At 74.6% G+C, this 56354-nt stretch carries 51 protein-coding genes, 1 tRNA gene and 1 pseudogene (1 of these 53 running past the window's edge); 27 read left to right on the forward strand and 26 right to left on the reverse strand.

Annotated elements, in window-relative coordinates:
* The coding region (locus tag BFL37_RS02595; RefSeq protein WP_172403725.1) for a fatty acid desaturase family protein at positions 1 to 221 on the forward strand (221 nt) is incomplete at its 5' end.
* A 91-nt stretch (positions 222 to 312) separates the two neighbouring features.
* Here the strand turns inward: BFL37_RS02595 and BFL37_RS02600 are convergent.
* The 4 genes from BFL37_RS02600 to BFL37_RS02615 form a co-directional block, all read right to left on the reverse strand.
* Positions 313 to 1491: an AAA family ATPase gene (locus BFL37_RS02600; protein ID WP_086513615.1), complete on the reverse strand. Its 1179-nt coding sequence runs from the start codon at positions 1489 to 1491 to the stop codon at positions 313 to 315.
* A 46-nt stretch (positions 1492 to 1537) separates the two neighbouring features.
* Positions 1538 to 2554, reverse strand: coding sequence for a diacylglycerol/lipid kinase family protein (locus BFL37_RS02605; RefSeq protein WP_086513616.1), 1017 nt, complete (start codon positions 2552 to 2554; stop codon positions 1538 to 1540).
* A 131-nt stretch (positions 2555 to 2685) separates the two neighbouring features.
* Positions 2686 to 4515 (reverse strand): BCCT family transporter, encoded by a 1830-nt coding sequence (locus BFL37_RS02610; RefSeq protein ID WP_086513617.1) that lies wholly within the window; start codon positions 4513 to 4515, stop codon positions 2686 to 2688.
* Positions 4516 to 4654: 139 nt separating this feature from the next.
* On the reverse strand, positions 4655 to 6304 hold the full coding sequence (locus tag BFL37_RS02615) for a sensor histidine kinase (protein ID WP_086513618.1): 1650 nt from the start codon (positions 6302 to 6304) through the stop codon (positions 4655 to 4657).
* Positions 6305 to 6663: 359 nt separating this feature from the next.
* Between BFL37_RS02615 and BFL37_RS02620 the strand changes: the two genes are divergently transcribed.
* The 4 genes from BFL37_RS02620 (at position 6664) to BFL37_RS02635 (ending at position 9636) form a co-directional block, all read left to right on the forward strand.
* Positions 6664 to 7209, forward strand: a complete 546-nt coding sequence (locus BFL37_RS02620) for an alternate-type signal peptide domain-containing protein (protein ID WP_086513619.1) — start codon at positions 6664 to 6666, stop codon at positions 7207 to 7209.
* 96 nt (positions 7210 to 7305) lie between these two features.
* Positions 7306 to 7908 (forward strand): TasA family protein, encoded by a 603-nt coding sequence (locus BFL37_RS02625; RefSeq protein ID WP_086513620.1) that lies wholly within the window; start codon positions 7306 to 7308, stop codon positions 7906 to 7908.
* Positions 7905 to 8807, forward strand: coding sequence for a hypothetical protein (locus tag BFL37_RS02630; protein ID WP_086513621.1), 903 nt, complete (start codon positions 7905 to 7907; stop codon positions 8805 to 8807). The genes BFL37_RS02625 and BFL37_RS02630 overlap by 4 nt, the downstream gene beginning before the upstream one ends.
* A 31-nt stretch (positions 8808 to 8838) precedes the next feature.
* A complete protein-coding gene (locus BFL37_RS02635) occupies positions 8839 to 9636 on the forward strand; it encodes a signal peptidase I (RefSeq protein WP_086513622.1) in 798 nt (265 codons plus the stop codon).
* 93 nt (positions 9637 to 9729) lie between these two features.
* Here BFL37_RS02635 and mmsB read toward each other — a convergent pair whose 3' ends face one another.
* The 7 genes from mmsB to BFL37_RS02670 all read right to left on the reverse strand — a co-directional run bounded on the left by mmsB (position 9730) and on the right by BFL37_RS02670 (position 17833).
* On the reverse strand, positions 9730 to 10938 hold the full coding sequence (gene mmsB / locus BFL37_RS02640) for a multiple monosaccharide ABC transporter permease (protein WP_086513623.1): 1209 nt from the start codon (positions 10936 to 10938) through the stop codon (positions 9730 to 9732).
* Entirely contained in the window at positions 10935 to 12479 is a 1545-nt protein-coding gene (gene mmsA / locus BFL37_RS02645; RefSeq protein WP_086513624.1) for a multiple monosaccharide ABC transporter ATP-binding protein, read from the reverse strand. The genes mmsB and mmsA overlap by 4 nt, the downstream gene beginning before the upstream one ends.
* Before the next feature lie 122 nt (positions 12480 to 12601).
* Positions 12602 to 13744 carry a substrate-binding domain-containing protein gene (locus BFL37_RS02650; RefSeq protein WP_086513625.1) on the reverse strand — a complete coding sequence of 381 codons (1143 nt, stop codon included), beginning with the start codon at positions 13742 to 13744 and terminating at the stop codon, positions 12602 to 12604.
* A gap of 300 nt (positions 13745 to 14044) precedes the next feature.
* Entirely contained in the window at positions 14045 to 14719 is a 675-nt protein-coding gene (locus BFL37_RS02655) for a response regulator transcription factor (protein WP_086513626.1), read from the reverse strand.
* Positions 14716 to 16017 (reverse strand): sensor histidine kinase, encoded by a 1302-nt coding sequence (locus BFL37_RS02660; protein WP_241533814.1) that lies wholly within the window; start codon positions 16015 to 16017, stop codon positions 14716 to 14718. The genes BFL37_RS02655 and BFL37_RS02660 overlap by 4 nt, the downstream gene beginning before the upstream one ends.
* 38 nt (positions 16018 to 16055) lie before the next feature.
* The gene (locus BFL37_RS02665) at positions 16056 to 16919 is read right to left on the reverse strand and encodes an ABC transporter permease (RefSeq protein WP_086513628.1); all 864 of its coding nucleotides are present in this window, start codon (positions 16917 to 16919) and stop codon (positions 16056 to 16058) included.
* A complete protein-coding gene (locus tag BFL37_RS02670; RefSeq protein WP_086513629.1) occupies positions 16916 to 17833 on the reverse strand; it encodes an ABC transporter ATP-binding protein in 918 nt (305 codons plus the stop codon). Before BFL37_RS02670 ends, BFL37_RS02665 begins: the two co-directional genes overlap by 4 nt.
* 148 nt (positions 17834 to 17981) lie before the next feature.
* Here BFL37_RS02670 and BFL37_RS02675 point away from each other — a divergent pair, with 148 nt between their 5' ends.
* Positions 17982 to 19229 carry a DUF418 domain-containing protein gene (locus BFL37_RS02675; protein ID WP_086513630.1) on the forward strand — a complete coding sequence of 416 codons (1248 nt, stop codon included), beginning with the start codon at positions 17982 to 17984 and terminating at the stop codon, positions 19227 to 19229.
* Here BFL37_RS02675 and BFL37_RS02680 read toward each other — a convergent pair.
* On the reverse strand, positions 19216 to 20346 hold the full coding sequence (locus BFL37_RS02680; RefSeq protein WP_086513631.1) for an SDR family oxidoreductase: 1131 nt from the start codon (positions 20344 to 20346) through the stop codon (positions 19216 to 19218). The two genes, BFL37_RS02675 and BFL37_RS02680, sit on opposite strands and share 14 nt — an antisense overlap.
* Positions 20347 to 20413: 67 nt before the next feature.
* On the reverse strand, positions 20414 to 20683 hold the full coding sequence (locus tag BFL37_RS02685; protein WP_086513632.1) for a hypothetical protein: 270 nt from the start codon (positions 20681 to 20683) through the stop codon (positions 20414 to 20416).
* A 106-nt stretch (positions 20684 to 20789) separates the two neighbouring features.
* On the opposite strand from BFL37_RS02685, the gene BFL37_RS02690 reads away from it, so the two are divergent.
* The 3 genes from BFL37_RS02690 (at position 20790) to BFL37_RS02700 (ending at position 22534) form a co-directional block, all read left to right on the forward strand.
* Positions 20790 to 21230 (forward strand): iron chaperone, encoded by a 441-nt coding sequence (locus tag BFL37_RS02690; RefSeq protein WP_086513633.1) that lies wholly within the window; start codon positions 20790 to 20792, stop codon positions 21228 to 21230.
* Positions 21231 to 21305: 75 nt separating this feature from the next.
* On the forward strand, positions 21306 to 22067 hold the full coding sequence (locus BFL37_RS02695; protein ID WP_086513634.1) for an alpha/beta fold hydrolase: 762 nt from the start codon (positions 21306 to 21308) through the stop codon (positions 22065 to 22067).
* Complete coding sequence (locus BFL37_RS02700; RefSeq protein WP_086513635.1) at positions 22064 to 22534, forward strand: MarR family winged helix-turn-helix transcriptional regulator; 471 nt, start codon at positions 22064 to 22066, stop codon at positions 22532 to 22534. The genes BFL37_RS02695 and BFL37_RS02700 overlap by 4 nt, the downstream gene beginning before the upstream one ends.
* Before the next feature lie 9 nt (positions 22535 to 22543).
* Here BFL37_RS02700 and BFL37_RS02705 read toward each other — a convergent pair whose 3' ends face one another.
* Positions 22544 to 23671, reverse strand: coding sequence for a hypothetical protein (locus BFL37_RS02705; protein WP_086513636.1), 1128 nt, complete (start codon positions 23669 to 23671; stop codon positions 22544 to 22546).
* A gap of 82 nt (positions 23672 to 23753) precedes the next feature.
* On the opposite strand from BFL37_RS02705, the gene BFL37_RS02710 reads away from it, so the two are divergent.
* The 5 genes from BFL37_RS02710 to BFL37_RS02730 all read left to right on the forward strand — a co-directional run bounded on the left by BFL37_RS02710 (position 23754) and on the right by BFL37_RS02730 (position 28093).
* On the forward strand, positions 23754 to 24317 hold the full coding sequence (locus BFL37_RS02710) for a hypothetical protein (protein WP_086513637.1): 564 nt from the start codon (positions 23754 to 23756) through the stop codon (positions 24315 to 24317).
* Between the two features lie 61 nt (positions 24318 to 24378).
* Positions 24379 to 25380, forward strand: a complete 1002-nt coding sequence (locus BFL37_RS02715; RefSeq protein ID WP_086513638.1) for a ring-cleaving dioxygenase — start codon at positions 24379 to 24381, stop codon at positions 25378 to 25380.
* Complete coding sequence (locus BFL37_RS02720; protein ID WP_086513639.1) at positions 25377 to 26000, forward strand: alpha/beta hydrolase; 624 nt, start codon at positions 25377 to 25379, stop codon at positions 25998 to 26000. Before BFL37_RS02715 ends, BFL37_RS02720 begins: the two co-directional genes overlap by 4 nt.
* Positions 26001 to 26169: 169 nt before the next feature.
* Positions 26170 to 26394 carry a hypothetical protein gene (locus BFL37_RS02725; protein WP_086513640.1) on the forward strand — a complete coding sequence of 75 codons (225 nt, stop codon included), beginning with the start codon at positions 26170 to 26172 and terminating at the stop codon, positions 26392 to 26394.
* Between the two features lie 187 nt (positions 26395 to 26581).
* Positions 26582 to 28093 carry a PASTA domain-containing protein gene (locus BFL37_RS02730; protein ID WP_086513641.1) on the forward strand — a complete coding sequence of 504 codons (1512 nt, stop codon included), beginning with the start codon at positions 26582 to 26584 and terminating at the stop codon, positions 28091 to 28093.
* On the opposite strand, the gene BFL37_RS02735 is transcribed toward BFL37_RS02730, so the two are convergent.
* A complete protein-coding gene (locus BFL37_RS02735) occupies positions 28090 to 28710 on the reverse strand; it encodes a helix-turn-helix domain-containing protein (protein WP_086513642.1) in 621 nt (206 codons plus the stop codon). The genes BFL37_RS02730 and BFL37_RS02735 overlap by 4 nt on opposite strands.
* 47 nt (positions 28711 to 28757) lie before the next feature.
* On the opposite strand from BFL37_RS02735, the gene BFL37_RS02740 reads away from it, so the two are divergent.
* On the forward strand, positions 28758 to 29612 hold the full coding sequence (locus BFL37_RS02740; protein WP_086513643.1) for a class I SAM-dependent methyltransferase: 855 nt from the start codon (positions 28758 to 28760) through the stop codon (positions 29610 to 29612).
* Between the two features lie 942 nt (positions 29613 to 30554).
* On the opposite strand, the gene BFL37_RS02750 is transcribed toward BFL37_RS02740, so the two are convergent.
* Positions 30555 to 31334, reverse strand: coding sequence for a DUF4184 family protein (locus BFL37_RS02750; RefSeq protein WP_086513645.1), 780 nt, complete (start codon positions 31332 to 31334; stop codon positions 30555 to 30557).
* A 66-nt stretch (positions 31335 to 31400) separates the two neighbouring features.
* Here BFL37_RS02750 and BFL37_RS02755 point away from each other — a divergent pair, with 66 nt between their 5' ends.
* The 3 genes from BFL37_RS02755 (at position 31401) to BFL37_RS02765 (ending at position 34699) form a co-directional block, all read left to right on the forward strand.
* Complete coding sequence (locus tag BFL37_RS02755; protein ID WP_086513646.1) at positions 31401 to 33158, forward strand: DEAD/DEAH box helicase; 1758 nt, start codon at positions 31401 to 31403, stop codon at positions 33156 to 33158.
* A 102-nt stretch (positions 33159 to 33260) separates the two neighbouring features.
* A complete protein-coding gene (locus BFL37_RS02760) occupies positions 33261 to 33827 on the forward strand; it encodes a GNAT family N-acetyltransferase (protein ID WP_086513647.1) in 567 nt (188 codons plus the stop codon).
* A complete protein-coding gene (locus BFL37_RS02765) occupies positions 33824 to 34699 on the forward strand; it encodes an alpha/beta fold hydrolase (RefSeq protein ID WP_086513648.1) in 876 nt (291 codons plus the stop codon). The genes BFL37_RS02760 and BFL37_RS02765 overlap by 4 nt, the downstream gene beginning before the upstream one ends.
* A 16-nt stretch (positions 34700 to 34715) precedes the next feature.
* Here BFL37_RS02765 and BFL37_RS02770 read toward each other — a convergent pair whose 3' ends face one another.
* Both BFL37_RS02770 and BFL37_RS02775 read right to left on the reverse strand, forming a co-directional pair.
* Positions 34716 to 35501 carry a hypothetical protein gene (locus tag BFL37_RS02770; protein ID WP_241533815.1) on the reverse strand — a complete coding sequence of 262 codons (786 nt, stop codon included), beginning with the start codon at positions 35499 to 35501 and terminating at the stop codon, positions 34716 to 34718.
* Between the two features lie 161 nt (positions 35502 to 35662).
* Positions 35663 to 36979: a carboxylesterase family protein gene (locus tag BFL37_RS02775; protein ID WP_086513650.1), complete on the reverse strand. Its 1317-nt coding sequence runs from the start codon at positions 36977 to 36979 to the stop codon at positions 35663 to 35665.
* A 77-nt stretch (positions 36980 to 37056) separates the two neighbouring features.
* On the opposite strand from BFL37_RS02775, the gene BFL37_RS02780 reads away from it, so the two are divergent.
* Entirely contained in the window at positions 37057 to 37683 is a 627-nt protein-coding gene (locus BFL37_RS02780; RefSeq protein ID WP_086513651.1) for a TetR/AcrR family transcriptional regulator, read from the forward strand.
* Between the two features lie 13 nt (positions 37684 to 37696).
* Here BFL37_RS02780 and BFL37_RS02785 read toward each other — a convergent pair whose 3' ends face one another.
* Positions 37697 to 38134 (reverse strand): low molecular weight phosphatase family protein, encoded by a 438-nt coding sequence (locus tag BFL37_RS02785; RefSeq protein ID WP_086513652.1) that lies wholly within the window; start codon positions 38132 to 38134, stop codon positions 37697 to 37699.
* 106 nt (positions 38135 to 38240) lie between these two features.
* Positions 38241 to 41717 carry a sialate O-acetylesterase gene (locus BFL37_RS02790; protein ID WP_241533816.1) on the reverse strand — a complete coding sequence of 1159 codons (3477 nt, stop codon included), beginning with the start codon at positions 41715 to 41717 and terminating at the stop codon, positions 38241 to 38243.
* Positions 41718 to 41953: 236 nt separating this feature from the next.
* On the opposite strand from BFL37_RS02790, the gene BFL37_RS14660 reads away from it, so the two are divergent.
* Positions 41954 to 42466, forward strand: coding sequence for a DUF3817 domain-containing protein (locus BFL37_RS14660; protein ID WP_241533817.1), 513 nt, complete (start codon positions 41954 to 41956; stop codon positions 42464 to 42466).
* Between the two features lie 37 nt (positions 42467 to 42503).
* Here BFL37_RS14660 and BFL37_RS02800 read toward each other — a convergent pair whose 3' ends face one another.
* Together BFL37_RS02800 and BFL37_RS02805 are read right to left on the reverse strand one after the other, a co-directional pair.
* The gene (locus BFL37_RS02800; RefSeq protein WP_086513654.1) at positions 42504 to 43166 is read right to left on the reverse strand and encodes a YitT family protein; all 663 of its coding nucleotides are present in this window, start codon (positions 43164 to 43166) and stop codon (positions 42504 to 42506) included.
* Positions 43167 to 43276: 110 nt separating this feature from the next.
* On the reverse strand, positions 43277 to 44176 hold the full coding sequence (locus tag BFL37_RS02805) for a siderophore-interacting protein (protein ID WP_086513655.1): 900 nt from the start codon (positions 44174 to 44176) through the stop codon (positions 43277 to 43279).
* A 104-nt stretch (positions 44177 to 44280) separates the two neighbouring features.
* On the opposite strand from BFL37_RS02805, the gene lipB reads away from it, so the two are divergent.
* The 5 genes from lipB to BFL37_RS02830 all read left to right on the forward strand — a co-directional run bounded on the left by lipB (position 44281) and on the right by BFL37_RS02830 (position 49171).
* Positions 44281 to 44979 carry a lipoyl(octanoyl) transferase LipB gene (gene lipB, locus BFL37_RS02810; protein ID WP_086513656.1) on the forward strand — a complete coding sequence of 233 codons (699 nt, stop codon included), beginning with the start codon at positions 44281 to 44283 and terminating at the stop codon, positions 44977 to 44979.
* Positions 44976 to 45965, forward strand: a complete 990-nt coding sequence (gene lipA / locus BFL37_RS02815) for a lipoyl synthase (RefSeq protein WP_086513657.1) — start codon at positions 44976 to 44978, stop codon at positions 45963 to 45965. The genes lipB and lipA overlap by 4 nt, the downstream gene beginning before the upstream one ends.
* Positions 45966 to 46093: 128 nt before the next feature.
* The gene (locus BFL37_RS02820; protein ID WP_086513658.1) at positions 46094 to 46669 is read left to right on the forward strand and encodes a PadR family transcriptional regulator; all 576 of its coding nucleotides are present in this window, start codon (positions 46094 to 46096) and stop codon (positions 46667 to 46669) included.
* Positions 46666 to 48387 carry an ABC1 kinase family protein gene (locus tag BFL37_RS02825; protein ID WP_086513659.1) on the forward strand — a complete coding sequence of 574 codons (1722 nt, stop codon included), beginning with the start codon at positions 46666 to 46668 and terminating at the stop codon, positions 48385 to 48387. The genes BFL37_RS02820 and BFL37_RS02825 overlap by 4 nt, the downstream gene beginning before the upstream one ends.
* 118 nt (positions 48388 to 48505) lie before the next feature.
* Complete coding sequence (locus BFL37_RS02830) at positions 48506 to 49171, forward strand: peroxiredoxin-like family protein (protein ID WP_086513660.1); 666 nt, start codon at positions 48506 to 48508, stop codon at positions 49169 to 49171.
* A gap of 84 nt (positions 49172 to 49255) precedes the next feature.
* On the opposite strand, the gene BFL37_RS02835 is transcribed toward BFL37_RS02830, so the two are convergent.
* The 3 genes from BFL37_RS02835 to BFL37_RS02845 form a co-directional block, all read right to left on the reverse strand.
* Positions 49256 to 49329, reverse strand: a tRNA-Met gene (locus BFL37_RS02835).
* A gap of 159 nt (positions 49330 to 49488) precedes the next feature.
* Positions 49489 to 52437, reverse strand: a complete 2949-nt coding sequence (locus BFL37_RS02840; RefSeq protein WP_172403726.1) for a UPF0182 family membrane protein — start codon at positions 52435 to 52437, stop codon at positions 49489 to 49491.
* A 130-nt stretch (positions 52438 to 52567) separates the two neighbouring features.
* Entirely contained in the window at positions 52568 to 53659 is a 1092-nt protein-coding gene (locus tag BFL37_RS02845) for a YlbL family protein (RefSeq protein WP_086513661.1), read from the reverse strand.
* A 210-nt stretch (positions 53660 to 53869) separates the two neighbouring features.
* Between BFL37_RS02845 and BFL37_RS02850 the strand changes: the two genes are divergently transcribed.
* Positions 53870 to 55285, forward strand: a complete 1416-nt coding sequence (locus BFL37_RS02850; protein WP_086513662.1) for a zinc-dependent metalloprotease — start codon at positions 53870 to 53872, stop codon at positions 55283 to 55285.
* 547 nt (positions 55286 to 55832) lie between these two features.
* Positions 55833 to 56231, forward strand: a pseudogene (locus tag BFL37_RS14665) (TOMM precursor leader peptide-binding protein); the annotation flags it as partial.
* Here BFL37_RS14665 and BFL37_RS02860 read toward each other — a convergent pair.
* Positions 56218 to 56354: the 3' end of an ATP-dependent helicase gene (locus BFL37_RS02860; protein WP_086513663.1), read on the reverse strand. 1783 nt of this gene lie beyond the right edge of the window; only the last 137 of its 1920 coding nucleotides appear in the window; its start codon lies off the right edge, out of view; it ends in the stop codon at positions 56218 to 56220. The pseudogene BFL37_RS14665 and the gene BFL37_RS02860 sit on opposite strands and share 14 nt — an antisense overlap.

Below are 56354 nucleotides of genomic sequence, written 5' to 3' on the forward strand. Positions count from 1 at the left end.
ACTACCAGATCGAGCACCACCTCTTCCCGAACATGCCCCGGCCCGCGCTCCGCCGCGCCCAGGTCATCGCGAAGGAGTACTGCGCGACCCACAGCATCCCGTACACCGAGACCACGCTCCTGGCCTCGTACGGGATCGTCATCGCCTACCTCAACCGCGTCGGCCTCTCCGCCGGTGGCGACCCGTTCGACTGCCCCGCATCGGCCGCATTCGGCCGCTGATCCCGGCACCCCGCACCACCCGACGCCTCCCGTCCGCCGCCCCACCGGGCCGCGACCGGGAGGCGTCGTCGTGGGGGCGCGCCCGAGCGGGCTAGCGCTTGCCCCAGTCCCACGACGGCGAGGTGAGGAGCCCCTGCCCGCGGAGCACCGTCTCGCCGTGCGGCTTCTCCAGCACCAGCTCCCCTGCGTCGGCGTGCTCCGACACGGCCGCGGCGAGCCCCGGGGCGTGCGTCACCACGAGGATCTGCACGTTCCGCGACGCCTCCGCGATGAGCTCCCCGAGGGCGGGCAGCAGATCGTGGTGCAGGCTCGTCTCCGGCTCGTTGAGCACCATGAGCTCGGGCGGCTCCGTGGTGAGCAGCGCGGCCGTGAGCATCAGCATGCGCAGCGTGCCGTCCGAGAGCTCGGCGGCGTCGAGGACCCGGAGGATGCCGGGCTGCCGGAGGCCGAGCGACATGACGCCGTCCTGGGAACGGACCACGATGGTGGAGCCGGGGAACGCCCGGTCGACGAGGGCGTCGAGCGCGTCGCCGTCCCCCCACTCCCGGATGGTCTGCACGGCCGCCGCCAGGTCCGAGCCGTCGCTCGCGAGGACGGGCGTGCGGGTGCCGACACGGGGCCGCCGGGCCGGCGCGTCGGCGTCGGTGCGGAGGTGGTCGTAGAAGCGCCAGCCGGTCATCCGCCGCCGGAGGATCATCGCCTCCGGGCTGGTGACGGCGTCGGCGACCTCGCTGAGGACGCTGAGGTGCGGCGGCACCATGGCCGGGACGTGCATCCACCCGTCGGCCTCGTCGCGGACGCGCACGTCCTGCCACCGGCGCTCCAGCACCATCGACCGCGGGCGGGCGACCGGCCCGCTGAAGATCAGCTCGCGCTTGATCTCCGGATCACGTCCGAACAGCGTGGGCGGCAGCGCACGCGGATCGCGCTGCGGGATGCCGAGGTCGACGAGGTAGCCGAGCTCGTCGCCCGCGAAGCCGAGGCGGAGGGCGATGGGGCCCTTCCGCATGGTGCCCTGCACCTCGTGGTCGCCGTCGCGCATCGCCCGGCTGAGGCCCTCGGGACCCGCCCAGAGCACGGCCTCCAGCCCGCCCTCGCGCGCGAGCGCGCCGACCGAGCCGCCCTGCGCCATGTCGGCGATGAGCCGGAGCGCGCGGTACACGTTGGACTTGCCGCTGCCGTTGGCGCCCGTGATGACGTCGAGGCCGGTGAGGGGCAGCGCGAGGTCGCGGACGGAGCGGTAGCCGGAGACGGCGAGGGTGCGGATCATGCGGCGACCCTCCCACGGGCCGCCGACAGTCCCCCGCGCGCCGGGATCAGGCGTCCTGCGGCACCCGCACGGTGAGGCCGCCGGGGAGCACCTGGATCCTGAAGCCCACGGCCCGGCCGAACGGATCGCCGTCGAGCTCGATGTCCTCCTCCTTCTCGAGCCGGACCACGACCTCCTCGGCCGTGCGGTACTCGAGCGCGCGGACCTCCTTCTCGGGGCCCATGAGCCGGCGGCCGGCAGCCGTGCGGCGGACGACGCCGTTCTCCCACGCGACCTTCACCCAGATCTGGATCCAGCCGAGGATGCCCTCCGGGCGCATGAGGACGACGTCGAGGATCCCGTCGTCGACGGCGGCGTCCGGCAGCAGCAGGATGTTGGCGGGCAGCGATCCGCAGTTGCCGACGATGAGGGTGTGCGCGCGGCGGCGGTGCACGCTGCGGCCGTCGAGGCGGTAGCGCAGGCGGAGCTGGTCCTTGTCGCGGAGCGCCTTGAAGATCGCGTCGACGTACGCGAGCCAGCCGACCCGCTTCTTCAGCTCCGAGTCGGTGTTGGCGAGCATCTTGGCGTCGATGCCGACGCCCGCCATCACCACGAACACGTGCTTGTCGCGGGTCCCGTCCTCCCGCAGGATCTCGATGGCCGCGAGGTCGACCGCGCGGTCGTGGCCGGAGAACGCCGCCTCCAGCGAGTGGTCCACGTCGTTGAGCGTGAGCTTGAGGTTGCGGGCCAGCAGGTTGCCGGTGCCGGAGGGCAGGAGGCCGAGCGCCACGCCCGATCCGGACATGCCCTCGGCCACCGCGCGGACCGTGCCGTCGCCACCGGCCGCGATGACCATGTCGACGTCGTGGGACAGGGCCTCCTCGGCGGCGCCCTTGCCCGGGTCGTCCTCGCTGGTCTCGAACCAGAGGGTCTCCCCCCAGCCGGCGACGCCCGCCGCGTGCGCGACCTTCGCCTTCAGGGACTCCAGGTCGACCTTGATGGGGTTGTAGACGACGGCGGCACGGCGGCCCGCCCCGTCGGTCGACGCGGGTGAGGGTGCGGAGGCGGGGGTGGAGGTCGTCATCATGGTCACCTTACCGACGCGCGCGTCCCGTGAGGGGTGCGCGGAGCCCCCGCCGACGCCCGCTGTCCCGCGGACGACGACGCCGACCCGCGCGCGGGGCGCGGGTCGGCGTCGTCGTCGGGATCCCGGCGTCAGGAGCGCCGGGCCTCGTCCTCGTCGCCGAGGGGCTCGCGGACCTCCGCCACCTCCGGGTCGACGGGGTCGACCGCGAGCTGGAAGTGGTCGCCGTGCTGCTCGACGCCGTTGACCACGGCGTCGCGCATCATCTCGACCGCGACCTGGCGGCGCACGATGAGCGGATCCGTGCGCAGCTCCTTCCAGAGCGCGTAGCAGGCCACGAGCATCACGATCACGAACGGCAGCGACGCGACGACCGTGAGGTTCTGCAGGCCGGTGAGGGCCTCCGTGCCTCCCCCGCCGATGGCGAGCATGATCGCGGCCACAGCGCCCATGACGACGCCCCAAAAGACGACGACCTTGCGGCTCGGGTGCAGCGCGCCGCGCTGCGACAGCGTCCCCATCACGATCGACGCCGAGTCGGCGCCCGAGACGAAGAAGATCGCGACGAGCAGCATCACGAGGATGGTGCTGGCGCCGGCGAGCGGGTAGTGCTCCAGCAGCTGGAACAGCGTGTTGTCGCTGACCACGGCGCCGTCGACGGTCATGTCGCCGTCGGTCTGCTGCGCGTGGATCGCGGAGCCGCCGAAGATCGAGAACCAGATGAGGGCCACGATGCTGGGCGCGAGGAGCACGCCGACGACGAACTCGCGGATGGTGCGGCCACGGCTGATGCGCGCGATGAACATGCCCACGAACGGCGTCCACGAGATCCACCAGGCCCAGTAGAAGACCGTCCAGCTGGAGAGCCAGGAGCTCATCTCGTCGCCGCCGGTCGCCGCGGTGCGCGACGCCATCTCGGTCATGTCGCCGAGGTACGCGCCGAGCGTGGCGGGGATGAGGTTCAGGATGAGGAGCGTCGGGCCGACGACGAACACGAACACGGCCAGCACGACGGCCAGCACCATGTTGATGTTCGACAGCCACTGGATGCCGCGCGCGATGCCCGAGACAGCCGAGAAGATGAACGCGATCGTGAGGACCACGATGATGCCGATGAGGAGCGGGGCCGTGGCCTCGTCCACCCAGCCGTTGAACTCGAGTCCGGCGCCGATCTGCGTCGCGCCGATGCCGAGCGAGGCCGCCGAGCCGAAGAGCGTGGCGAAGATGGCGAGCATGTCGATGACGCGGCCCGCCCAGCCCTCCGTGCGCCTGGTGCCGAGCAGCGGCTGGAAGATCGAGGAGAACAGCTGCTTGCGGCCCTTGCGGAAGGTGCCGTAGCCGATGGCGATGCCGGCGACCGCGTAGATCGCCCACGGGTGCAGGCCCCAGTGGAACATCGCGGTGGCCATGGCCGTGCGGATCGCCGCCTCCGACTCCGGCTGCGTGGTGCCGGGCGGCGGGGTGACGAAGAAGCTGAGCGGCTCGGCGGCGCCGAAGAACATCAGGCCGATGCCCATGCCGGCGCTGAACATCATCGCGATCCACGACACCGTCTTGAACTGCGGCTTCTCGTCGTCCGCGCCGAGCTTGATGCGCCCGTAGCGGCTCGCGGCCAGCCAGATGACGAAGACCACGAAGAAGCTCGCGGACAGCACGAACAGCCAGCCGGCCTGGTCGATGACCCAGCTCTGGGCGGAGCCCGACACCGAGGCCAGGCCGTCGGTGCTGACGATGCCCCAGACGACGAACCCGACCGCGAGGACGGCCGTGACGCCGAAGACCAGGCGGTCGATCTTCGGGTGCTCCGGCTCGTAGAGGTCGACGGACCCGGTGAACCGGGCCTCGAGGAGGCGGTGGTCGGAGTGGTCGCGGCGAGGGGGCCGGGTGCCGTCGGGACCGGATCTGCGCTTCGGGACGAGACGGTCGAGGAGGCGTTCTGCGGACGTGCGCGTGGAGGTCATGGAGGGGATGGGCTCCTGTGGGTCGGGTGGAGGGGCATCGCCCACAGGGGGCCCGCGAGCGACCGGCCGATTCTAGGTGGCGGCCGCCGGATCGGCCGATTCGCCCTCTGCTCTTGCCATCCGCTATGGGGAGGGCTATTTAGACCGCCGGCGCGGCCTCGGCGAGCGGGAGGGTCGCGACCACCCGCGTGCCGTGGCCCAGCCTGCTGGCGATGCGCAGGGTCCCGCCGTGCGCCGTGACGGTGCCCTCGGCGATCGAGAGGCCCAGCCCGAGCCCGGGCACCGCGCCGTCGCGGGCGGACCGCGCGCGGAAGAAGCGGTCGAAGGCGTGACCCCGGTCCTCCTCGCTGAGGCCGACGCCCGTGTCGACGACGGAGAACGCGACCCCGTCCCCCTCGCGCGCGAGGACGACGTCGATCCGGCCGGACGGCGTGAAGACGAGGGCGTTGGAGACGAGCGCCTCGACGACCTGGACGAGCCGGTCCGCGTCGCCGTCCAGCACGATGCCCGCCTCGACCCGCGCCTCCAGCACCAGGCCCCGCTCGGCCGCGCGCACGGCGGCGGGCTGCACGACGGCCTCGACGAGGGCCGTCATGTCGACCGGTCCGCGGCGCAGGGTCGGAGCGTGGTCGGCGCCCTCGAGGAGCGAGCCGATGATGCTCGACAGCTGGGCCACGTTCCGCTGGATGACGGCGACCTCGGTCGCGATGCCCAGCTCCTCGGGATCGTGCAGCTCGTCGAGCAGGTCGAGGTAGCCGACGATGCTGGTGAGCGGCGTCCGGAGCTCGTGCGACACGGTCGCCAGGAACTCGTCGCGCACCTGGACGGCCTGGGCGAGGTCGGTCACGTCGTAGGCCCCGAGCACGGTGCCCGTCCGCTGGCCGGGCCCGCGTCCGATGGGCCGCACGGACAGCACCAGCGCCCGCTGGTTGCCGGGCTCCCCCACCCAGTAGACGGGCCCGTGCACCTTGTCGGCGTAGATCGCCTCCATCAGGACCTTGCCGTCCCGGGCCACGGGCGTGACGCGGTCGGATCCGTAGACGGACGTGGCCATGCCGGTCGCGTGGTCGTAGCCGGCGATCTCGAGGAGCGTCCGGACCGCCGCGTTGCGGATGACCGGGCGGTCGTCCGCGTCGAAGAAGACGATGCCGACGTCGACGGCGTCCGCCACGTCGCGGATGGCCGCGGTCTGCTCGCGGGACTCCTCGAGGAGCCGGGCCTGGGACTCGGTCGCCTCGGCGAGCTCCCGCTGGGCCCGTCGCAGCATCGCCGCCGTCTGCGCGGCCGCGGCGACCAGCAGCGCCGTGAGGAGGAGCCCGCCGACCAGGTCGGCCCAGCCCGCCCCCGTCTCGGGGAGGCTGCCGTCGCGGAGGACGGGGAAGACCGTGATGGCCAGCGCGCCCGCGACCGCCACGGGGACGCCGCCCGACGGGAAGCCGAACACGAGCCAGAGGAGCGGGAAGATCACGAGCAGCGCCGAGGCGGGGAGGGAGGCGGCCGTCGCGTCGCGGATCGCCGCGACGGCGAGCAGGTCGAGCGCGGGCACGACGATGAGGACGGCCGAGGGGATCCGCCGGGCCCGTGCGCAGACGACGGCCGCGACGGAGCCGACCAGCACCACCACGATGGCGGCCGCGTACCAGGGGTCGCGCTGGATGGCGGGCTCCTCCAGGGCGACGATGACGGCGACGACCGCGCAGCTGAGGAGGAACGGGACCTGCGCGCGGGTGGATCCGCGCTGCCGCCGCGCGTCCGCCGGTGCGCGGGAGGCGAGGGCGGGAGGGGCCATGCGCTGTCCTCCTCCGTCCGCCGTCGGAGGACGCCGTGGCATGAGCCTAGACCGGAGCACCCGCGCGTCGCCCTCCGCGACGCCGGGTCGACGCCCGCCGGATCCTCCGCGGACTCCCCGGGACCTCTTGAGCGGAAGCCGGGACGGGCTTGCGGGAAAGCTCGGGGAGGCTTGCGGATCCCCAGCGGGTGGCTTGAGGCCGCTCCGTCAGAGTGATGCATGTCGAAGGAACACCGGCCCGACACCGCGGGAGGCGCCAGACAGGCGCCGACGCAGGACCGGAGACGACCGGCGGGCAACCCACCCGCCGCCTCCCCGCAGCATGCGCGGAACAACCGCGCGAGAGAACAGGAATCCCCATGAACAAGATCGTCTCCGGTGCCGTCGCAGGTGCCGCCGGAATCGTCCTCCTCCTCGGCGGCGCCGGCAGCTTCGCGCTGTGGAACGCCAACGCGACGGTCGCCGCCTCGAGCGTCTCCTCGGGCAACCTGGCCCTCTCCGCCGACACCGCGGGCGTCTGGACCGACATCACCAACGGCGGCAGCAAGGTCATCGACCCGGCCACGTACCGCATGGTCCCCGGCAACGTCCTCCAGTACACGAGCGCGCTGACCGTCACGGCGACCGGCGACTCGCTCGCCGCGGACCTCACCTACAACCCCGTCTCCATCACCGGCGACGCGGCGCTCAAGGCGGCCGTCACCACGAAGCTCGACGTCACCTCGACCGACGCCAGCATCACCCCCGCCACCGCGGCGAACACCTTCACGGTCAAGCCCTCCACGTCCGCCTCGAAGGTGAACGTCGTCCTCACGGTCACGCTGCCCTCCGCCACCACCACGGGCCAGAACGGCACGCTCTCCTTCGACAAGCTCGCCTTCACGCTCACGCAGCGCGCGATCTAGTCCCGCATCTCACCTCCCCGCGGTGACGTCGCCCGCGGGGAGGGGGCCCCACCCGATCCACCCACCACCCGCACCACCACCGGAGAAGAGGACGACATGCGCAGGAACGAGGCCCCCGCCCCGCGTCCCGCGCACGGCCGTCGCTCCGCGCGACCGGCCCGCCGCAGCCCCCTCCGGGCCGCCTGGCTCACCACCGGCCTCCTCGCCGCCGTGGTCGTCGCCTCCCTCGCCGCGACCGGCGGCAGCTACGCCCTCTGGAACGGCGCCGCCAGCACGAAGCCGGCGAGCGTCACCAGCGGCACGACCGGCCTGGTCGTCACCCAGCAGTCCGCCCTCGACTCGTCGCGGCTCCTCCCCGGCCAGGGCACCGTCGGCACCTTCACCGCGAAGAACACCGGGACGGTACCCTTGGACGTGGCCGTATCCACCCGAAGCACCTCCTCCAACAGCGCCTTCCCCGGCGAGCTGTCGCTGCGCTTCGGTCCCGTCGCCACGACGGCCGACTGCGTGCACGGCGCCACGACGTTCTCCGGCCGTCCCGGCCAGGTGAACGCGCCCACCGGCTTCGTCCGCATCCAGCCCGGCGCCTCCTCGGTCGTCTGCACCGAGGTCGTCCTCGACCAGGACGCGCCGCAGAGCGTGCAGGGATCCACCGCCCAGATCACCTTCTCCCTCGTCGGCACGCAGGTGCGGCCGTGAGCCGCACCCGCCGTCCCCGCGGCCGCGCGCACGCCGCGCTCCTCGTCGGCCTCACGGTCCTCCTCGTCGGCATCGGCGGGACCGCCGGGCACGCGCTCTGGGCGTCGTCCACCACCACGAGCGCGAACGTCCAGAGCGCCACGGTCGCCGTGACCGAGAGCGGCTTCGACCGCCTCGCCGGCGAGCTGACGGCGCAGGCCCCGACCCGCACCGCGGCGGTCCTCGTCACGAACACGGGCTCCACCCGCGCCGCGTGGACCGGCACCATGGCCGCGCCCACCTCCTCCTCGAACGACCAGTACTTCGCGCGCAACGTGCGCGTTGTCGCCTGGGCCGCGAGCGGCTCGAGCTGCACGGCCAGCACCCCCGTGGGCTCGGATGCCGCCACCGCCAACTGGGTGGTCCCGCCCACGCTGTCCGGGACGCTGTCCGCGGGCGCCTCCGCGACCTGGTGCGTGCGCACCACCGCGACGGCGTTCCCGACGGGATCCGCCTCCGTCACGGCCACGCTGACGACGGCGCTCGGATCCGGCAGCTGGACCGGCCGCGACACCGCCACCGCCCGCCAGACCACCCCCGCGCCCACCGTCACGGGCGGCTTCGCCTGCACGCCCCAGGACGGGAACTGGTACGTCGTCGTCGGATGGGACACCTCGGTCTCGTCGCTCGAGTCGAACTACAACGTGATGGTCAACGGCACGCGCATCGCCACCTCGCAGGGCTACTACGGCAAGGCGTCCATCAGCGGTTCCGAGGTGCCCGCGACCCTCGCCCCCGACGGCACGGTCAAGGTCACGGTCGACCTCCTCGACTCCCAGAACCGGGTCGTGCGCCAGGTCGCGAGCGGCACGGTCGTGGCCTTCACCCAGAGCGGCGCGCGCAGCTTCCGCTGCTCCTGACACCGAGCTCCCCGACCCGGACGAACCGACCATGCCCCGCCTCATCCCCCGCCGCACCGCCCGGCACGCCGACGCCCTCGGCCGCCCCGCGGACGACCTCGCGCCCGTCGAGCTCGAGGCGGGCACCACCGTCCGCGGTGCCGTCGCCCAGCTGGCCCGGTCCGCCGCGGTGGGCCTCAGCGTCGGGATCCTCCTCGTGGTCATCGGGCTCGCGGGCGTGCTGCTCGTGGTGCCGAAGGTCTCCGGATCCGTGCCGCTGACGATCCTCACGCAGTCCATGGAGCCGACGCTGCCGCCCGGGACGCTCATCGTGGTGCGGCCCGTGGACCCCGACGCGCTCGAGGTCGGCGACGTCGCGACGTACCAGATCCGCTCGGGCGACCCCGCGGTCATCACGCACCGGATCACCGCCATCGCGTCCGCCTCCGACGGCACGCGCTCCTTCACCTTCCAGGGCGACAACAACGCGTCGCCCGACTCGCTGCCCGTGACGCCGGCGCAGATCCAGGGCGAGGTCTGGTACTCGGTGCCGCTCGTCGGCTGGGCGAACCAGGCCGTGAACGGGCAGGCCCGCAGCTGGATCATCCCGGCCGCCGCGGTCGCGCTCCTCGCCTACGCGGCCGTCACGATCGTCACGGGCGCGCTGCAGACCCGGCGGCGGCGTCGCGCGTCGGCCGCCGAGGACGTGGTGGCGGAGGGCGACCACGTGCACTCCGACGAGATGGCGGCGGGCGTCGCCGAGGCGGCGCGCGCGGATCCCTCGCACCCGGGCCTCGATGGGGCCCCGTCGGTCCCCACCGCGCGCCCGCGGGGACGCCACCGCCGCTGAACCGCCGGGCGACCCGCCCCCACACGGACGACGGACGGCCCGGCCGCTCCCCGCGAGGGGGCCGGCCGGGCCGTCGTCTCATCGCGCCGCGGGTCAGCGCCCGGAGCGCCGCTTGCTGTAGACGTCGAAGGCGACCGCGAGGAGCAGCACCAGGCCCTTGATGACCTGCTGCCACGCCGCGTCCACCGACAGGATCGACAGGCCCTGGTTGAGCACGCCCATCACGAGTCCGCCGATGACCGCGCCGACGACCGTGCCGACGCCGCCCTGCACCGCCGCGCCGCCGATGAACACCGCGGCGATCGCGTCGAGCTCGAAGCTCTGCCCGGCCGAGGCCACCGCGGATCCGGCGCGCGCCGTGCTGACGACGCCCGCGAGCCCGGCGAGCAGGCCCATGTTCACGAAGATGAAGAAGTTGACCCAGCGGGTCTTCACGCCCGACATCATCGCGGCGAACAGGTTGCCGCCCATCGCGTACACGTGCCGGCCGAACACCGTGCGCGTGAGGAGGAACGAGTAGAGCAGGACGAGCGTCGCCAGGATGATCAGGATGATCGGCGTCCCGCGGTTGTACGCCAGCAGGTAGCAGAGGTACATGATCGCGAAGACGGCGATGGCGGTGCGGATCCAGAACGAGATCGCCCGCTCGCGCGGCAGCTCGAGCTTCCGGAGCGTCGACCGCGTGCGCAGCTGCTGCACCACGAGCGCGAGCGACACGAGCGCGCCGATGCCGAGCGTGATGAGGTCGGGCGTGCCCGACGTCGGCAGGTTGCCGGATCCGATGGAGTTGAACTCGGCCGGGAGCCCCGAGATGGTGCCGCCCGTGAGGAGCACGAGCGCCACGCCGCGGAACACGAGCATGCCCGCGAGCGTGACGATGAACGCCGGTATCCCGACGAACGCCACCCAGAAGCCCTGCCACGCGCCGATGAGCGCGCCGACCACGAGCGACAGGACGACCGCGGTCCCCCACGGCAGCCCCCACTCGTTCATGCTGAGCGCGGCCACGGCGCCCACGGTCGCGACGACCGAGCCCACGGACAGGTCGATGTGGCCCGCGATGATCACGATGACCATGCCCATGGCGAGGATCAGCACGTACGCGTTCTGCTGGATGAGGTTGGCGACGTTGCCCGGGTAGAGCAGGCGCCCCTCGGTGAGGACCTGGAACAGCAGGATGATGACGGCGAGCGCCGCGAGGATCCCGTACTGGCGGAGGTCGATCCGTCGGCGCGGGCGCTTCTTCACGCCGTCCGGCGTGGGCACGTTCGGCGCGGTGGCCTGCTCGGGCATGACGGTCACTGGTCGACTCCTGACTTCCGGCTGGCGGTCATGTGCCGCATCAGCTCCTCCTGTGTCGCGTCGGCCCGGGCGACCTCCGCGGTGAGCCGGCCCTCGGCGATCGTGTAGATCCGATCCGAGAGGCCGATGAGCTCGGGCAGCTCGGAGGAGATGACGATGACCGCCTTCCCCTCGGCCGCGAGCTGGTTGATGATGCTGTAGATCTCGTACTTCGCCCCGACGTCGATGCCGCGCGTGGGCTCGTCGAGGATGAGGACGTCGGGACCCGAGTAGATCCACTTGCTGAGGACGACCTTCTGCTGGTTGCCGCCGGACAGCTTGCCGACGACCCCCGAGACGTCGGGCGTCTTGATGTTCATCTTCTTGCGGTAGTCGTCGGCGACCGCGTACTCGCGGTGCCGGTCGATCACGCCGAGCTTGACGAGCTTCGAGAGCGCGGCGGCCGAGACGTTCACCGTGATGCTGCCGATGAGGTTCAGCCCGTAGCGCTTCCGGTCCTCGGTCGCGTAGGCGATGCCGTTCTTGATGGCCTCGCTCACGGTGCGGGTGCGGATCTCCTTCCCGTCCTTGAAGATCCGGCCGGTGATCCCGGTGCCGTACGAGCGCCCGAAGATGCTCATCGCGAGCTCGGTGCGTCCCGCGCCCATGAGGCCCGCGAACCCGACGACCTCGCCCGCGCGGACGCTGAACGACGCGCTGTCGACGACGACGCGGTCGACGTCCACCGGGTGGTGCACCGTCCAGTCCTCGACGCGGAGCTTCTCCTCGCCGATGTGCGGATCCCGCGGCGGGAACTGCGCGTCGAGCGGGCGGCCGACCATGGCGCGGATGATGCGCGTCTCGATCTCGTCCGAGTCGGTGACCGGGAACGTCTCGATGGTCTTCCCGTCGCGGATGACGGTGACGTCGTCCGCGATGGCCCGGATCTCGTTGAGCTTGTGGCTGATGATGATGCTCGTGATGCCGTCGTCGCGCAGCAGGCGGATGAGGCCCAGCAGGTGCGCGGAGTCGTCGTCGTTGAGCGCCGCGGTCGGCTCGTCGAGGATCAGGAGCTTCACCTCCTTGGAGAGCGCCTTCGCGATCTCCACGAGCTGCTGCTTGCCCACGCCGAGCTCGAGCACGCGCGTCGCCGGGTTCTCGTCGAGGCCCACGCGCTTGAGGAGCTTGACCGCCTCGAGGTTGGTCCTGTTCCAGTCGATGACCCCGCCGCGCGACATCTCGTTGCCGAGGAAGATGTTCTCCGCGATGGAGAGGTAGGGGCTGAGCGCGAGCTCCTGGTGGATGATGACCACCCCGTCGCGCTCGCTGTCGTTGATGGATCCGTAGCGGACCTCACGGCCGTCGATGGTGATCGTGCCCTCGTACGTGCCGTGCGGGTAGACGCCGCTGAGCACCTTCATCAGCGTCGACTTCCCGGCGCCGTTCTCGCCGCAGATGGCGTGCACCTCGCCGCGGCGGACGGTGACGTCCACGCCGTCGAGGGCGCGGACGCCGGTGAACTCCTTGACGATGCCGGTCATCTGGAGGATGACGTCGTCCATTGCTTCTCCTGGTTCCCGTTCGGGTCGGTGGCGCGCGCCGGGAGGCGCGCGCCGGGTGGAGACGGATGCGCGGCCGACGGGCGCCCGGCGTGGTGCCGGGCGCCCGTCGGCCGCGATGGTGGCTACAGGCCGACGTCGGAGGCCTTGAGGAAGCCGGAGTCGACGAGCACGGACTGGACGTCGTCCTTCACGACCACCTGCGGGTCGAGGAGGAACGACGGGACGACCTTGTTGCCGTTGTCGTACGACTCGGTGTCGTTGACGGTGACCTCGTCGCCCGCGACGATCTCGCCGATCATCTTCTGGACCTGGTCGCCGAGCGCCCGGGTGTCCTTCCAGACGGTCATCGACTGCTTGTCGGCGAGGATCGCCTGCACGTTCGCCTTGTCGGCGTCCTGGCCCGTGATGACGGGCCAGTCGGCGCCGGGCGCGTAGCCGGCGCTCGCGAGCGACGCCTCGATGCCGAGCGCCAGGCTGTCGTTGGGCGAGAGGACGACCTGGACCTTCTCACCGCCCGTGTAGAACGACTGCAGGCGGTTGTCCATCTCGGCCTGCGCGTCGTCGGATCCCCAGCCGAGGATGCCGATGGACTGCCAGTCGGCGCTCGTGGCCGGCGACTTGCCCGAGGGCACCGTCAGCTTGCCGCTCGCGACGTAGGGCTGGAGGACGTCCCACGCGCCGCCGAAGAAGAAGGCCGCGTTGTTGTCGTCGGGGCTGCCGGCGAAGGGCTCGAGCGTGAAGGGCCCGGCCGCGTTCTCGAGGTCGAGCGTGTCGCGGATGAACTCGCCCTGGAGCGTGCCGACCTTGTAGTTGTCGAAGGTGGCGTAGTAGTCGACGGCGTCCGTGCCGTTGATGAGGCGGTCGTAGGCGATGACCGTGACGCCCTGGCTCTTCGCGTCCTCGAGGGCGGGGCCGAGGGTCTTGCCGTCGACGGCCGCGACCACGAGGATCTTGGCGCCGCCCGCGACCTGGTTCTGGATCTGGCTGATCTGCGCGTCGGTCTTGTTGTCGGCGTACTGGAGGTCGACGGTGCAGTCGTCGCCCTCGAGCTTGGTCTTCAGGCCCTCGCCGTCGTTGATCCAGCGCTCGAGGCTGCGCGTGGGCATCGAGATGCCGACGTTGCACTCGGTGCCCGAGGCGTCGCCGCCGCCGTCGCCGGAGCCGGTGTTCGTGGCGCCCTGCGGCGCGCACGCGGTCATGCCGACGGCGACGCCGGCGAGGAGGAGGAGGGAGCTGATCTTTCGTGCGTTACGTCCGGATGCCATGGCGGCGGGTCCTCTCGGGTGGCCCGTCCGGGTGATGCGGGAGCACCGGGCGGTCGCGTCCTCGCGAGGGCCGGTGCACCGACGCGTCCTCGGGTCGGGTGCTGGTGCGGTGAGTGCTGGTGGTGGTGCGGGTTCCGTGCGGGGCGACGCCCGGCGGAGCGGCCGGGTCGCGGCGGTCCGTGCGTTTGTCGTCGTGGTGAACTTATCCATTTCCGCAGCCGCCGATACGGCATCCGGCAGACGTTATCCAAGCGTTACCGCCGTGGCCCGCGGACGGGGGCGGGCGCTGCGGGAGCAGGCTCAGACGCGCCCGGGCCCGGTCGCGGGCGGCAGCAGCCCGAGCTCCATCGCGAGCGTGACCGCGCGGGTCCGGTCGCCGACGCCGAGCTTCTCGAACGCGTGAAGCAGGTGGGTCTTCACGGTCGCGGGCGTCACGTGCAGCTCCAGGGCGATGCGCGCGTTGGTGCGGCCCGCGGCCACGAGCGCGAGCACCTCGGTCTCGCGCGGGCTGAGGGTCGGAGCGGGGGCGACGGGCTCCGCGGCGGGGCGCCCCACCTGGCGGACCAGGGCCGCGGCGATCGCGGGCGCCAGCGCGACCTCGCCGCGGGCCACCGCGCGGACGCCCGCGAGGATCTCCTCCTCCGGCGCCGCCTTCAGCAGGTAGCCGCTCGCCCCCGCCTCGATCGCGGTGAGGATGCTCGCGTCGGTCTCGTAGGTCGTGAGCACGAGGACGCGCACGTCCGGCGCCGCCTCGCGGATCCGCGCGGTGGCGCCGACGCCGTCGAGCCCGGGCATGCGGAGGTCCATGAGGACGACGTCGGGGCGCTCCGCGAGGGCGAGCGCGACCGCCGCGTCGCCGTCGGCCGCCTGGCCGACGACGTCGATGTCGTCCGCGGAGGCGAGGAGCGCGGCGAGGCCGGCGCGGACGACCGGGTGGTCGTCGACGACGGCGACGCGGATGCGCGGGGGCGTCATGCGCGGACCCCGGCGGAGGCGCCGGACGGGGACGGGGTGACGGTCGGCGACGGCGTCACGTCGGCGCCGGGCCGATCGGCGGAGGAGGCGGCGGCCGGTGCCGCGGGTGCCGCCGCGGGCGACGCGTGCGCCGGGATCCGCGCGGTCAGCCGCGTGCCGTCCGGGCCGCTCGCGACGTCCAGGCGCCCGTCGGCCGCAGCGAGCCGGCGTCGCATCCCGGCGAGGCCGTAGCCGCCGGATGCACGGGCGGGGTCGAAGCCGCGGCCGTCGTCGCGGATCGTGAGGACGACGTCGCCCCCGTCACGGGCGAGGACCAGCTCCACGGCGGTCGCGCCCGCGTGGCGGCGCACGTTCGCGAGGCCCTCCTGGGCGCAGCGGAGGAGGACGACCTCGGCGTCGCGGTCGACGGATCGGCCGCCCGCGTCGGCGCGCACCTCGACGGGGGTGCCCGTCTCGCGGGCCAGGCGCGCGCCCAGCCGGGCGAGGGCCGGTGCGAGGCCGTCCGTCAGCTCGACGGGCGCGGTAGCCGCGACGATCGCGCGGGTCTGGGTGAGCGCGTCGCGGGCGCCCGCCTCGAGCTGGGCGAGGGTCTGGTCCATCGCGTCCGTCTCGCCGCCGCGGAGCTCGCGCCGGCCGCGCTGGGCGAGCATCACGAGGCCGGTGAGGTCCTGCGCGACGGTGTCGTGGATGTCCGCGGACAGCCGCTCCCGCTCCCGGGCGGTCCCCGCCTCACGACCGAGCTCCTCGACCTGCGCCTGCGCCGCCCGCAGCCCTTCCAGGAGCTGCAGGCGCTCGCGGCTGAGGTCGGCGATCCGCGTGATCCAGAGCCCGAGCGCGATGGTGCCGCCGAGGCTGAGCCCCTGCGACAGGGCCATGGTCGGGAGGGCGCCCGGCAGGTCGCCGAAGCCGACCACGAAGCCCACGGCGATGGATCCGGTGAGCACGAGGGTCCCGATGACGGCGTCGCGCACCCGGTCGAGGAGCAGCCAGACGAGCGGACAGAGCACGCACTGCACGACGGCGAACGACGACATGCTCGCGACGCCCCAGGTGGCGGCGGGGATGACGAGCGCGAGGAAGACGACCGCTGCAGGCGTCGGGGGCAGCCGAGCCTCCGTGGCGGCCGCCGCCGCGGAGGACTCGAGCGCACGGCGGCCCACCAGGAGGTACAGGGCGGTCATGGCCGCGATCGCGCCCCACGCGCCCCATCCGACGTCCCCGCGCGAGCCGACGGCGAGCACGACCAGCACCGCCATCGTCACCGCGTACGCGAGGTGGACGGTGCGGACCGGGATCATCCCCTGAGCCTGCCATCCCGCCCGGTGATCGCGCACGGTCAGGAGTCCCGGCGGATCCAGCGGAACGTGGCGACCGCGGCGATCGTGCCGCCGACCAGCCAGATCGCGAGGACGACCGCGACGCCCGCGAGATCCCAGGTGCCTCCGCGCTCGACGGCCGCGAGCGCATCCGGCAGGAACACGGCGCGCATGCCCTGCGCCATCCACTTCAGCGGCAGGAACGCGGCGACGTCCTGCAGCCAGGTCGGCAGCATAGTGAAGGTCAGGTACACGCCGCTGATGAACTGCAGCACGAGCACGATCGGCGTGATCACCGCGGTGGCCGAGGCGCCGGAGCGCGGGATGCGGCTGAGCGCGATGCCGAGCACGGCCGACGAGGTGATCCCGAGCGCGTACACCCACGCGAACGTCGCCCAGCGGCCGGCGTCGATCGGCAGCTCCACCCCGAACGCGAACCGGGCGACGAGCAGCAGCACGACCATCTGCAGCAGCGAGGTGACGACCACCTGCCCGCCCTTGCCGATGAAGTACGAGAGCACGGGCAGCGGGGATCCGGCGAGCCGCTTGAGCGTGCCGTCGCTGCGCTCCATCGCGATGTCGACCGCGAGGTTCTGCACGCCCGAGAGGAGGATGCCCGCCGCGATCATGCCGGGCAGGTAGTAGGCCGCGGCGCTGACCCCGCCGGATCCGTCGGGCGCCGTGCCGAGGTTGCCGGACGACCCGAAGGCCACCGAGAAGATCGACAGCATGATGACCGGGAACAGGAACGTGAAGATGATCGTGTCGGTCTGCCGGAAGTAGCGGCGCACCTCGTAGCGGACGCGATGGATCCCGAGAGGGAGGACGCCGGGCAGGGCAGGGGCGCGGTCCGCGGCGGGACGCGCGGGGCGGACGGCGGTCATGCCGCCACCTCCTCGGCGGCGGTCGGGGCGACCGGGGTCGCGGCGTCGGCCGGGCTCCCCGCCTCGGCGAGCAGCCCGAGGTACACGTCCTCGAGGCTCGGCCGCACGATGCGCAGGTCGCGCGGCTCGCCGCCGGGCGTGGCCGCCGACAGCGCCGCGACGAAGGCGCCGGGTGTCCGGGTGCGCTCGTCGTGGGATCCGTCGTCGTCGCGCCAGAGCACCCGCGGGATCCGCGCCTCCTCTCCCCCGATCTCGTCGAGCCGCCCGATCGCCACCAGGCGCCCGCCCGCGATCACCGCGGCCCGGTCGCCGAGCTGCGCCGCCTCGTCGAGGTAGTGCGTGGTGAGGAGGATGGTCGTGCCCTCGGACTTGAGCTCGCGGATGAGGTCCCAGAACCGGTGCCGGGCCTCCGGGTCGAAGCCCGTGGTCGGCTCGTCGAGGAAGAGCAGCTCGGGGCGGCCGATGATCCCGAGGGCCACGTCCACCCGCCGGCGCTGGCCGCCCGAGAGCGCGCGCAGCAGGGTGCCGGCCTTCTCGGTGAGGCCGACGGCCGCGATCGTCGCGTCGACGTCGCGGGGCCGCGGGTACATCGCGGCGAAGTGCGCGACCTGCTCGCGCACCGTCATGGCGCCGCTCTCGGAGCTCGACTGCAGCACCATGCCGATGCGGGCGCGCCAGGCGCGGCCGCCGGTCGCGGGATCCACGCCCAGCACGGACGCCGATCCGCCCGTGCGCAGCCGGTATCCCTCGAGGATCTCGATGGTCGTGGACTTGCCCGCGCCGTTGGGCCCGAGGAGGGCGAACGTCTCGCCGCGGTGGATGTCGAAGGTGACGCCCCGGAGGGCGGTGGTCGTGCCGTAGGTCTTCTCGAGGTCGCGCACGCGGACGTGCTCCTCGACGGCTGCTGTGGTCATGGGTCCAGCGTGGCGGGCGGCGGGCGGGAGCGGAACGGCCGAGCGGTCGATCCCCGGCATCGGCCGATCGGTGGATGCGTCGCCGCCTCCGACGCCCGTCCCCCGCACGGCGGACGCGACGCCGGCCCGCCGCGGGCAGGCTGGAGGGGTGACCGCCCTCCTCGGAACGCCCCCGCCCGCGCCCGCCGCCTACGCCGGCCCGACGTCCGCCGGGGAGCGCAGCCTCGCGCCCGACCTCCTCCGCGGGATCGCGCTGCTCGGTATCGCGCTCGCGAACTCCGTCTACTTCATCGTCGACCGCCCGACCGGTCCGCTCGGCCGCCCGACGGACGGCACCGCGCTCGACCACGTCGCCGACGTGCTCGTCGGGACGCTCGTCGACAACCGGGCCTTCCCGCTGTTCACGATGCTCTTCGCGTACGGCTTCGCGGTGATCCTGCGGCGCCAGGCCGCCGCGGGCGTCGACGGGCCGCGTGCCCGACGGCTGCTCCTCCGACGGAGCGCGTGGCTCATCGTGTTCGGGGCGCTGCACGTGGTGCTGCTGTTCGAGGGCGACATCCTGCTGTCGTACGGGATCCTCGGGCTCGCCCTCGCCGCCATGTACCGCGCGAGCGACCGCGCGTTCCGCGTGCTCGTGTGGGCGCCCGCGATCGTGTTCCTCATCGTGGCTGGGGCGGACGGCCTCACGGGCGGCGACGGATCCGGCGCGCTCCTCGGCGGCGACGGCACCTTCCTCGGCGACCTCGCGAGCCGCGCCGTCGCCCTGGCCGCGATCCTCGTCGCGACGCCCGTGACGGTGGGCGCGCTGGTGCCGCTGGCCGCGATCGGGATACTGCTCGGCCGCCGCCGCGTGCTCGAGGACCCGGCCGCGCACCTGCCGCTCCTGCGCCGACTCGCGCTCGTCGGGATGCCGGTCAGCGTGCTCGGCGCGCTGCCGCTCGTGCTCGCGGCCGTGGGCGCCCTCGACGCGGATCCCGTGGCGCTCTACCTGCTCGGCGTCCTGCACGGCGCGACCGGCGTCGGGGGTGCGCTCGGGCTGCTCGGCCTCGTGGGCTGGGCGGTCGCCGCGCGGGCCCGCCGCGGGGATCCGGCGCCCGGCCCGGTGCTCCGCGCGCTCGTGGCCGTGGGCCGCCGCTCCCTGACCTGCTACCTGCTGCAGTCGGTGCTGTTCGCGATCCTGCTGGAGCCGTGGTCGCTCGGCCTCGGCGTCGGCGCGGGAACCGGCCGCATCGCGCTGATCGCGATCGGCGTGTGGCTCGTCACCGTGGCGGTGGCCGTGGCGCTCGAGCGCGTGGGCCGGGCGGGCCCCGCCGAGCGGGCGATCCGCCGCCTCAGCTACGGACCGCGCCCGGCGGCGGGACCCGCGGCGCCCGGGCAGCCCGTCAGCGCGGGATGAGCCCCTCCGTGCGGTAGCGGTCGAACAGCCCGAGGAAGCTGTCGAGCGTGCGGTGGAACGTGTGGAAGCCGGCGAGCCGGCTCTTGCTGATGTCGGTGACGACCTCGATGTCGCGGCCGAGGTCGGCGTCGGTGTGCCACCAGGAGGCGATCCGGTCCAGGTCGGACTCGGCCAGCCCAGCCTCGCGGGCGATGCGCGCCCACTCGTCCTCGTAGCCCGCCATCTGCTGCTCGAGCGGACGCGGCGCGTCCTCGAAGCCGACCGGCTCGACGCCGAAGTACGCGGCGAGGCGCGGCCACATCCAGCGCCAGCGGAAGACGTCGCCGTTGACGACGTTGAAGGCCTCGTCGCGGCCGGCCTCGGCGGTGGACGCCCAGACCATCTGGTCGGCGAGCACGGTCGCGTCGGTGACGTCGGTGAGGCCGTTCCACTGGGTCTCGCTGCCCGGGAAGACGAACGGGAGGCCGAGGTCGCGGCAGATGGATCCGTAGACGGCGAGGGTCAGGCCCATGTTCATCTGGTTGCCGACCGCGTGCCCGATGACGGTGTGCGAGCGGTGCACCGACCACGCGAAGCCCTGGCGCTCGGCGGCGGCGAACAGCTCGTCCTCCTGCGCGTAGTAGAAGTTCGGCGCGTCGAGGCGCTCCTCCTCCTCGTGGAACGGGGTGTCGGGCATGTTCCCCTGCCCGTAGGCCTCGAACGGGCCGAGGTAGTGCTTGAGCCCGGTGACGAGCGCGGCGTGCTCGACGGGCGCGCCGTCGAGGGCGGCGAGGAGGTCGCGCACCATGCCGCCGTTGACGTCGATGTTCTCCTGCTCGGTGGCCTGGCGCGACCACGCCGTGAAGAACACGTGGCTCGGCTCCTCGCCGGCGAGCGCGCGGCGGAGGTCGTCGGCGGAGCGGAGGTCGGCGCTGATCCAGCGCACCCCCGGGCGGTCCGCCCCGGCCCGGCGGCTGAGCGCGAGAACGTCCCAGCCCTCGGCGGTGAGCTGGTCGACGAGCGCGGATCCGCTGATGCCGGTCGCGCCGACGACGAGGGCCGTGCGGCCGGTCCCGTCGGAGCGGGGGGATGCGGCGGGGGCGGGCGTGCGGACGCGGGTCTCTCGGTTCTCGGTCATCCCCGTCCCCAACGACGAGGAGCCGCCCGGGCATTCCGGGCGGCTCCTCGTGGGCGTGTCGGTGGGGTCAGGCGGGGTGCGGCCCGTCCACCTCGGCGTCGGCCTCGCCGTCGACGCCGTCGCGGCCGGTGGAGGTGGCCTGCGTCGCGGCCGGATCCGCGGGTCCGTCGCCGAGGCCGGCGTCGGCGATGCGGCGGTCGAGGTCGGCGGCCATGGCGTCGGATCCGTCGTCCTTGTGGTCGTAGGCGACCTGCTCGGCGAGACCGGCGCGCTTCTCATCCGCGGTCGCCTCGCCGGCGCCGTCCATGATGGGCTGGTCCTGCTCGTGGGTGCTCATGGTCCGACGGTACCCCGTCCGGCCGGGGTGCGGATCCGCGGGGCGCTTGTCGACTCCCCGGCTCGCCTGCCACGCTCCAGGCACACCACCACGCGAGGGAGCGGACATGGCCGACACCGGATTCTCGAAGGACGAGCGCGACGCGATGAAGCAGCGCGCCCGCGAGCTGCGCGAGGAGGCGAAGCTGCAGAAGGCCGCCGACAAGCAGGCGGCGGCGCTGCAGGGCGTGCTCGACGCGTTCGCCGCCATGCCCCCGGAGGAGCGCGCGCTCGCCGAGTGGCTGCACGGCATCGTGCTCGCGCACGCGCCCGGCCTCGCGCCCAGGACCTGGTACGGGTTCCCCGCCTACGCCGACGCGGACGGCAAGCCCGTCGTGTTCTTCCAGCCGGGATCGAAGTTCGGCACGAGGTACTCGACGCTCGGCTTCCAGGATCCGGCCCTCCTCGACGAGGGCACCATGTGGGCGACCTCGTACGCGCTCACCGCGGTGGATCCGGCGAACGAGGAGCGCGTGGCGGATCTGGTGCGGCGGGCCGTCGGCGGCTGAGCGGGCCGCCGCCCGATCGGGGGCGTGCCCGATCGGGGGCTCCCCCGCGCGGGACGGTGACCGTAGATTGATGTCATGTCATCGATCACCTCCGCGCCCACCCTCGTCGGCGTCCCGTGCTTCTCCGGGGCGCCGTGGGACTTCGCGCCGCTCACCGCCCTCGCGGCGCACCCGACGCGCACGCTCCGGCTCCCGGACGACGCCGCGAGCGTCGACGAGGCGGCCGACGCCCTCGAGGACGCGGTCGCGGACCTGCCGCGCTACGTGCTCGTGGGCGACTCCTTCGGCGCCGTCGTGAGCCTGGCGCTGGCGCTCCGCCGACCGGCCGCGCTCGCCGGGCTGGTGCTCTCCGGCGGCTTCGCAGCGGATCCGACCCCCGCCTGGAAGACGCGCGCGGCGTCCCTCGCCCGGCACGTCCCGCGGGTGGCCTACGAGCAGGGGGTCCTCCGCTTCCATGCGGCGCAGCTCGCCTCCCGGCTGGACGCATCCGCCCCGCACCGGCTGACGCGGCGCGACTACCGGGAGCTGTTCCGGGTCCACACGCCCGCGGCCGCCTACTCCGCCCGCGTCGCCGCCGTCGTCGGATTCGACGTGCGGGCGCGCCTGCACCGGATCGCCGTGCCGACGCTGCTCCTGACGCCGGAGGACGACCGGCTCGTGGGGCCGGCCGCGGCCGCCGCCCTCCGCGACGGCCTGCCCCGTGCGCGCGAGCGGGTGCTGCCCGGCACCGGGCACATGCTCCGGTTCACGCATCCGGAGCAGTACGCGGACGCCGTGGACGCCTTCGTGCGGACCGAGGTGGGCACCGCCGTCGACGCGGCGACGGCCGCGGCGTGAGCCCCGCCGAGGAGCTCCGCTACCTGATCCTCGGAGCGCAGCGGGAGGGGGCGCGCGCGTACGCGGCGGCGCTCGGACCCACCGGGCTGACGCCCGCGCAGGCGGAGGCGGTCGTCGTGCTCGACGAGGCGCCCGGGATCAGCCTCGCCGCCCTCGGCGCGCGTATGGTCTGCGAGGCCGGATCGCCGAGCCGCCTCGTGGACGCGCTCGTGCGCCGCGGCCTCGTGCACCGGGATCCCGACCCGCGCAGCCGCCGCAGCGTCGTGCTGCGCCTGACCGCCGAGGGCCGGAGCCGGGTGGCGGACGTGCGCGCCGCCGAGGCCGCCGTGCACGACGCGATCGGCGGGGCGCTCGACGAGGGAGAGCTCACGGCCGCGATCGGCGCGCTCCGCCGTCTCCTCGACCGACGGCCGACCCTCGACGCCCTGACGCTGCGTCGGGCGGATCGCGCGGGCACGACGACCTGACGCCCCGCGTCAGCGCCCGTCGACGATGGACATGAAGCCGGCGAACGCGAAGACCGCGGGGACGAACAGCAGCAGGAAGCGGAAGACCACCCACGCGAACCAGCCCAGGCAGCCGATCGCGCCCGTGCGGCGGTCGCGCACGTCGAGGCGGCGGCCGTCGGCGGCGATGCGCGGCTCGCGCGGGTCAGGCGGCTGCTCATCGAGGTCGGCCCGCAGCGGGGCGGCCGGATCGCCGTCGCCGAGCAGGACGCGCTCGTCGCGGTACCGGACCGCGCGGCGCCGGATGCGCGCGGCGACGCCGTCGAGGATCCGGCCTGTCGCCTCCCACGGCCCGGCCTCCGCGAAGTCGGCGAGCTCGCGGCGGAAGAACACGAGGGTGCTGTCGACCATCTCCACGTCGAAGTCCGCCGCGTCGTCGATGAGCGCCGCCATCACGTCGGGCGTCAGCAGGTAGAGGGCGTCGCGCTCGTACTCCGCGGGCGCGTAGAGGCGGAAGTGCCGGTCGAAGTCGCCCTCGAGGGAGAGGCGCTGGTCGCGGCGCACGCTCGCCGGGAGGACACCGCCGTGCGAGTCGTTCGCGGTCGCGTCGAGCAGGAGGTGCGGCAGCGGCACGGGCAGCGTCACCGCCACGTAGCTCCAGCCGGTGCGACGGGCGCGCTTGCGCACGACGTTCCCGAACTCGACGCCCGCGGCCCGGAAGCGCGGGAGGACGAGGACGCCGCCCGCGTCCTCCGTGATGAGCGCGCGGAACGTGCGGCCGCCGCTGGGCTGGGGCTCGAACCCGTTGGCGAGCGCGGTGAGGTGCTGCCGCCATTCCCGCCCCCGGGCCTTGGGGGACGGCGGGCGGGCGGCCCACCGGTGCAGGAGGCGCGATCCGAGGAACCAGACGCCGAGCACCACGGCCGCCCCCGCGAGCCCCGCGATCGTCGACGGGGTCACGGTGCCGTCGCCCATGCCGTCGGTGACGACGCCCCAGTACATGAGGACGAGGCAGAGGCCCCAGAGCAGGAGCGAGTCGTTGACGTGCGCGAGCACCTTCCGGCGCGACGGCACCCACGACGGGCGCGCACCCTGCCGCACGCTCCGCATCGCGGCCGCTACCTCGTCTTCGGGCGCGCTCAGCCAGCGCAGGTCCATGGGCGTCCCCCTCGTCGATCCAGGGTAGGCGGCCGATCGCGCCTCGATGCCCTCGCCACCCTCCGGATGAGAGCATCTCCCCATGACCGACCTCGCCCGCCTCGGCTTCGCCTCCGTCGACGACCCGTACGAACCGGGCGCCCGGAAGCGCGATCTGACCCTCGACGACGTCGGCGCCGAGGAGGCGCTCACCGACGTGTCCGTGGCGTGGGACGTGCACAGCGCGCCCATGTGGGACGCGCCCGCGTACCTCGCCTCCCTCCTCGGCTCGGGCCCCTCGGTGGTCGAGGGTCTGCCACCCGGGCGCATCGCCCTGCTCATGTGCACCGCGTGCGGCGATCCCTACTGCGGCTACGTCGCCGCGGACCTGGTGATCACGGAGGACCGCGTCCTGTGGACCGGTGTGCGCTTCGAGTGGCCCCCGGGCATGTGGGAGTCCGCGCCGACGGGCATCAGGAGATGGATGCGACGCCTCCTCGGACGCGAACGACCCGAGGACCTCGCACCGTGGGCTGCCGAGCCGGACCCCCTCCACGAGGACCTGGTCTTCGACCGCGCGCAGTACGAGGCCGCCGTGCACCGCGAGATCGCCCGCACCGCCGATCCCGGGGCCGGCACCGCCGCCGCGGAGGCGTCCCGGGAATGATCCGCCGTCCCATGCGTTTGCATGGACATGGCCCGACCGGGCCGCGCGGAAGGAGCGCCTCATGACCGCCAGCACCCAGGGACTGCATCACGTGACCGCCATCGGCGGCGACCCGCAGCGGAACGTCGACTTCTACGTGCGCGCGATGGGCCTCCGGCTCGTCAAGCGCACCGTCAACTTCGACAGTCCCGGCAGCTACCACCTCTACTACGGCGACACCGAGGGCCGGCCCGGATCCCTCCTCACCTTCTTCCCGTGGAAGGGCGTGCCCGCGGGCCGCGTCGGCGCGGGGCAGTCCACGACCACCGCGTTCTCGGTGCCCGCCGGGAGCCTCGGCTGGTGGGCCGAGCACCTGCGCGAGGTCGGCGTCGCCTCGCAGATCTCGTCGACCGGATCCGAGGAGGAGCGCCTCTCGCTCCGCGACCCCGACGGGCTGCAGATCGACCTCGTCGCCTCCTCCGTCGTGGACCCGCGGGCGCCGTGGGACTCCGCCGACGTGCCGGCCGAGCACGCGATCCGCGGCCAGCACTCCTCGGTGCTCACGGTGCGCGATCCCGCGGGCACGGCGTCCGTCCTCACGGACGACCTCGGGCTCCGGCTCGTGGGCGAGCGCGACGGCCGCTTCCGCTTCGCCGCGGGTGACGGCGGGCCGGGCGCGATCGTCGACCTCGTCGCCGAGCCGGGCGCGCAGCAGGGCCTCACCGCGGGCGGCACCGTGCACCACGTCGCGTTCCGCGTCCCGGGCCTCGTCGAGCAGCAGGCGTGGCGCGACGAGCTGGTGGATCGCGGGCACCAGGTGACGCAGATCCTCGACCGGCAGTACTTCACCTCCATCTACTTCCGCGAGCCCGGCGGCGTGCTGTTCGAGATCGCGACGGACACCCCCGGGTTCGACATCGACGAGCCGCTGCTCGAGCTCGGCCGCAGCCTCCGCCTCCCGCCGTGGCTCGAGCCCAGCCGCGCGGACATCGAGGCCGCGGTGCCGCCGCTGCGACTGCCGGACGAGGACGCCTCCGACGCGGACGCTCCTGTCGAGTCCCCGGCCGACGGCTCCGCCGCGTGAGCGCGCTGCTCGACCGCACGCCCCACGAGTTCCAGCCCGGTGCCGACACCGGCCCCGTGATCCTCGGCCTCCACGGCACGGGCGCCGACGAGCGGCAGGGCCTCGAGCTCGCGCGGCTCGTGGCACCCGGGCAGCCCGTGCTGGCGCCGCGCGGGAGCGTGCGGGAGGGATCCGCGGCCCGCTGGTTCCGCCGGCACGCGGAGGGCGTCTTCGACGTCGACGACGTGGTCGCGCGGGCGGCCGAGCTGGCCGACCTGGTCGCCGAGGCCCGTGCGGCCTACGCCCTGGGCGGGCGCGCGATCGTCGCCGTCGGGTTCTCGAACGGGGCGAACATGGCCCTGGCGACCACGCTGCTGCACCCGACGGCGCTGCCCGCGTCCATCGCGTTCTCCGCGCGCTGGCCGCTCGGCGACCGGGTGCCGGCCGCGGATCTCGCGGGCACGCGGATCACGCTGCTCAACGGCGACGCCGATCCCATGGCGCCGCTCGTCGACGTGGAGCGGACCGTGCGCGAGGCCGTCGCCCGCGGCGCCGACGCCGTGTCGCATGTGCGCCCCGGCGGGCACGGGCTCGACGTGCGGGACCTCGACGCGGCCCGCGCGCGCATCCGCATCGGCTGACCGCCGGGGCGAGGGACGAGGCGGACGAGGCGCGCCGAGGGCATCCCTCCGGCGCCCGCGCCTCGTCCCTCGGGACGAGGCGCCAGGGCCGCGAGGAGGACGCGCCCACGGGGCCGGTCCGCGAGCCTGGGTGCACCGCCCGCCCGGGCGGCAGGATCAGGAGGATCCCGTGCCCGTCACCCTCGCCCCCACCACCGCCCCGACCCCGCCGGCCACGCACGCCGCCACCGCCCCGCGTCCCGGGGATCCCGCGTGCGTCGACTTCGCGGGCACCGCCGACGGCCTCCGTCACGCGGGCACGCGCAGCCTCGAGGTCGACCTTGGGCCGATGCTCGCCGCGGCGCGGGCCCAGGCGCCGTCGGGCGTCGGCCCCGCCGCGCCGCTCGCCGCGTGACTCCCGACCGGGCGGGACGAGGGTCCCCGCCCGCGGGATCGCGCCGGGATCGCCGACCGTCGCGCCCCTGACTGGGGGTGCGGGAGGCCGCCGGACGACGCGCCCGGGCTTCCCGCTCGGGCCGAGCGCCGCCTAACCTGAGCGAGGAGCAGTTCCCCACCTGGGGAACGCTCTCTTGAGGAGCACCATGTCGTCGACCCCGCCGCCCGCCTCCCCGACGTCGGTCACGCCGTCGTCCGACGAGCCCGGCTGGTTCGGCGACGGCGAGGGCAACCAGCGCTTCTGGGACGGCGTCCGCTGGACCGCGCTCGTCTCCGGCCGCCGCGTCTTCCCCGGTCGCGCCTCCTCGACGCCCGAGCCGCGCCTCATCACCGAGTCGCCGCTGCCCGAGGGCTACGCGCCCGGCGCCGCCCCGCTCGCCGCTCCCGCCGGATCCGCCGTCGACGCGTCCGTCGACGCCCCGCCCGCGGGCGCCCCGATGGCCCCGCCCACGGGCGCGCCCCTCGCGCCCCCGGCCGGCTACCCGATCGCGCCGCCCACCGGCGCGCCCCTCGCTCCGCCCACCGGCGCTCCCCTCGACGCCCCCGCGCCGCGCGCCTCCTCCGTCGCCGGCAGCTTCGCCCCGCAGGCCGGCGTGCCCGCGCCGCCGCGCCCGGCCACGAGCGCCGCGTCCGCCCCCACCCCGGGCGCCCCCGGGACCGCGCCGGCCCTGCGCGGCCGCAGCACGTGGCCGTGGGCCGCGCTCGCGGTCGCCGCGGTGCTCGTGGTCGCCGCCGCCGTCATCGCCGGGATCCCCGGCCTCCTCATCGCGCTCGGCATCGTCGCGCTCATCGCGGGGCTCATCCCCCTGATCCGCCGCGGCTCCGCCTGGATCCCCGGCGTCCGCACCCGAGCCACCGGCGGCGTCGCGGCCGGCCTCGCCCTCGTGCTCATCGCGAGCGGAGCGGTCGCCGCCACGCTCGAGACGCCCGAGGAGACCGTCGCCGACCCCGACACCATCGAGATCTCCGACTCCCGCCCGGTTCCGGACGCGACGGATCTCGCCAACCCGCTCCCGGTCTCCGCCGACGGCCTGGTCGAGATGGTCGACGTGACGCGCATGACGGGAGCCGACGCCGGCGACACGCTCGCCGCGTCCGGCTTCGGCATCGCCTTCGCCGGCACCGGGGGCGGCGCGTTCGTCCGCCAGGACAACGGCATCGTCGCGAGCCAGGACCCGGCCGCCGGCACGCGCGTCGAGCCCGGCACGACCGTGACCCTGACGCTCGCAACTCCCGCTCCGGACCGCATCGCGGCGCCGGTCGTGCCGAAGGCGCCCGGCATCCCCTCGCGCCCCGGCACGCGACCGGGGACGCAGAACCCGGGATCGCCCGCGACCGGCGGCAACGGGAACAACGGCGGGAACAACGGGAACAACGGCGGGAACGGGAACACCGGGAACAACGGCGGGAACAACGGGGACGACGGGGACAACGACTCCGACCCCGCGCCCACGAACCCGCCGGCCACCGACGAGCCCACCGTCCCGACGCCGGACCCGCAGCCGGAGCCGACGACGCCCACGCCCGTGGATCCCGCGCCCTCGCCCGAGCCCCCCGTCGAGGAGCCGGCGCCGACGACGCCGCCCGCGCCCCCGGAGCCCGAGGCGCCCGAGGTGCCCGAGGTGCCGCTGCCCGAGACGCCGCCGGCCGAGGGCTAGCGCTCCCCCGCGTCCCCTTCCGGCTCGTCCGCGGCGCGACCCGCGGCCGTCGCCCGCAGGTGCGCGCGCTGCCCGTCGCGGTCGAGGATCGTGAGGATCTCGGCGACCCCGCGGTAGGCGCTGATGCCGTGCGGCACCATCGTCGAGAACTCGGCGGCGTCGCCCTCCTCCACGAGGATCGTCCGCTCCCCGAGCTGCAGGCGCGCCGTCCCCGAGAGCACCGTGAACCAGTCGCGGCCCGGGTGCACGCCGAGCTGGTCGAGCGGGAGCGGCCGGGAGGGCGTCATGCGCATCTTCGCGACGAAGGCGCCGGATCCGCCGCTGCCCCGCGAGAGGATCCAGATCGTCCGGCCCAGCTGCGCATCCTCCTGCGGCCGGATCACGACGTCGGCGTCGTCGCCCGACTCGATGAGCGCGTCGAGCGACGTCTCGAGCGCCTGCGCGATCGGCACGAGCTGGTCGAGCGCGATGCGGCGGTGACCGGTCTCGATGCGGCTGAGCGTCGACGGGCTGAGGAAGCACCGGGCGGCGAGCGCGTCGAGCGACCAGCCGCGGGCCTCGCGGAGGCCGCGGATGCGCTGGCGGACGAGGGCGTCGAGATCGGGCTCTTGCGTCATAGGCAAGATCGTATGCGCCGGGGGCAGGCAGGCGCGACCCTGGATCCATGCCCCATCACCACGCCCACGGCACCGCCGACCCGTCCCTCGCCGCCATGCTCGACCTCGACGCCCGGATCCTGCACGCCCACCAGCTCGAGCTGACCACCTGGATCCGCCGCCTCTCCCGCGACGCCGCCGGCCGCGTCGTCGTCGACCTCGGCGCCGGGACCGGGACCGGCACGGTCGCCCTCGCGCGGCGCTTCGGCCGGGCCGAGGTGCACGCCGTCGACGCGAGCGAGGCCATGCTCGCCCGGGTCGCCGAGCGCGCCGTCGTCGACGGCCTCGCCGACCGGATCCGCACCGTGCACGCCGACCTCGACGCGGGCTGGCCCGCCCTGCCGCCCGCCGACCTGATCTGGGCCTCGCTCGTGCTGCACGAGGTCGCCGACCCCGCGCGCCTCCTCCGGCGCGCCCACGACGGCCTCGTGCCCGGCGGGATCCTCGCCGTCGTGGAGATGGCCGGCCCGCCGCGCTTCCTGCCGGACGACCTCGCACCCGGCCTCGGCCGCCCGGGGCTCGCCGACCGCCTCGACGACGCCGTCACGCACGGCGGCACCGGCGGCCCCTCCCATCCGGACTGGGCGCCGTGGCTGCGGGACGCGGGGCTCGTCGACGTCGTCACGCGCACGTTCCCGATCGAGCCGGACCCGGCGGATCCGGTCGCGGCGGCCGCGACCCTCCCCTACGCTCGCGCCTGGCTGACCCGCGTCCGCGACCGCTCCGCGGACCGCCTCGACGCCGACGACCGCGCCGTGCTCGACGCGCTCCTCGACGACGACGGTCCGCACGCGCTCGCGCGGATCCCGGGCCTCGGCCTCCGCGGGACCCGCACCGCGTACGTGGGACGCCGGCAGCGCTGACTCCGCGCCGAGCACGCGGCGAGGTCGCGCCACCGCGAATTCACCGGCTGGGGAAGAACATCGTCCGCCGTCGGCCCGCGCGACCCGGAGCTGCGGTAGTCCCGGGGCATGACGCACCTCGATCGCCCGGTCGTCGCGGATCCGCCGTCGACCCTCCCGCCCGCGCACCCGGCACCGCCTCGCGCGCGGATCCCCGGCGGCTGGCGCCTCGTCGCCGCCGGCCTCCTCGCCGCGTCCGCGATGCTCCAGCTCGACGCCTCGCTCCAGCGCTGGGTCACGGCGGCCGCCTCCTGGGACGACCCGGTGGCCGGCGTCCAGGACAGCCGCTTCGACCACTCCTTCCCCTCCACCGAGTGGGTGCAGCTGGATGACGCGGCCAGGACCCACGGCCTCGGTGCGCTCCTGCTCGCCCTCGCGGTGCTCCCGATCGCGCGCAGCGTCCGGATGTCGGGGCGGGTCGGTCTCGTCGGCACCGCCGTGATCGCGGCGACGTTCGCGGGCATCGGCGCCCACGCACTCGTCTCGGGCCTCACCGGCGCGCCCGGCCCGCTCGCCGGGACCTACCTCTCGACGTACCTGCTCAACCTCGCGGGATGCATCGCGGTCGCCGTCGCCGTCGCCCGCGGACGCGCCCCGCTCGGGACGGCATGGGACGCGCTCGGCGCGATCCTCCTCCTCGGCAGCGGCCTCGTCGGCCAGCTCGTGGCCCTGTGCGCGATCGCGCCCGTGATCTGGGGCGGCACGTACTCCGACACCCCGATCCACACGGAGAGCGTCATCGCCACCAGCACGGCCTGCGCGTCCGTGGCGATGCTCGTCGCGGCCGTGCTCGCGCACCACCGCGGTCGACCGGACGACAGGACGTGGGCTCCACGGCTGCGCCCGGCCCGGCTGATCCGCGCCACGGCGGGGCGGGGTCGCCTGCATCGGGCGGATGACGCGTCAGCCGCGCGGGATCGCGCGTCTCCGACGCAGCACCGGCACGACGAGCGCCGCCAGCAGCACCGCGGCGACCACGCCGGCGCCGCCGCGCGTGATGGCGACGAAGACGATGCCGCGGAGCGCGTCGAGGTCGCGCGGCACGCCGTCGACCGCGACGGGCACGAGCACGGCCGCCACGGCGATGACCGCGAGCGCCGCCGCCAGCGCGCGACGCAGGGTCCGCTCCCCCGGCCCCGCGACGACCGGGCGCCGCTCCGTCCGCCGCAGCCATCGGACGGCGCCGACCCCCAGCACGACGAGCCCGCCCACGGACGACGCGTACTGGATCCACCGGAAGCCCGGAAGCGGACCCCACGGCTCGGCGAGCGCGGGAAGGAGCAGGGATCCGGCACGCCCCTCGTGCGTGAACGCGTCCCACGCCACGTGGGTCAGCACGCCGAGGAGCAGCGCGGCGAGCGCGAGGAGCGCCCCGCGCCACGTCGGCCGGGCCCGGTGCGCCCACGCGGCGGGCAGCCGGGATCCGACCGGCCCGGGCAGCAGGGCGCCCGCCGCCGGCCGCAGCAGCACCAGCCAGATCGCCAGCAGCGCCGCCGCCACGGGCAGCGCCGTCACGAGGAGGCTCGGGAACCCGTGCGTCTCGGCGTAGGAGAGGCCGCCGGGCAGGAACAGCGGGACGTCGGGCGCCATCGCGCCCGCCGCGACGGCCGCGGCGGCCGCGGCGGGGAGCGGACCGCGCACGGCGGGCAGCGCGACGACGGCGTGGCTGACGGTGAAGGGCATGCCCCATCCTGACGTCACCCGCCCGGCGCGGGGCGCCCACCGCGCCCGACCCCCTACCGTTAGACCATGAGCACTTCCGACACCGCCTCCGCTCCCGAGACGGACGCCCCCCGCACGACCTTCAGCGACCTCGGTCTCTCCGACCAGGTGCTCAAGGCACTCAAGGACGTGGGCTACGAGACGCCCTCCGCGATCCAGGCCGCCACGATCCCCTCCCTCCTCTCCGGCCGCGACGTCCTCGGCGTCGCCCAGACCGGCACGGGCAAGACGGCCGCGTTCGCGCTGCCGATCCTCTCCAACCTCGACGTCTCCCAGAAGACCCCGCAGGCCCTCGTGCTCGCGCCCACCCGCGAGCTCGCGCTCCAGGTGTGCGAGGCGTTCGAGCGCTACGCGTCCGGCATGCGCGGCGTGCACGTGCTCCCCGTCTACGGCGGCCAGGGCTACGGCGTGCAGCTGTCGGCGCTCCGCCGCGGCGTGCACGTGGTCGTCGGCACCCCCGGCCGGATCATGGACCACCTCGACAAGGGCACGCTCGACCTCTCGCAGCTGAAGTTCCTCGTGCTCGACGAGGCCGACGAGATGCTCAAGATGGGCTTCGCGGAGGACGTGGAGACGATCCTCGCGGACACCCCGAAGTCGAAGCAGATCGCGCTGTTCTCGGCCACGATGCCCGCGCAGATCCGCCGCATCTCGGGCAAGTACCTGCAGGACCCCGAGGAGATCACGGTCAAGAACAAGACCACGACCTCCGCGAACACCACGCAGCGGTACCTGATGGTGTCGTACCCGCAGAAGGTCGACGCCCTCACGCGCATCCTCGAGACCGAGAACTTCGAGGGCATGATCGTGTTCGTCCGCACCAAGAACGAGACGGAGACGCTCGCGGAGAAGCTCCGGGCCCGCGGGTACGCGGCCGCCGCCATCTCGGGCGACGTCGCGCAGGCGCAGCGCGAGCGCACGGTCGAGCAGCTCAAGTCCGGCAAGCTCGACATCCTCGTCGCCACGGACGTCGCGGCACGCGGCCTCGACGTCGACCGGATCAGCCACGTCGTCAACTACGACATCCCCATCGACACCGAGTCGTACGTCCACCGCATCGGCCGCACGGGCCGGGCCGGACGCAGCGGTGCGGCGATCAGCTTCGTCACGCCGCGGGAGCGTCGCCTGCTCACCGCCATCGAGAAGGCCACGCGCCAGCCGCTGACCGAGATGCGCATGCCGAGCGCGGAGGACGTGAACGTCACGCGCCTCTCCCGCTTCGACGACGCGATCACCGCGGCCCTCGCCGACCGCGAGCGCCTCGACGCGTTCCGCGACATCGTGGGCCACTACGTGAGCCACCACGACGTGGTCGAGTCCGACGTGGCCGCCGCGCTCGCCATCGTCGCCCAGGGCGACACCCCGCTGCTGCTGTCCGCCGACGACCTCCGCCCGCCGCGCGTCGAGCGCGAGCGTCGGGACGACCGTCCGTCCCGTGACGGCGACGACCGCGGCGAGCGCCGCGCCCGTCCCGCGCGCGGCAGCGGCAACATGGCGACGTACCGGATCGACGTCGGCCGCCGCCACCGCGTCGAGCCCCGCCAGATCGTCGGCGCGCTCGCGAACGAGGGCGGCTTCAGCCGCGAGGACTTCGGCCACATCGACATCCGCCCGGACTTCTCGCTCGTCGAGCTGCCGGCCGGGCTGCCGCAGGACAAGATCGACCGGCTCGCCAGCACGGTCATCAACGGCCGGCCGATCGACATCCGCCCCGACCGCGGCGGCCCCCGTGCCGCCGAGCGCGGTGCGGCCCCCGAGCGTCGCGGGCGGAAGCCCCGCGACTGATCCGCCGATCGCCCTGACGGCCCGTCGCCTCTCCGGAGGCGGCGGGCCGTCGTCGTGTCCGGCGCCGGTCGCCGATCCGCGCTCGGCCGGTAGCGTGGCCCGATGGATCCCGTCACCCTCCGCACCCCGCGCCTCACGCTCCGTCCGCCCGCGCTCGACGACGTCGACGCGATCCAGGCCGCGTGCCAGGACGCGGCGATCCAGCGGTACGTACCCGTCCCCGTGCCGTACTCGCGGGACGATGCCGTCTCCTACGTCACCGGCTTCTGCGCCGACGGCTGGGCCTCGGGCGAGCGCCTCACCTGGGCCGTCGTCGAGGGCGACGGGCTCGTGGGCACCGTGGGGCTGCACGCCATCGCGGACGGCGCGGCCGAGATCGGGTACTGGCTGGCGCCGGGCGCGCGCGGCCGCGGGATCATGCGGGAGTCCGCCGCCGCCGTCGTCGACCACGGCTTCGACGCGTCCGCGGGTCTCGGGCTCGCGCGCATCGGCTGGCGCGCGTACGCCGGGAACGCCGGATCCGCCGCCGTCGCCCGCGCGCTCGGCTTCCGCTTCGAGGGGATCGCCCGCCTCGGCGCGCTCGGCCGCGACGGACGCGAGGACGACTGGCTGGCCGGGCTCCTCGCCACCGACGACCGCACGCCGCGGCCCTGGCCCGTGCTCGTGTGACGCATCCCACCCCGCCGCGCCCCGGCCTCCTCGGCCACGACGTCACGGTCACCACCGCCGACGGCCGCCGCCTCCGCGCCATGGTCACCGGCGACGGCGACGACCTCGTGGTGCTGGAGGCGGGCCTCGGCGGCAGCGGGCTCACCTGGGGTCCCGTGCACGGGATCCTCGCCCGCACCCACCGCGTGGTCGCCTACGACCGCGCCGGCCTCGGCGGCAGCGAACCGGATCCCGCGCCGCGCGACCTCGCCCGCCTCGCGGACGACCTCGAGGCCGTGATCGCCGCGTTCCCGCATCGGCGGCTGGTGCTCGTCGGGCACAGCTGGGGCGGGCCGGTCGTGCGGGTGGTCGCCTCCCGGCGGATCGCGCGCGGGCTCGCGACCGCGGGCGTGGTGCTGGTGGATCCGAGCGACGAGCGCGCCCGCGCCTACTCGGGACCGCTCGTGCGCGTCGCCTTCGGCGCGCAGGCCGCGCTGCTCGTGCCGCTCGCGCGCCTCGGCCTGCTCGCGCCGCTGCACCGGATCGCGCTGGCTGGCCTGCCATCGCCCCTCCTCGCGGCCGCCGCGGCTGCTGCCGGCTCGGTCCCGGCCGCGCGCGCCACGGCGGCCGAGCAGCGGCACGTCCTGCCGGGCCTGGCGTCGCTCGCCGCGCGCCCCGGGACGGCCTCGACGCTCCCCGGCGTCCCCGTCCGCGTGATCTCGGGCACGGCGTCCGGCCCGCTGACCCGGCGGCAGCGCGCCGACCTCGTGCGCGCGCACCGGGCGTCGGCGGCGGCGATGGACGGCACGTGGATCCCGGCGCCGCGCTCCGAGCACATGGTGCCCGTGACGGATCCGGACGTGGTCGCCGTCGCCAGCACGGGACTCCTCTGAGGGCGCGCCCGGCGGCTCAGGGCGCCGGCACCGTCAGCGCCCACTCCCGGAACGCGACCAGGTCCGATCCGGTCAGCACGGCCGTCGGCGCCGCGGGCATCGGATCCGTGATGCGCAGGAACGCGAGCGCGTCGCCCGGGAGCCCGACGAGGACCTCCCCCACGATCGAGTCCGGCGACGACGAGTCGACGCGCGTGAGGTAGACGGTCCGGCCGGAGGCGTCCGAGTCGTCGGAGTCCACCGACTCCGCGATGCCCGCCCTGCCGGTCACGAGCCGGTGCAGCTCGTCGACGCGGACGCGCGCCGCCACGTCGCCCGACTCGAGGAGCACGCCGGTCTCCGTCGCGCCGCGGGTCCCGACGGGTACCTCGGCGAGGGTGGCGGTGAGGCCGGATCCCGACCACGGCCCGATGCTCGCGAGCGACCGCGGGTGGCTCTCCCGCAGCCGCTCCTCCGCGCTCCGGCGCCACGGCCACTCGTCGCGGGACAGGAACGCGCCGACGAGCGTGCCCGCCACGAACGGGACGGACGCGCCCGCCATGGACGAGGCGTTGAGCGCGAACGCGACGCCGAGCACGCCGACCAGCAGCAGGAGGCGGATCCAGCCGTTCCGCACGGCGTAGACGACGAGCCCCACGGCGATGCCCGCGCCCGTGAGCCCGAGGAACGCCCACAGCGGGACGGCGCCGGGGCGGAGCACGGCGGAGCCCGCGAAGACCAGGATCACGGCGATGAGGACGCTCGTGAAGATCATCGCCCCTCGGCGTTCGCGGACGGTGCGGGACGGCTTCGACGGGGTCACGGGGCTCCTGGCGGGCGGCTCGGGGCGGGCGGCGTCCGGATCCGGACCCGCCCAGCCTGCCCGAGACCGCGCCCGCGTCGGCGGCACGGCACGGCCCCCGAGCGGGTGGCGCGACACGGCGGATCACCCAGGCGGTGCGTCGAGGGACGGCGCCGCCCGCGTCAGCCGTCGACGCGTCGCAGCTCCAGCACGCCCGGGACCAGCTGCCTGCCCGGGATGCGCCCGCGCGCGAAGTCTCCCCACACCTGCCGCACGCGCCGCGCGTCGTGCTGGATCCCCTCCCAGTCGGCCCCCGCGAGGAGCCCGGCGCCGCGCCACGCGTCCTCGTCGCCGAACAGCAGCGGCAGGTCCACGGTGTGCGCGGCGCCGAACGGGCTGCCGGGCGCGGACCAGCGGATCACATAGCGGTGGGCCGTGCCGCCGGCGCGCGCGTGGCGGCGGGCGAAGCGGCGCGCGGGGAGCCCGTAGACGATGCCCGTCACCGCCGCGACGGCGGCCCGACGCACGAGCGGCCCCACCACCGGGAGCCGCGTGAGGCGCGCCAGCCACGGGATCCCCGGCAGGAACAGCCGCGCCTCCTCCGCCGTGTTGCCGATCAGCACGTCGACGCCGGGCGCCGCCCGATCCCACGCCGCCTCGAGGCGCGACTCGCGCGGAAGCGGCGCGTGCCCGTACTGCGTGCCGAACGGCATCGCGCCGAGCAGCCCGAACGGCGCGGCGGCGCGCTCCACCTCGGGCTGGCGCGCGAGGACGTCCGCGACGGGCATGTCGGCCGTGAGCCCGCGGGACGCGCGCGCCATCGCGGCGCTCATGCGGCGTCGGCCCCGCGAGATGCCGAGCGGCGCGCTCTGGACGATCGCCCGCCGGAACAGCCCCGCCGCGCCGGGCACCGCCATCAGGTGCGCCGCCGCGTCCCCGCCCGCCGACTGCCCGAACGCCGTGACGCGGTCCGGATCCCCGCCGAACGCGCGGATGTTGCGCGCGACCCAGCGGAGCGCCGCCAGCTGGTCGAGGAGGCCGAGGTTCGCCGGCCGGTCGCGTCCGTCGCCGAGGTAGCCGAGGAGGCCGAGCCGGTAGGTCACGGTGACGACGACCACGCGCTGCTCGGCGACGAGGGCGGCGGGATCCATGATCGGCACGTCGCCCGCGCCGGAGACGTACGAGCCGCCGTGGATCCACACCATCACCGGCAGCGCGTCGTCCGGCCGCACGTCGCGCGGCATCGTGACGGACACACGCAGGCAGTCCTCGTCCACGGCGAGGTCCGCGAAGCTCCCGAGCACGGCGTCGAGCTCCTCCATGGGCGGCTGCGGGCACGCGGGCGACCAGGCGGTCGCGTCGCGCGGCTCCGTCCAGTCGGGGTGCGGGACCGGCGGGGCGAAGCGGGCGGCGGTCGCGTAGGGGATCCCGGTCGCGCGGACGACGTCGCCGTCCGCCCAGCCGACGACGGGTCCGCAGGGCGGCGAGAAGGCGCTCATCCCATCGACGCTACCGTTCCCGAGGCGTTCGCCGGGCCGCCGGAGGAGGGCCCGGATCCCGGTGCTACCGTGACGCCATGCCCCGCCTGATCGACCACGCCCGTCGCGAGGACGAGCTCGCCGAGGCGGTGTGGCGGGTCATCCGGCGCGAGGGCGCGAGCGGAGTCTCCGTCCGCACGGTCGCCGCCGAGGCGGGCCTCTCGACCGGGTCCCTGCGCCACAGCTTCCCCAGCCGCATCGACCTCGTCGTGCACGCCACCGCGCTCGTCGCCCGGCGCATCGACGGCCGGATCCGCACCCGCCGCACCGACGCCGACGCCCGGCGCCGGGCCGTGCGGATCCTCGCGGAGCGCCTGCCGCTCGACGACGCCCGCCGGGCCGAGGCCGAGGTCACGGCGGCGCTCCTCGCGGAGGCGGCGTCGCACCCGCGACTGGGCGAGGTGCGCGCCGCCGCCCACGCGGCCGCGCGCGAGACGTGCCTCGAGCAGCTCGCGCAGCTGCGGGCGGCCGGGCTGCTGCGGCCCGACGCCGATCCCGCGGCGGAGGCCGACCACCTGCAGGCCCTGCTCGCGGGGCTGGCGCTGCAGCTGCTCGTCGAGGAGCCGGATCCCGCCCGCAGCGCCCGCGCGCTCGGGGTGCTCGAGCGGCACGTGGACGCGCTCGTGGCGCGTCGCGTCGACCGCCCCGCGCGCGTGGACGCCTAGCGCGCGTCGACCCCTAGGTCGCGTCCGGCGCTCCCCCGCCGCCGCCGAGCCGCCCGCGCAGCTCCTCGACGCGTGCGCGGATGTCGTCGCGCACGAGCCGCATGCGCTCCATGCCGTCGATGCCGCGCTCGGACGGCTCGTCGGTGATCCACGTCTCGACGGCCAGGTCCTGGTCGCCGTCGACGTGCGCCTCCGCGCCGAGCACGACCACGAGGTCCGCGGCGCGCACCATGTCGTCGGTGAGCGGCTTCGGGCGCTCGTCGCCCACGTCGATGCCGAGCTCGGCGAGCGATTCCACGGCGAGCGCGTTGAGCGAGGAGCCGGGATCCGTGCCCGCCGAGGTGACGGCGACGGCGTCCCCCGCCGCGTGCCGCATGAGGGCGGCCGCCAGCTGGGACTTGCCGCCGTTGCGGGCGCAGACGAAGACGACGTGCGGGATGGGCTCGGCCATGGTTCCTCCGGTCGGGACGTCGCCCGCGGGTGGGGCGTCCCGACGATCCTCGCATCCCGACGCGCGACGGGCGCGGCCGGGCATCCCGCCCGGCCGCGCACCCGTCCTAGCCCGGCAGCTGCACCGCCCCCGTCGCCCGCTGGTAGGCGGCGAAGTACCGGTCGCCCATCAGCCGCGCGCCGGCCGCCGTGTAGTGGATCAGGTCCTCGCTCCGGTTCTGCCCCGCTGCCCCCGGGATGTAGGAGACGTTCGCCCGCAGCGCGGGGATGCCCTGCTGCGCGCTGTCGATCGCCTGGCGCATCGGCGACTGGTTCAGCCACTCGGGCACCATGCCGCCGATGAGGAACGGCACCGCGCCGTAGCGCGCGTTCAGCCGGTCCACGAGGTCGAGCAGCATCGTCTGGTATCCCTGCTCGTTCGTGCGCGTGGCGTCCGACTCGCCCTGGGCCCAGACGACCGCGACGAGGCGGTTGTCGGGATCCTGCGCGAGCGCCTTGTCGATCTGGCCGAGCGCGCGCGTGAACAGGTTCGTCCGCGAGCGGGTGTCCGACGGGTTCCAGGCGTACGCGCCGTCGCCCGTCATCGAGGTCGAGGCCATGGCGGCGGGCACGAGCAGCACCTTCCGGCCCGGGCGGGCGTCGGCGAGCATGTGCCGGCCGAGCTCCATCCCGGGTCCGACCGCCTGCACGCCGCCCGAGGTCGTCCAGGTCGTCACGTGGCTCAGCGAGTCCTTCGCGGGCACGATCTGCCCGGCCTTGGCGCCGCTGCCGGCGAGCTGGTCGAGGCCGGGCACGCTCACGTCGACCGACGGGTCCCAGCCCGTGCCGACGCCCTGCGCGTTGGACTGGCCGAGGATCACGACGACGTCGTAGCCCTCGCCGGTCGACGCGATCGGGCGCGCTGCCGAGGTGCGGGACGTCGGCGCGTAGCCGTCGGCCCGACCCGTGACGGTCACGGTGACCTGCGATCCCGCGTCGCGCGGCGCCGGCACGTACGTGGACTCGGTCCGGCCGGGCACCACGACGCCGTTGCGCTTCCACACGTAGGAGACCGCGGTCGCGGCGGGCGTCCACGCGGGCACCTCGGCGGTGAGCGTGGATCCCACGGACCCCTCGCCCGTGATGCTCGGGGTCGGCGCCTGCGCGAACGGCTCGTCGCCGGGGGCGGGCGCGGGCGTCGCGGGCGGCACGTCGAGCGCGTCCACGACGGCCGCGGTGGCCTCGCTCGTGCGGCTCGCGTCCTGGTAGCCGGAGCGGGATCCGGTGACGGTCACGCTGATGCGCGACCCGGCGTCCCCGCGGGGCACGACGTACGTCGCGTCGGTCGCGCCCCGCACGGTCACGCCGTCGCGGGCCCATGCGTACGAGTACGTCGTGGCCTCGGGCGTCCAGGCGGGCGTCTCGGCGCGCAGCGGGGATCCCGCGACGGGCGAGCCCTGGATCACGGGCACCGTCGTCGCCTCGAACGGCACGGCGGGGGCGGGCGGCGGCGGGGTGACGGGCGTCTCCACGACCGCGACGGCCGGGCTCGTGCGCGTCTGCGTGATGTAGCCCGTCTTCGTACCGGTCACGGCGACGGAGATGCCCGTGCCGACGTCGCCGGCTACGACGCGGTAGCTCGGACCGGTCTGGTCGGGGATCACGACGCCGTCGCGCATCCACGCGTAGGAGAAGGACGGCCACGGCGACCAGGTGCCGGACCGCGCGGTGAGCGTGAAGTCCACGCGGCCGAGGCCGGTGATGGACGGGTCGCCGGCCGCCTCGAAGGCCACGTCCGGGACGGGCTCGGGGTCGGGCTCCGGCGCGGGCGGCTCGGGCGCGACCTCGGGCAGCGGCACGAGGAGGCCCTCGCTCGTCGTGGACCGCGTGACGTACCCGGTCTTCGTGCCGGTGACGATCACGGCGATGGTGGCGCCCTGGTCGCCCTCCTGCGGGCGGTAGGTGACGCCGGTCTGGCCGTCGATCGCGACGCCGTCGCGGGTCCACTGGTAGGAGAAGGTCGGCCAGGGGGTCCAGACGCCCGCGCGCGCGGACAGCGTGAAGCCGACGCGGGCGGTGCCGGCGATGGTCGGGGTCGCGGCGGCCGCGAATGGAGCGTCCTCGGACGGGGCGGTGGGCTCCGGGGTGGGGACGGGCGTCGTCGGCGCCGGCGTCGGAGTGCCCGGCGTCGGGGTGCCCGGCGTCGGGGTCGGGGCGGGCGTCGTCGGCGCCGGGGTGGGCGTCGGCGTCGTCGCGGCCGGGACCTGCAGCTCGCCGCTCGTCTGCGTCCGGGTCGCGTAGCCGGTCCTCGTGCCGGTCACGGCGAGGCTGATGCGGGATCCGGCGTCCCCGGCCTGCACGCGGTAGGTCACGCCGGTCTGGCCGGGGATCACGACCCCGTCGCGGAGCCAGACGTAGGAGAACGTGGGCCACGGGGTCCAGATGCCGGCGCGCGCGGACAGCGTGAAGCCGACCCGTGCGGTGCCCGCGATCGTGGGCGTCGCGGCGGCGCTGAACGGGATCTCGGCGGGCGTCGTGGGCTCGGGGGTCGGCGCGGTCGTGGGCGCCGCCGTCGGGGTCGGGGTCGGCGCCTGCGTCGGCTCGACCGTCGGTGCGGGCGTCGGCGCGGGGGCCGGGGTCGGGGTCGGCGCGACGGTCGGCGCGGGGGCCGGGTCCTCGGTGGGCTCGGGCGTCGGGGCCGGCGCGGGCGCCTGCGTCGGCGCGGCGGTCGGTTCGGGCGCCGCCGGCACCGTCATCCCCTCGCTGGTGACGGAGGTCGTCGCGTATCCGGTCTTCGTGCCGGTGACGGTCACGGCGATCGCCGCTTCCTGGTCGGCCTCGGTGACCCGGTAGGACGCGCCCGTCTGGCCGGCGATGAGCACGCCGTCGCGTCTCCAGGAGTACGAGAACGACGGCCACGGGCTCCAGGTGCCGGATCGTGCCATCAGCGTGAAGCCGACCCGGGGCGTGCCCGTGATCGTCGGATCGGGCGCGGCCGCGAAGTCGGCGACCACGGGCGTGGGCACGGTCGCGGTCGGCTCGCTCGTCTGCGTGCTGGTGTCGTAGCCGGAGCGGCTGCCCGTGACGGCGACCGTGATGACGGATCCGGCATCGGCCGCGCGCACCGTGTACGCGGTGCTGGTCTGCCCGCTCACGGGCACCCCGTCGACCATCCAGGCGTAGCTGCTCGTCGTCGCGGTCGGCGTCCAGCGCGCGGTCGTGACGAGCAGGCGCTGGCCGATCGCGGCCTTGCCGATGATGACGGGCGCCGGCGTGGCCGTGAACGGCGAGGCGGCGGCGGCCTGCAGCAGGCGCATCATCGACGCCGTGGTCGCCGCGCCGTCGGTCGCGGCCGTCGGCGAGACGCTCGTGCCGGGCACGATGACGCGCGCGGACGACGCGGCGGAGCCGGGCGTCGCGGCCTCGGCCGGGGCCGCGGTCGGCTCGACGGCGACGAGCAGCGTCACCCCGAGGCTGAGCCCCGTGACGGCGGCGATGAGTCGTGCGCGTGCGGATGCGGTGCGCGTCCCCCGTGTCGAGGCACGGCGGACGGCAGAGTGGTGCTCCCCCAATTGATCCCCCCAGATCGTCGAGGTGAATTCCACCTCATGTCGAAATGCTCGCACACCGCGACGGTGCTGCGTGACACGTGTCCGCCCAGCACCTCCCGCACGCCTCGTTCACAGGCGACGCACATGCCCCATCGCCGGGTCGTCGACGACGGGACGGCACGCCCGCCCCGTCGCCGCCCACAGCTCCCGCACGACCCCGCCGCGTAACGTGGGAGCCGACCTGCCCCGCCTGTCGGATCCCCGTGGATCCCCCCGCCCCGGAAGGCCCCATGACGAACGCCCCGCACCCCGACGCCGCCCCGACCGCCGAGACCGGGGCCCGTCCCGTGGGATCGTCCGCCTCCTCCTCGGCTCCTCCTGCCGGCTTCGCGGCGCTCGTGCGCGGCACGCCCGACCGCTCCGACCGCCCGTCGCGCGTCGGCCGCCTCTTCGCCGTGGTCGCGATCGTCGAGGCGATCACCTGGACGGGCCTCCTCGTCGGCATGTTCCTCAAGTACGTGACGGAGAGCACCGAGCTCGGCGTCTACGTCTTCGGCCGCCTGCACGGCGCCGCGTTCGTGCTGTACGTGATCGTCACGGCCGTCGCGGCGATCCACCTGCGCTGGGGCTGGAAGCCCGCGCTGCTCGCCGGTGTCGCCGCGATCCCGCCGCTCGCGACGCTCCCGCTCGAGATCGGGCTGCGTCGCCGCGGGTACCTGCGGCAGCCCGCCGACGGCGTCCACGACGCGACGTCGGGCGCGCGGGCCGGGTCGAGGACGGGCGGCACGGCCTCCCGCGCCTGAACCCCGGTCGCACCCGCCGATCGCATCCGTCCTCGGATCAGATCCCGGTGTAGCGCCCCGGTCGGTGGTTGAGCGCCAGCACCAGGTTGAGCAGCACCGCGCCGAGCGCCGACCACACGACGCCCAGGACGTCGACGACCGTGAGACCGAGCAGGATCACGATCACGTCGAGGATCATCTGCGCGTACCCGGCCCGGAACCCGAAGCGCTCCTGCACGATCAGCGCGACGATGTTGAACCCGCCGAGGCTGGATCCGTGGCGGAAGACCACGAGCAGCCCGATCCCCACGAGCAGGTTCCCGGCGAGCACGCCGTAGAGCGGCTGCAGGTCGAGTTCCGTCACCATCGCCGGGTGCAGCGTCGAGAACAGGGACACGAGCGCGACCGAGATGGCCGTGCGGATCGTGAACCGCCACCCCTTCTTCCACACCGCGAGCGCGAAGAACGGCGCGTTGACCACGAAGAACAGCACGCCGAACGGCAGCGCGCCCGTGTAGCTCAGCAGCAGCGCGAGCCCGGCGGTGCCGCCCGTGACGGCGCCGGCGTCCCGCAGCAGGAACAGCCCGAACGACGCGACGAAGGTCCCGGTGAGGATGCCGAGCACGTCCTCCGCCACGGAGTGCGGGATCCCCGCTGTGGTCGCCTCGCCGGGGACGACGACGGGTGGCGCGGGCAGGGGCTCGGACGCGGAAGCGGTCATGGCGGTCTCCGGGGTGGGGGGACGGGATCCGCGCGGGCGGTCGTGCCGCATCACGCGCAGGGAACAGCATGGCGGATGCGGGCGCGGCCGGACGACGCCCGCCCGATGCGTCACTCCGCGAAGATCGCCCCCACCGGCTCGCGCTTCTCCGCCTGGAAGCGGTCCTCCGCGCGGCCGAGCGCCCAGTAGGCGGAGAGCGACAGGGCTCGCCGGTCGATGCCCCAGCCGTCCTGGAGGATCGCCCGCAGCTCCTTCATCGCCCCGCGCTCTCCGTGCGCGAAGACCTCGACCTCGCCGCCCGGCCGCGCGAGCCCGCGCACCGCGTCGACGAGGAGCGCGCCGGGCACGGCGCCGGGGACGCGCGAGCGGTGGATCCGCCGCACCTCGACGCCCGCGGGATGCTCGAGCCCCAGCTCGTCGTCGGGCCCGCCCACCTCGAGGAGCGCCACGCCGCGCGCATCCGCGGGCATGGCGGCGAGCGCCGCGGCGATCGCGGGCACGGCCGAGTCGTCGCCGATCAGCAGCCGCGCCACCCCCGGGTCGTCGCTCGGGCGGAACAGGCCACCGGGGCCGCTCGCCGCCAGCAGGTCGCCGGGCCGCGCCCTCGCCGCCCACGGCCCCGCCAGCCCGTCGTCGCCGTGCACCACGAAGTCGATCGCCGCCGTGCCCGCGACCGGGTCCGCGTGCCGCAGCGTGTAGGTCCGCACGGCGGGCAGCGCCTCGGACGGGAGGGCGGCGCGCAGCGCGGGGAGGTCGAACGGCGGCACGACGCCGGACCCCGGCTGCGGGAGCATCAGCTTCACGTAGGCGTCGGTCGACGCGAGCCGCTCGGGGACCGCCTGCTCCAGCAGCGTCCGCGTCCCCTCCCCGCCGAGGTGCACGCGGACGAGGTGCGGCGTGAGGAGCTCGGTGCGGATCACCTCCAGGACGTGCTGGGCCCGGGGAGCGCGGACGGGGCGGTCGGCGGAGGGAGGGACGGGCAGGGCGGCGGGTGCGGCGGAGTCGGTCATCGAGGACCCATCCTCCGCTCCCCCGCGTCCCCGGGCAACGTCGGGCCGCGTCGCGAGCCGACGCGCACCGTGGCCCTCGCGGACCGTGCGCCTACACTGACCCCGTGGTCGACATCGTCGTCACGGGGCTAAGCGCCAACTCCGTGCCGTACATCGAGGCCCTCGAGCGTCAGCGTGCCCTGCATGCCGACGTCGTCGCGGGCCGGGCGCAGGACACCGTCATCCTCCTCGAGCACCCCAGCGTGTACACCGCGGGGAGGCGCACCGAGCCCGGGGACAGGCCGCGCGACGGGACCCCCGTCGTCGACGTGGACCGCGGCGGCCGCATCACCTGGCACGGTCCCGGCCAGCTCGTCGGCTACCCGATCGTCCGCCTGCCGGAGCCCCTCGACGTCGTGGCCCACGTGCGCCGCCTCGAGGACGCGCTCATCGCCCTCCTCGCCGACCTCGGCATCGCGTCGTGCCGCGTCGACGGTCGCTCGGGCGTCTGGATGCGCGGCGGCGCACCCGACGGGAGCCCGCGCGACGAGAAGGTCGCCGCCATCGGCGTCCGCGTCGCCGAGCGGGTCACCATGCACGGCTTCGCGCTCAACTGCAGCAACGCCTTCGACGCCTACGACCGCATCGTGCCGTGCGGCATCCGCGACGCCGGCGTCACATCCCTCAGCCGCGTCCTCGGCCGCACGGTCACGCCCGCCGACGTCGTCCCCCTCCTCCGCCCGCACCTCGTGCGCACCCTCTCGAACGGATCCGCCATGCCCGCCGCCTCTCCCCTCCTCCCCGTCGCCGGAGCCCGCGCATGACCGCCGCGCCCGACGGACGCCGCATGCTCCGCCTCGAGGTCCGCAACGCCGAGACGCCCATCGAGAAGAAGCCCGGGTGGATCAAGACGAGGGCCCGCATGGGGCCCGAGTACCAGGCCCTCCAGCAGCTCGTGAAGACGGAGGACCTGCACACCGTCTGCCAGGAGGCCGCCTGCCCGAACATCTACGAGTGCTGGGAGGACCGGGAGGCGACGTTCCTCATCGGCGGGTCCCAGTGCACCCGCCGGTGCGACTTCTGCCAGATCGACACGGGCAAGCCCGCCGACTACGACCGGGACGAGCCGCGCCGCGTCGCCGACTCGGTGAAGCGCATGGGCCTCCGCTACGCGACCGTGACGGGCGTCGCGCGCGACGACCTGCCCGACGAGGGCGCGTGGCTGCACGCCGAGACCGTGCGGCGGATCCACGCCGACAACCCCGGCACCGGCGTCGAGATCCTCGCCACCGACTTCTCCGGGAACCCCGACCTGCTCGCCGAGGTCTTCTCCTCCCGCCCCGAGGTCTTCGCGCACAACGTGGAGACGGTGCCGCGGATCTTCAAGCGGATCCGCCCGGCGTTCCGGTACGAGCGCTCGCTCGACGTCATCACGCAGGGGCGGGACGCGGGCCTCATCACGAAGTCGAACCTCATCCTCGGCATGGGCGAGACGCGCGAGGAGGTCTCCGAGGCGCTGCGGGATCTCCACGACGCGGGCTGCGACATCATCACGGTCACGCAGTACCTGCGCCCGAGCCCGCGGCACCTGCCCGTCGACCGCTGGGTGCGCCCGGAGGAGTTCGTCGAGATCAAGGCGGAGGCGGAGGCGATCGGGTTCCTCGGCGTGCTCGCCGGCCCGCTCGTGCGCTCCTCGTATCGCGCGGGTCGCCTGTACGCGCAGTCGATGAGCGCGAAGGGCCGGGAGCTCCCCGCGGGTCTCGCGCACCTCGCGGATCCCGCGAACGGCTTCGCGCAGGCCGTCGGCTGAGCGCGGCCGCCCCTCCCCCGAGCCCGGACCTGTCGGGTCGCTGACGAAGCGGCCCCACCCGGGCGCGCGGCCAGGTCCGCGGCCTATCGTCGGATCCACCGCGCACGTCCCACAGCTAGGAGCTCGTCATGGCCGCATCGTCCCCCACCGCCGGATCCGCCTTCGGAGACGCCGCCGATGGCGTGTGGCAGGCCATGGAGTCGCTGCGCGCGCGCTTCGAGAAGCGCGACGACGCCACGACCGGCCACGGCGCCGGCCCGCACGACGTGCGCCACGCGGTGCTCGCGCTGCTCAGCGAGGAGCCCATGCACGGCTACCGCATCATCCACGAGATCCAGGAGCGCACGCAGGGCGCCTGGAGCCCGAACGCCGGCGCGGTCTACCCCACCCTCCAGCTCCTCGCCGACGAGGGCCTCATCGCGGCCGAGACCACGGACGGCCGCAAGGTCTGGGCGCTCACGGAGGCGGGCCGCTCGGCGGTCGCGCGCGACGGCATCACCGCGCCGTGGGCCGACGCCACCGACGCGCACGGACACGACGCGCACGACCGCCACGACCGCTCCGCCCTCCCCAAGGCCGGCCTCTCGCTGGCGCAGGCCGCGGCGCAGGTGCAGCGGTCGGGCACCCCGGCGCAGGTCGCCGAGGCCGTGACCAAGCTCGACGCGGCCCGTCGCCGCCTCTACGCGATCCTCGCCCCGGAGTGACCGCGGCCACGGCCGGCGCCGCGCCCGGGGCGGAACCCGAGGCCGACGCCCCGGAGACGCGCGCCCGCTACCGCCGCATCCTCCGCTTCGCCGCCTGGAACCTCGCGGTCACCTGGTGGTACGAGCTCTTCCTCCCCCGAGTCGGACTCCGCCGCATCGCGGACCGCACCCGCACCCGGCGCATGAAGCTCTTCGCCCGCCGCTTCCGCGTGCTCGCGGTCGAGCTCGGCGGACTCATGATCAAGGTCGGCCAGTTCATGTCGTCGCGCCTCGACGTGCTGCCGCCCGAGATCACCGCGGAGCTCGAGGACCTGCAGGACGAGGTGCCCGCCGTCCCGTTCCCGGAGATCCGCGCGCTCGCGGAGCGGGAGCTGGGCATCCCGCTCGCCGACGCGTTCGCCTGGGTGGACGAGACACCCGTGGCCGCCGCCTCCCTCGGCCAGGCCCACCGCGCGATCCTCGGGCCGCTCGACTCCGCCGACACCGGCCTCACGGGCGCCGTCATCAAGGTGCAGCGGCCCGGCATCGACGACATCGTCCGCATCGACCTCGCCGCCCTCCGTCGCATCGGCGGCTGGCTCACGCACGTGCGGCTCGTCTCGGACCGGGTGGACGCGCCCGCCCTCGTCGAGGAGTTCGCCGAGACGAGCCTCGAGGAGATCGACTACCTGCACGAGGCCCGCAGCTCGGCCCGCTTCCAGGAGATGTTCGCCGGCGACGAGCGCGTCGCCGTGCCCGAGATCGTCTGGGAGCGCAGCACCCGGCGCGTGCTCACGCTCGAGGACGTGACGGCCATCAAGATCACCGACCACGCAGGTCTGCTCGCCGCGGGCATAGATCCGGTCGAGGTCGCGCCGGTCTTCGCCGCCGTCATGTTCGACCAGCTCTTCGCCGACGGCTTCTTCCACGCGGATCCGCACCCCGGCAACGTCTTCGTCACGCCCGTGACGGACGGTTCCGTCGAGCAGGGCTGGACGCTCACCTTCATCGACTTCGGGATGATGGGCGAGGTCCCGCCGAGCACCCGCCGGGGCCTCCGCAAGATGCTCATCGCCGCCGCGTCGCGCGACGGCAAGGGCCTCGTGGACGCCGCGCGCGACATCGGCGTCCTGCTGCCGTCCGCCGACACCACCCAGCTCGAGCTCGCCATGACCCGCCTCTTCGCCCGCTTCGGCGGCCTGGGCTTCGCCGAGCTGCGCGAGGTGGATCCGCGGGAGTTCCGCGCGTTCGCGAACGAGTTCCAGGAGGTGGTGCGCACGCTGCCGTTCCAGCTCCCCGACGACTTCCTGCTCATCATCCGCGCCATGTCGCTGACGTCGGGCGTGTGCAGCGCGCTGGATCCCGCGTTCAACCTCTGGGACTCCGTCGAGCCGTACGCGCAGCGCCTCATCCGCGAGGAGCGCGGCAACGTCGTGCGGGACCTCGGCACGCGCGTCTCCGACACCGCGGGCACCCTGGCCCGCCTCCCGGGCCGGCTCGACGCGCTGCTCACGCGCATCGACGACGGCGCCCTCCCGATCAGCGACCCGGTCCTCGAACGGCGCGTCGGCGCGCTCGAGCGCACCCTCCGCCGCGCGATCTCCGCCGTGGTCTTCGGCGGCCTCCTCGCGGGCGGCGTCCTCCTCCGCCCCGACGACGAGGTGCTCGGCACCGTCCTGCTCGTCGTCTCCGTGATCCCGCTCGCGCAGGCGCTCCTCCCGGGCCGCCGCGGCCGCTGACGGTCGGCCCGCCTGTCCGCTCGGTGTCGGTCGTGACGCCGTGTGACGCCGCTCCCGCGACCCTCCCGGATCGCCCGCCTACGGTGAGCGCACCGACCCGACGGACCGAGGAGACACCATGACCGACACGACCATCCAGGCGCAGATCGCCGAGTTCGACCGCGGATTCGCGGAGCAGATCGGGCCGGACCTGTCCGCCGTGTTCGCGGCCGAGCAGGACGCCCTCCGCGCGGGCGGCGTCCCGTCGGGCGCGGTCTCCCCCGGCGACGCGCTCCCCGCCGCGACCCTCGTGGATCCCGACGGCGCGGCGGTCGACCTGCACGCGGCCCTCGGCTCCGGCCCCGCGGTCGTCGTGCTGTACCGCGGCGCCTGGTGCCCGTACTGCAACCTGACCCTCCGCCAGTACCAGGCCGAGCTGCTGCCCGCCCTGCGCGAGCGCGGCGCGGCGCTCGTGGCCGTGAGCCCGCAGACGCCGGAGGGCAGCGCGCAGGCCGTCGCGGGCGGCGGCCTCGACTTCGCGGTGCTGTCGGATCCGTCCAACGCGTTCGTGCGCGCGCTCGGCCTCGTGACCGAGCCGACCGCCGAGGCCCGCGCGGCCCACGCCCAGCTCGGCTTCGATGTCGCCGACAGCAACGCGGACGGCACGGGCGACATCCCGTTCCCGACGGTCATCGTCGTGGACGCCGACCGCCGCGTGGCCTTCGCCGACGTGCACGTCGACTACACGACCCGCACCGAGGTGCCGGACATCCTCGCCGCCGTCGACGCCCTGCCCGTTCGCTAGCGAGCGCGATCGGACGCACCCGGGGAACGACGCACCCGGGGAACGCAGAAGGCCCGGTCTCCAGGAGACCGGGCCTTCATCTTGTTGCGGGGGCAGGATTTGAACCTACGACCTCTGGGTTATGAGCCCAGCGAGCTACCGAACTGCTCCACCCCGCGCTACGAGGAATACGTTACCAGACCTCCGGGGGTGCTCATGACCACCGCGCACGATCGCGCGGGCCGGCCGTCCACGCCGCGCCCGCCGCTCCCGGATGACGAGGGCCCCGGCAGCTCCCGCGATGCGGGTGCGGCCGGGGCCCTCGTCGTGCCGACGCGCTACTGCTGCGCGGCGCCGAGCTCGATGGCCCGGTTCAGCGCCTCGGTCAGGCGCTGGTCGGCCTGCGCGGCAGCGACCAGGTCGTTGGCCGCGTAGGCCGCCTCCCGCTCCTGCAGCGCCTGACCGGCAGCGGCCAGGGCCGCCTGCACGTCCTGCGCCGGCGCGGCGGGCGCCGGGGTCTCGGACGGCGCGGGCGTGGATCCCGTGCCGCCGTCGGTCGAGCCGTCCTCCGTGCCGCTGCCGTCGTCTGCGGGCGTCGTGGGCACGACGTCCTCGTCACCGGCCGTGGCACCCGAGTCGCCCTCGAAGATGCTGTCGAGGGCCGCGTCCAGGGTGTCCTCGAACGCGATCTTGTCGCCGAACGCCACGAGCACCTTGCGGAGCAGCGGGTAGCTCGTGTCGCCCGTCGACCGGACGTACACGGGCTGCACGTAGAGGAGGCCGCCGCCGACCGGGAGGGTCAGCAGGTTGCCGCGCACCACGGTCGTGCGTCCGCCGCGCTCCAGCAGGTTGAGCTGGTTCGCCACGTTGGTGTCGGAGTTGAAGTTGTTCTGGATCTGCGTCGGCGCCGGGATGGTGTCGTCGTTCGGCAGCGTCAGCAGACGCAGCTTCCCGTAGTCCGCCGCCTTCTCCCCCGCCGTGCTGCCCGCGTCCGAGTCGACCCCGAGGTAGCCCGTCAGCACGCTCCGGGAGGTGTCCTGCGTGGCCGGCGGGATGAACGTCGAGTAGAGCGAGAACCGCGGCGCGTCCTGTCCGGGCATCTGCATGGTCAGGTAGTACGGCGGCTGCAGGCTCGCGGGCGTGCCCGCCTCCGTGGTGGCCGTCGGGTCGTTCGGCGTGGTCCAGAGGTCCTGGTTCGAGTAGATCGAGCCGGGGTCGGTCACGTGGTACTTGCCGAGGACCGCGCGCTGCACCTTGAACATGTCGGCCGGGAAGCGCAGGTGGCTCATGAGCTCGCCCGAGATGTCCGCGATCGGCTTGAGGGTCGAGGGGAACACCTTCTGCCAGGTCTTGAGGATCGGGTCCTCGGTGTCCCACGCGTAGAGCGTGACCTTCCCGTCGTACGCGTCGACCGTCGCCTTGACCGAGTTGCGGATGTAGTTGATCTGGTCCGTCGGCACGAGCGGCTGCGTCTGCTGCGAGTCGGTGATGAGCCGGCTCATGTCCTGGCGCTCCGAGTACGGGTACTGGTCGCTCGTCGTGTAGCCGTCGACGATCCACACCACGCGGCCGTCGACCACGCTGGGGTACGGGTCCTTGTCGACCGTGAGGTACGGCGCGACCTTGCCCACGCGCTCGGCGGGGTCGCGGTCGTAGATGATCTGCGACTGGTCGTTGATCTGGTTGGCCAGGAAGATCTGCTCCGACTGGAACTTCAGCGCGTAGATGAGCCGCTTGAAGACGTTGTCGACCTTCGGCCCGCCGTCGCCCTGGAACGTCGTGTAGGTCTCGTCCGCGCCGTCCTCGCCGGACGGGTAGTCGAGCTCGACCTTGTCGCCGGACTCCGGTCCGCCGACGATGGAGTACTCGGGCGAGTTCTCGCCGAAGTAGACGCGCGGCTCGAATTCGCCCAGGTCGCCCGACGCGGGGATGCCCGACTCCAGGAACACCGGCTGGCCGTCCGAGGTGCGCTGCGTGCCGTACGCCGCGACGAGCGAGTAGCCGTGCGTGTAGACGAGGTGCTGGTTGACCCAGGACGTGCCCGTGTTGTCGGGGCTCAGCTCGCGCACCGCGACCACCGTGTCCTGCACCTGGCCGTCGATCTGGTACCGGTCGACGTCGAGGTTGTCGCCGAACTGGTAGTACTGCCGGAACTGCTGCAGCTGGCTGAACGCGTCGCCCACGACCGCGGGGTCGAGGATGCGGATGTTGGCCGTGGTCGCGGCGTCCTCGCGGAGCGCCCCGGACGTGGTGTCCGTGGTCGCGTCGTAGGGGATCTCCTCGATGTCCGCCAGGCCGTAGGCCTCGCGGGTCGCCTCGATGTTGCGCTCGTAGTACTGCGACTCGAGCGCGCGCTCGTTCGGCTCCACCTGGAAGCGCTGCACGATGGCCGGGTAGGCCGTGCCGATGAGGATGCTGGCCACGATGAGGCCCGCCGTGCCGATGATGGGCAGGCGCCAGCGGCCGATGGCCGCCGTGACGATGAAGAACAGCGCCACCACGGCGGCGATGCCGGCGAGGATCGCGCGACCCGGGATCACCGCGTTCACGTCGGAGAACGCGGCACCCGTGAACAGCCCGCCGTTGGCGGTGTTGACCACGGACGAGTACTGGTCGAGCCAGATGCTCACGCCCTGCAGCAGGAAGTAGACGGCCGCCGTCACGGCGATCTGGATCCGGGAGCTCTTCGAGATCCGCACCTCGCGGCCCGAGAACCGCACGGCCCCGTAGAGGTAGCTGGTGGCGAGGACGCCGAGCATGGAGATGATCACGACGGCGGAGGCGAACCCGACGACCGCCTGGTAGAAGGGCAGCTCGAACAGGTAGAACGAGGTGTCCAGCCCGAACTGCGGGTCCGTCGTGCCCGAAGGCGTGCGGTTCAGCCAGAGCAGCGTGCGCTGCCAGCCGCTCGAGGCCGAGACGCCGGCGAAGAGGCCGAACACCGCGGGGATCGCGAACATCGCCAGGCGCCGCAGCGGCTCGATGACCTGCTGGTAGCGGTCGAGCTGCGAGTTGAGCTTCGCGTAGACGGGCCGGGAGCGGTACGCGACCTGGATGCTGACGAACACGGGGATCGCCATGGCGAGGAACCCGACGAGGAACAGCGCGATGCCCGCGCCCCACTGCGTGAGCAGCACTCCCAGGTAGCCCAGCTGGTCGTACCAGAGGACGTCGGCGTAGAAGCCGGCGAAGATGAAGAACGCGATCACCAGGGCGGCGATGATGGCCGCGGTGATGGCGAGAGGGGCTCGGCTCCGTCTGGCGGGCCGGGCGGATGTGCTAGTCACAGATGTGCCTCAGAGTCGTAGGACAGCGGAGCCCTCATCCTAGGCGGGGTGGTTGCCAGGTACCTGCGAGCGATCAGGGGTTCCCGTCTGGTGAGGGGCACCTCTCGTGGACCGGGCGGATCCCGTCGGCTCAGCAGGTGGGCAGCGCGTCCAGGTCGCCGCCCGTCGAGACGGCCGCGAGCGCCTCGAGCGAGTCGTCGAGCGTCGAGACGGCGAAGACCCGCATCCCGTCGGGCACGTGCCCGTGCACCTCGTCGCAGTTGTCCGCGGGCGCGAGGAAGTACTCGGCACCGGCGCGCTCGGCGCCGAAGAGCTTCTGCCGGATCCCGCCGATGGGGCCGACCGTGCCGGCCGCGTCGATCGTGCCCGTGCCGGCGATGGCCTTCCCGCCGGTGAGCGAGCCCTCCTCCAGCTTGTCCATGATCCCGAGCGCGAACATCATGCCGGCGCTCGGCCCGCCGACGTCGTCGAGCTGGATGTCGACCTCGAACGGGAACTCGTAGTCGGTGGACGTGACGATGCCGATGACGGGGCGCCCGTCGCGCTCCGCGGGCGTGACCTCGACCGTGCTGTCCTGGCCGTCGCGCGTGATCCCGAAGGACAGCGGCGTGCTCGTGCCCGCGGCGGCGACGCGCGCCTGCAGGTCGGCGAGGTCGACCACGTCCCGGCCGTCGACCGTGCGGATCGCGTCGCCGGCGCGGAGGGGTCCGTCCGCCGCGGAGCCCTCGAGGACGCTCTGCACCTGGAGGGTGCGCGGCACGTCGATCCCGAGCTCGGTGAGGGCGGCGGCCACGGCGTCCTGCTGCGAGTCCGTCATCTGGACCTGGTTCTGGGCCTCGCGCTCCTCGGCCGTCTGGTCCGCCGGGAAGACGGCCTCCATCGGCACGACGCTCCGGCTCGGGTCGAGCCAGGCGGAGACGACCGCGAACCAGTCGGGGCGCTGGGCGGGGTTGCCGACCACGCTGACGGTGAGCATGTCGAGCCGGCCGTCCGTCGGGTAGGTGGTCCGGTCCGGGATGGAGATGAGCGGACGCTCGGTGCCCTCGTGGTCGCTCGTGCCCAGGGTGTCGAACACGGGCCCGGGCTGCTCGATGACGTACGGCGACGGCATGAGCCCCAGCGCGAGGGCGAGCACGGCGCCCGTGCCGGCGAGCACGCGGCCGACGCGGCGACGGCGCGGAGGCCGGGGGGCGCGGGGGGCGTGCTGGGCGAACAGGCTCATCCGGGATCCTCGCGGTCGGGGCGTCGGGCCGTCAGGCGGCCGGTCGACGGTGTCGTGGGCGGCCCTGCCGGCCGCTGTTCGCGGCGGGCGGAAGCCGCGACGGCTCAGCCTAGGCGAATGCGGATGGGTTTCCCGTGGGCGCGGGCTAGCGTGGATCCACCGGCCGCGGCACCGCGGTCCGGACCCCCTCGACACCCCGGGAGACCCTCCATGGCCGACGAGCCCACCCCGAATCCCGAGGACGAGTTCCGTCGCATGCTGGAGCGGTTCCTCGGCGCCGACGGGCAGATCGACCCGGACAAGCTCGCGGGGGCCGCGGGTCTGCCGCAGGACCCGGAGATGGTCCGCCAGCTCCTCGCCCAGCTCCAGGGCGCGCTCGCCAACACCGGCGACGGCGTCGACTGGAAGGTCGCGCGCGAGGGCGCCCGGCAGCTCGCGTCCGCCGAGCAGACGCAGGTCACCGCCGCCGCGTCCGCCCCGCTCGACCAGGCCTTCCAGGTCGCGGCGCTGTGGCTCGACGAGGTCACCTACGTCAGCCAGCTCACGGTCGCGCCGCGCCTCATCACCCGCGCGCAGTGGACGGAGCTCACCATGCCGGTGTGGACCCAGCTCGCCGAGCCCGTCGCGCTCAGCATCGCCGACTCCCTCACCGAGGTGCTCCAGCAGAACGCGCCCGAGGAGATGCAGGGCATGGTCGCGGGCGCCGGCCGCATGATGCGCAACCTCGGCGGAACGCTCTTCGCGATGCAGCTCGGCCAGGTGGTCGGGCAGCTGTCCACCGAGGTGGTGTCGGGCGGCGACGTGGGCATCCCGCTCCTCGACGACCAGCAGGCGGCGCTCCTGCCGCAGAACGTCGCGGCGTTCGGCGACGGCATCGACGTCTCGGACGACCAGGTGCAGATCTACCTCGCCGTGCGCGAGCTCGCCCACGCGCGCCTGTTCCGCCACGCCCGCTGGCTGCGTCTGCAGCTCATCACCTCCATCACGGAGTTCGCGAAGGGCGTGCACATCGACACCGAGCGGCTCGAGTCGCTCGCGGAGGGCTTCGACCCGTCGAACCCCGAGGAGCTCCGCCAGGCCATGGTCGACGGATCCCTCATCCCGCCGAAGACGGACGCGCAGCTCGCGGCCCTCGCCCGCCTGGAGACCATGCTCGCGCTCATCGAGGGCTGGGTCGACGTGGTCACGGCCGCGGCGACCGTGCGACTCCCCCGCGCGTCGGCCATCGCCGAGACCGTGCGCCGCCGCCGTGCGACGGGCGGGCCCGCGGAGTCCGCGTTCGCGACGCTCGTGGGCCTCGAGCTCCGACCGCGCCGGCTGCGCGAGGCCGCGGCCATGTGGCAGGCGGTCTCCGACGGCGTCGGCGCCGAGCAGCGCGACGCGCTCTGGTCGCACCCGGACGTGCTGCCCACCTCGGAGGACATCGACGCGCCGCACGCGCTCGTCGCGCGCCTGACGCAGGGCGAGCCCGAGCCCGACGAGGTCGACCAGGCGCTCGAGGACCTGCTGAGCGGATCCGACGCCGGACGCCCCGTGGAGGACGGCCAGGGCCGCGCCACCGAGCCGGGCGAGACGCCGGGCGACGGTCCGGACGAGGCGCCGGGGACGGATCCGCGTCCCGTCTGAGGCGCGACCCGCACCACCCGCCGAGGCCGGCGCCGCTCCCGCGGTGCCGGCCTCGCGCACGTCCCCCCGCTCCCCTCTCTTCCGCCACGCCTCCTCGCGGATCCGGCCTGTGGACGCGCCCCGCGGGATCGACGCCGCTCGGGCACTCTCCGCGCCCATGGCCATCCGCATCGATCCCCGCCTCCCGCTCGTCTGGCGCACGCCGGACTCCCTCCAGCTCGGCGTCGACCGCCCGCCCGTCGTGCTCACGCACGTGTCGCGGCTCGACGAACGGCTGCTCGACGCGCTCCGCCACGGCATCAGCCGCGGCGGGCTCGACATGATCGCCGCGACCGAGGGCGCCGGCCCCGCGCACGTGACGCAGCTGCTCGAGCTGGTGCGGCCGGCGCTCCTGCCGCCGCGCGACCCGGGATCCGCGTCCCGCGACGACCCGGGTCTCCCCCGCCGGGCGCGCACCGGCCCGGTCGCGGTCGTCGGCGGCGGCCCGACCGCGGACCGCGTCGCCGACGCCCTCGCCCGCGCCGGGCACGACGTGGCGCTGCGCCGCATGGCCGACGACGCCGATCCGCGCACGGCCCTCGCCGTGATCGTCGCCCACTTCGCCATCGCCCCGGCCGTGTACGGGCGCTGGTCCCGGGAGGACGTGCCGCACCTGCCGGTGGTCCTCGGCGACCGGCACGCCGTCGTCGGCCCGCTGGTCGAACCGGGGCGGACGGCCTGCTGCTACTGCCTCGACCTCGGGCGGCGCGACGCGGATCCGGCCTGGCCCGCCATCGCGACGCAGCTGCTCGGGCGCGACAGCGGATCCGAGGCGGGGCTCGTGCCCGCCGAGCTCGCGGCCCTCGCCGCCCGGCCCGCGGACCGGCTGCTGACGACGGGCGAGAACGCGCTCGCGACGCACCAGGCGGTGCTCGACGTGCGGACGGGCAGGATCACGCGCCGCGCTTCGCGCCCCCACCCGCGATGCGGGTGTCGAGCTCTGCCAGGAACCGCGACGGCTCCCGCTGACCGGATCGATGGGGTCCGCTCCGGCTCCAGGACAGCCGCAGCCCGGAGCGCGCTCGCGTGA

Source organism: Clavibacter michiganensis (assembly GCF_002151125.1).
In the GTDB taxonomy this organism is placed as follows: Bacteria; Actinomycetota; Actinomycetes; order Actinomycetales; family Microbacteriaceae; genus Clavibacter; species Clavibacter michiganensis_C.

Excerpts from the sequence above, each read along its gene's own strand:
- BFL37_RS02775 (WP_086513650.1), bottom strand. The coding sequence starts at position 36,979 with ATGAGCGCCTTCTCGCCGCCCTGCGGACCCGTCGTCGGCTGGGCGGAC.
- BFL37_RS02820 (WP_086513658.1), top strand. The coding sequence starts at position 46,094 with ATGGCCGCATCGTCCCCCACCGCCGGATCCGCCTTCGGAGACGCCGCC.
- BFL37_RS02760 (WP_086513647.1), top strand. The coding sequence starts at position 33,261 with ATGGATCCCGTCACCCTCCGCACCCCGCGCCTCACGCTCCGTCCGCCC.
- BFL37_RS02755 (WP_086513646.1), top strand. The coding sequence starts at position 31,401 with ATGAGCACTTCCGACACCGCCTCCGCTCCCGAGACGGACGCCCCCCGC.
- BFL37_RS02780 (WP_086513651.1), top strand. The coding sequence starts at position 37,057 with ATGCCCCGCCTGATCGACCACGCCCGTCGCGAGGACGAGCTCGCCGAG.
- BFL37_RS02715 (WP_086513638.1), top strand. The coding sequence starts at position 24,379 with ATGACCGCCAGCACCCAGGGACTGCATCACGTGACCGCCATCGGCGGC.
- BFL37_RS02830 (WP_086513660.1), top strand. The coding sequence starts at position 48,506 with ATGACCGACACGACCATCCAGGCGCAGATCGCCGAGTTCGACCGCGGA.
- BFL37_RS02800 (WP_086513654.1), bottom strand. The coding sequence starts at position 43,166 with ATGACCGCTTCCGCGTCCGAGCCCCTGCCCGCGCCACCCGTCGTCGTC.
- BFL37_RS02735 (WP_086513642.1), bottom strand. The coding sequence starts at position 28,710 with ATGACGCAAGAGCCCGATCTCGACGCCCTCGTCCGCCAGCGCATCCGC.
- BFL37_RS02705 (WP_086513636.1), bottom strand. The coding sequence starts at position 23,671 with ATGGACCTGCGCTGGCTGAGCGCGCCCGAAGACGAGGTAGCGGCCGCG.
- BFL37_RS02845 (WP_086513661.1), bottom strand. The coding sequence starts at position 53,659 with ATGAGCCTGTTCGCCCAGCACGCCCCCCGCGCCCCCCGGCCTCCGCGC.
- mmsA (WP_086513624.1), bottom strand. The coding sequence starts at position 12,479 with ATGGACGACGTCATCCTCCAGATGACCGGCATCGTCAAGGAGTTCACC.
- BFL37_RS02850 (WP_086513662.1), top strand. The coding sequence starts at position 53,870 with ATGGCCGACGAGCCCACCCCGAATCCCGAGGACGAGTTCCGTCGCATG.
- BFL37_RS02730 (WP_086513641.1), top strand. The coding sequence starts at position 26,582 with ATGTCGTCGACCCCGCCGCCCGCCTCCCCGACGTCGGTCACGCCGTCG.
- BFL37_RS02620 (WP_086513619.1), top strand. The coding sequence starts at position 6,664 with ATGAACAAGATCGTCTCCGGTGCCGTCGCAGGTGCCGCCGGAATCGTC.
- BFL37_RS02655 (WP_086513626.1), bottom strand. The coding sequence starts at position 14,719 with ATGACGCCCCCGCGCATCCGCGTCGCCGTCGTCGACGACCACCCGGTC.
- BFL37_RS02750 (WP_086513645.1), bottom strand. The coding sequence starts at position 31,334 with ATGCCCTTCACCGTCAGCCACGCCGTCGTCGCGCTGCCCGCCGTGCGC.
- BFL37_RS02695 (WP_086513634.1), top strand. The coding sequence starts at position 21,306 with ATGTCATCGATCACCTCCGCGCCCACCCTCGTCGGCGTCCCGTGCTTC.
- BFL37_RS02710 (WP_086513637.1), top strand. The coding sequence starts at position 23,754 with ATGACCGACCTCGCCCGCCTCGGCTTCGCCTCCGTCGACGACCCGTAC.
- BFL37_RS02635 (WP_086513622.1), top strand. The coding sequence starts at position 8,839 with ATGCCCCGCCTCATCCCCCGCCGCACCGCCCGGCACGCCGACGCCCTC.
- BFL37_RS02625 (WP_086513620.1), top strand. The coding sequence starts at position 7,306 with ATGCGCAGGAACGAGGCCCCCGCCCCGCGTCCCGCGCACGGCCGTCGC.
- BFL37_RS02670 (WP_086513629.1), bottom strand. The coding sequence starts at position 17,833 with ATGACCACAGCAGCCGTCGAGGAGCACGTCCGCGTGCGCGACCTCGAG.
- BFL37_RS02805 (WP_086513655.1), bottom strand. The coding sequence starts at position 44,176 with ATGACCGACTCCGCCGCACCCGCCGCCCTGCCCGTCCCTCCCTCCGCC.
- BFL37_RS02605 (WP_086513616.1), bottom strand. The coding sequence starts at position 2,554 with ATGACGACCTCCACCCCCGCCTCCGCACCCTCACCCGCGTCGACCGAC.
- BFL37_RS02610 (WP_086513617.1), bottom strand. The coding sequence starts at position 4,515 with ATGACCTCCACGCGCACGTCCGCAGAACGCCTCCTCGACCGTCTCGTC.
- BFL37_RS02740 (WP_086513643.1), top strand. The coding sequence starts at position 28,758 with ATGCCCCATCACCACGCCCACGGCACCGCCGACCCGTCCCTCGCCGCC.
- BFL37_RS02785 (WP_086513652.1), bottom strand. The coding sequence starts at position 38,134 with ATGGCCGAGCCCATCCCGCACGTCGTCTTCGTCTGCGCCCGCAACGGC.
- BFL37_RS02690 (WP_086513633.1), top strand. The coding sequence starts at position 20,790 with ATGGCCGACACCGGATTCTCGAAGGACGAGCGCGACGCGATGAAGCAG.
- BFL37_RS02685 (WP_086513632.1), bottom strand. The coding sequence starts at position 20,683 with ATGAGCACCCACGAGCAGGACCAGCCCATCATGGACGGCGCCGGCGAG.
- BFL37_RS02600 (WP_086513615.1), bottom strand. The coding sequence starts at position 1,491 with ATGATCCGCACCCTCGCCGTCTCCGGCTACCGCTCCGTCCGCGACCTC.
- BFL37_RS02650 (WP_086513625.1), bottom strand. The coding sequence starts at position 13,744 with ATGGCATCCGGACGTAACGCACGAAAGATCAGCTCCCTCCTCCTCCTC.
- lipA (WP_086513657.1), top strand. The coding sequence starts at position 44,976 with ATGACCGCCGCGCCCGACGGACGCCGCATGCTCCGCCTCGAGGTCCGC.
- BFL37_RS14660 (WP_241533817.1), top strand. The coding sequence starts at position 41,954 with ATGACGAACGCCCCGCACCCCGACGCCGCCCCGACCGCCGAGACCGGG.
- BFL37_RS02615 (WP_086513618.1), bottom strand. The coding sequence starts at position 6,304 with ATGGCCCCTCCCGCCCTCGCCTCCCGCGCACCGGCGGACGCGCGGCGG.
- BFL37_RS02680 (WP_086513631.1), bottom strand. The coding sequence starts at position 20,346 with ATGACCGAGAACCGAGAGACCCGCGTCCGCACGCCCGCCCCCGCCGCA.
- BFL37_RS02660 (WP_241533814.1), bottom strand. The coding sequence starts at position 16,017 with ATGATCCCGGTCCGCACCGTCCACCTCGCGTACGCGGTGACGATGGCG.
- BFL37_RS02665 (WP_086513628.1), bottom strand. The coding sequence starts at position 16,919 with ATGACCGCCGTCCGCCCCGCGCGTCCCGCCGCGGACCGCGCCCCTGCC.